Genomic DNA, 57,671 nt, shown 5'->3' with positions numbered 1-57,671 from the left:
CACGATACATATTGAAGATTTCGCCTTCGTCCATACTCAACGATTCGATACAGTATTGATACGCATGGGTGTGAATCGCTTCTTCAAAGGCTTGACGCAAGATATATTGGCGACATTCTGGATTGGTGATCAGACGATAGATCGCCAAAACCAAGTTATTCGCAACCAATGAATCTGCAGTAGAGAAGAAACCTAATGAGCGTTTGACAATCACACGTTCGTCATCGGTCAAGCCATTTTCAGACTTCCACAGTGCGATGTCGTGGTTCATGTTGACTTCTTGTGGCATCCAGTGGTTGGCACAACCGTCAAGATATTTTTGCCACGCCCACTCATAGCGAAATGGTACAAGTTGGTTTAGATCGGCACGACAGTTGATCATGCGCTTGTCTTCAACTTCGACACGACCTGCGCCCATTTCCAACTCTTCAAGACCTGGTGCAACGTCCAAATGTTTTAAGGATTCAGATGCTCGAGCCATCGAATCGGTTGGATCAATTGCATTTCCATTTGTTGTTGGTGTAGGGGATTTTGCAGGAGCCACGCTCTGCGCTTGTGGCTGTCCATCAGATACCACTTTCTGTATAGGCGCTTCTTTCGGTGCGACGGGCGCAGATGGGGATGTCGCAGGAGCATGCTTTTGTGCATCATCTTCAAAGTCGTCCCAGCTTAGAATTGACATATTATAATCTCGCTATATTTCAAAATACTTAAAATCGTTTTTTTGTCAGATAGTCAGCGTGTTTTGAATTGAGTAAAACACGCCGAGCCATGATTCATCTTTACGACGATTTATCTATTGATTCGCCTATTACTGACACGCTTCACAGTCAGGATTGTCAATGCTACAAGCTTGTGGTACTGGTGCTGCATTGGTGAAACCATCATCTTGTTGAGCGACTTTTTGTGCTACTACTGGCTCAGGCTCAACTGCTGCTGCCATCGTTGCAGGTTTTACTGCATTGAGTGCACCTGTGTTAATGGTTGATTTCTCTGCAGAAGTCGCACCCAAAGCACGGAGGTAATAAGTGGTTTTCAAGCCACGTAACCAAGCCATTTTATAAGTGATGTCGAGTTTCTTACCGTTCGCACCAGAGATATACAAGTTCAATGATTGCGCTTGGTCGATCCATTTTTGACGACGGCTTGCCGCATCAACGATCCAACGAGGCTCAACTTCAAATGCAGTCGCAAATACGTCTTTCAAGTCTTGTGGAATACGTGCGATCTTCTGTACCGAACCTTCATAGTGTTTCAAGTCGTTGACCATTACCACATCCCAAAGTCCACGATCTTTCAATGCACGAACAAGGTAAGGGTTGATCACGGTGAATTCACCTGACAAGTTTGATTTCACATACAAGTTTTGGAATGTTGGCTCGATAGACTGTGATACACCACAAATATTCGAAATGGTTGCCGTCGGCGCAATCGCCATCACATTCGAGTTACGCATACCGTCTTTTTGTACTTTGGCACGCAAGCTATCCCAATCCAAAGTCGTTGAACGATCGACTTCAAACATGCCTTCAGGGCGAGTTGCTGCGACTTTGTTCAATGAGTCGATAGGCAAAATGCCTTGATCCCATAGCGAACCTTTGAATGTAGAGTATGCACCACGTTCAACAGCGAGATTACTAGAGGTCTGAATGGCGAAGTAGCTAATCGCTTCCATCGAACGATCGGCAAATTCCACCGCTTCATCAGAACCATAAGCAAGATTTAATTCATATAACGCATCTTGGAAGCCCATGATGCCCATACCGACAGGGCGGTGCTTGAGGTTTGAATTGCGTGCTTGTTCAACAGCATAGTAGTTAATGTCTACCACGTTATCGAGCATACGCACCGCAGTTTTTACTGTGCTTTCAAGTTTTGCATGGTCAAGTTGACCGTCAGTGATATGACGTACAAGGTTGATCGAACCTAAGTTACATACAGCGATTTCGTCTTGATCTGTATTGAGGGTAATCTCAGTACACAAGTTCGATGAATGCACCACGCCAACGTGTTGTTGTGGTGAACGTAAGTTACAAACATCTTTGAAGGTGATCCACGGATGACCTGTTTCAAATAGCATCGAAAGCATCTTGCGCCACAAGTCTTGTGCTTTGACTTTCTTGTGCAAGATTTCTTTTTTCGCAGCTAAACCTTCGTAGTGTGCATAACGCTCTGCAAATGCTGTCCCTGTCAAATCGTGAAGATCAGGTGCATCTGATGGGCTAAACAAGGTCCATTCTGCATTTTCTAATACACGTTGCATGAATAGATCAGGCACCCAGTTTGCTGTATTCATATCGTGGGTACGACGACGGTCATCCCCCGTGTTTTTGCGCAGTTCAAGGAATTCTTCAATATCCAAATGCCATGTTTCAAGATAAGCACAGACCGCACCTTTACGCTTACCACCTTGGTTGACTGCAACCGCAGTATCGTTCACGACTTTCAGGAATGGCACGACACCTTGCGACTTACCATTAGTGCCTTTGATGTACGAGTTCAAAGCACGTACTGGAGTCCAGTCATTACCGAGACCACCAGCCCATTTTGACAGCATCGCATTGTCACGGATTGCGCCGTAAATACCGAATAAGTTGTCAGGCACAGTGGTCAAATAACAGCTTGAAAGCTGTGGGCGTAGTGTGCCTGCATTAAACAAGGTCGGCGTAGACGCCATATAATCGAAACTTGACAATAAGTCGTAGAACTCAATGGCACGTGCTTCACGATCTTGTTCTTGGATGGCAAGCCCCATCGCCACACGCATGAAGAATAGTTGTGGTAATTCAAAACGCACACCATCTTTATGAATGAAATAACGATCAAATAAAGTCTGTAGACCTAAATAAGTAAACTGATTGCTACGTTCAGGTTTGATTGCTGCAGCGAGTTGTTTTAAGTCAAATTTAAGCAGTTCAGGATCAAGCAGTTCTAAATGCACACCTTTATTCAAATATGCTTCGAGTGCATCATTTTCATTGGTGTCTGTATCAAGTTCTAAAAAGTTTAGACCGACTTTAACCAATTCATCACGTAGCAGGCGAGCAGTGACATAGGTATAGTTTGGCTCATGCTCGATACGAGTACGTGTTGCCATCATCATGGTGGTGGCAATTTCAGATTCTTTGACGCCGTTATAAAGGTTCTTTACGGTTTCGTCGATGATCGCTTGCGTGTCGATACCTTCAAGATCTTGGCTTGCACGTTCTGCGCTCTTGGCTAGTGCAGTCAAGTCAAGTGGCTTTAACATGCCATCTGCATCAGTAACTTGTAGTGTAGGGTGATGACTTGCATTCTCACCTTGACGTTCAGAATGGCGCTTATCACGATAAATCACATAAGCACGTGCAACTTTTTGCTCGCCTGTGCGCATCAATGCCAATTCAACTTGGTCTTGGATTTCTTCGATATGGATTGTACCGCCAGAAGGTAAGCGACGCTTAAAGGTGTTCATCACCATTTGCGTCAGCTCAGAGATACGGTCGTGGATACGACTCGAATCGTGACTGTGTCCGCCCTCTACTGCGAGAAAGGCTTTGCCAATCGCAACAGAAATCTTTTCGGCATTAAAGTCGGCAACATCACCTGTGCGTTTGATAACACGTAATTCGCCTGGGGTTGTGTCGAGTACGCTCATGACGGCACTGCTCCATGTATTTAGTCGATGGCTTCCATTTTTAAAAGTGCTTTATATCAAAGACCGTTTTCTAAAACGAAACCACTATAAGTTGTGTTGATTTAATCTATGAGACACAAGATACGGTAATTTTTCTTGTGATTCAATCTTGACTTTTCGCATCAGATCCTTTTTTTGATGCAATTGATTTAGTTTCCTACACTTAGCAATAGAAATTATTTTTCCGCTAAAAAGTGTGCATATTTTTGTGCAGAAATAGACTAACAAGAAAGCTTGATTTCTCGTATAGATAACTCTGTGGATAAGTTGTTGATATAAATTTTTACAATTCATTCGTCATAAAATCATCAGGTTGACATGTAAGCGGAGTGTAAATTTCTTTAGCTATTTTTACCTAAGTTTACAATGTAACCATGATAAGCAATACAATTTTATAGAGAGTGTAATTTTTGGTGAAAGGGGGCTTGTTTACATTGTAAACGCGTGTATATTGGGTGCATCAGAAGATGCGTTGTTATTCTAATTTTTTATTTAATTTGAATAAGATGCGTCATTAATTTAGAGGAATGGAAATGTCGCAAGAAGAAAAATTGCCGAAAATTTTAATTGTAGAAGATGATGAACGTCTTGCGAATTTGACGCAAGAATACCTGATTCGCAATGGTTTGGAAGTAGGGGTGGAAACAGATGGTAATCGTGCGATTCGCCGTATTATCAGCGAGCAACCAGATTTGGTGGTACTCGATGTGATGTTGCCGGGTGCGGATGGTTTGACCGTTTGTCGTGAAGTGCGCTCACAGTATCATCATCCAATTTTGATGCTTACAGCACGTACCGAAGATATGGATCAGGTGCTTGGTTTGGAAATGGGTGCGGATGACTATGTGCCAAAACCAGTTCAACCACGTGTTTTGCTTGCACGTATTCGTGCCTTACTTCGTCGTACAGACAACTCTGTAGAGGAAGAAGTATCACAACGTGTTGAGTTTGATGATTTGGTTATTGATAATGGTGGTCGCTCAGTCACGCTTAGCGGTGAGTTGGTTGACTTCACTAGTGCAGAGTATGATTTGTTGTGGTTACTTGCATCGAATGCAGGTCGCATCTTATCTCGTGAAGATATTTTCGAGCGTCTACGTGGTATCGAATATGATGGTCAAGATCGTTCAATCGACGTGCGTATCTCACGCATCCGTCCAAAAATCGGTGATGATCCTGAAAATCCAAAACGTATCAAAACTGTACGTAGTAAAGGTTATCTATTCGTCAAAGAGTCAAATAATGCCTAAGTGCATTATTTGACGATAGTTATTATTTTATAAGTTCAAGAGGCATCCGTGTCATCATTTAAACATAGTGTTTTCCTTCGTATCTATGCTGGACTGGTATGTTTGGTGGCATTGGTTGCAATCTTGGCGTACATCATTGTTCAAGTTATCAATTATCAACGTGCGCAAGATTACCGTGAGCAAATGGCAGACGGTGTGGCGCATGTGATTTCTGAAGTGGTGGCAAGACAGCCGACACCACAAAGTCAAGAAGATTGGCTTGCTGATGTATCTAGAGTGCTCGAACTGCAACTCGATTTTGTACCACGTGACCAGCTCGATTTATCCCGCACAGAACGTCGTCGCCTCAGCGATGGGCGTGCTATTGTGCGTTATGATGCCAGTAAAATTATCGGTGATATTTATACCCAAGTTGATGGTCAGCCAAATGTCTATTTGCATATGAAGGTGGATAAACTTTCAGAAGTGCAAATTAAAATGATCGCAATTTTGGTGTTAGAGGATCTGAGTTATTATCCAGGTGCGGAACAGCAGCGTTTAGAAGAGCTACAGCTTTATTTTGCATATCCGATCGCATTCAAAAAGTTATCTGATATGAATCTAGATATGGATCAAATCAGTCGCTTGCGTACAGATAAGACGCAGACCTTGATGCTGTATCGTGATAGTGCGACGATGCAAGGCACGACAATCTCTGTTATTTCTGCCTATACCAATGTACCTAATCAGGTTTTGGTCTTAGGACCTGTACCAATTTTTAACTGGTTACCTTTTACTGTCTTTGCGGGAATTGTTTTATTTAGCTTATTCTTGTTAATTATGGGTGTGTATTTCCTCATTCTGCCACTCGAGCGAAAAATTGGCAAAGTGCGTCAGGCCTTAAACCGTGTGCGCAAAGGCGATCTTGATACTCGAGTTACTGTTGAGGGTAACGATGAGATGGCGAATCTTGGCTTAAGCTTCAATATGATGACTGAGCACATCCAACGTCTGATCGAAGCACAGCAAGAATTGACTCGTGCAGTATCACATGAACTCAGAACACCAGTTGCCCGAGTACGCTTTGGTATGGAGATGCTGACAGATACTGATGACTATGATGCACGTATCTCACAGATGGAAATGATCGACAAAGACATCGAAGAGTTGAATAAGCTCATTGATGAGATCATGACTTATGCCAAACTTGAGCAAGGGACACCGTCATTGCACTTTGAAAAAGTAGTTTTGAAAAATCTACTTCAACAAGTGATAGATGAAACGGCTGTCATTAAGAAAGATAAAAATATCACCAGTCTACTACCTGCTCAGGATCTAGAGGTGGAAGCGGAGTATCGCTATCTGCATCGTGTCGTACAGAATTTTGTTGGTAATGCACTTCGTTATAGCAATTCAATGGTGCGTGTCAGTGGTGGTATACAAGATCGCTATGCTTTTGTCTGCGTTGAAGATGATGGGCAGGGTATTGATGAAAAAGATCGTGAGAAAGTCTTCGAAGCGTTTGCTCGCTTAGATGATAGTCGGACGCGTGCATCTGGTGGTTATGGGTTGGGCTTGTCGATCGTGAGCCGTATTGCTTATTGGTTTGGTGGGAAGGTTGAGGTTGATCAAAGTCCAGTGCTAGGTGGTGCTCGATTTACCATGACATGGCCAGTCAAGCAAAGTGTAACGAAAACGCCTTTGCATAAATCGGCTAAATAGGACTGTGTGATTTTATTAACGGTATTCACTGTGGTTGAATATTAAGTGTTCATTGCAATTTGAATCTGATCTCTACCCGCTGATTTTGCTTGATACAAAACTTTATCAGCTTGTGAAATCCAATATCGAGTGGGCGAAATGCTTGTTTGTAGGGAATGCTAGATACGCCAATACTAATATTAATTAAAATACTTTGATTAAAAGAAAGGTTTAAAGGGTGTTGTTTTAGTGTACTTTGAATCCGTTCAGCAATCTGTTTAGCTGATTCCAAATCTGTATTTTGTAGCAAGATTGCAAACTCTTCGCCACCCAAGCGCCCGAATAAATCGTGTTATCGCAAAATACTTTGCGTAATCTTAACGAAGTGTTGCAGAGCCTCATCGCCTGCCTGATGTCCAAACTCATCATTAATTCTTTTAAAATAATCAATATCGACCATCATGAGGGTGGTATCACGCTGACTTTTTTGCGCATGTTGAATGGCAGTAGAAGCGGATTGCATAAAATGATGTCGGGATAGGCTTTTGGTTAATGAGTCGTACTGCACATGAAATAAAATTTCTTCAAATAAGTGCTTGCGGTTCGATCTGATTAAACACACCGTCATTGCAGATTTGGCAAGCATGAATAAGCCAATACGCGTTGATGTGCTCGTATATAAGTAGTCGGCTGAATGTACGTCTAAGATACTTAAAGTTGCACTGTAGAAAAGCACTGTACATACCACAAAGTTAATAATCGCTAGGCTAAAAAAACCATACCGTAAGGCTGCCCAAATGAGTGCAGCACAATAGGGAAAGTGAGAGCTCCTGGGCCACCAAAAGTTACAGCAACAAATGTGGCAGTCACGATAGCGATCAAAGGGAGGAAATCATGCCACTGGATCTCAATCACATTAAACCGATGTTGAAAATCTCTAAGCGTATTCCAAGTTGGGAAGCTTAAAATTAATGGAAGAATAAGCACGTGATTTTGAATCTCTGCTGTCCACCACATACAAAATTCTTGGATGAGATGCTGATCAACCATAAAGCCATTTGGCAGATTTGGGACTGTGCTTACCGCAACAAGCGCACTCATCGCCGAGCTGAATGTGACGATAATGAGCATATAGAAGAAAGTTAAACCATGATTGTATTTGCGATAACTAAGTTGGAAGAGTTGAAATAATACGATTGCGGTTAAAACTTCAAACAGATTTGCTAAAGTCAGCGCAAAAGCAAGTAGAAAATAATTGCCAGTAATCAAGTCGGCGAGCATAAAACCAACAAACGTACCAAGCCATGTTTCGATGCCACGTAATTGTGGATAGCGCAGAATTAAGCCAAGTAAAAGTGCATTTGCAGGCCAAAAAGAATAAAGGGCGTGAAAAAATTCCTGCTAAAGCTGCACAAAAAACAACCCCGCTAATAAGCGCAAAAATCCCTACACGAGTTGAAAAGTGCATATTGCGCATTGTGTTAAATAGAGGTTTAAACATCAGTGTGCAAAGTTGTATGGTGGTGAGTTTGTGATTATACTGAAAAAATTGTGAAAGTATCTATTTTTTGAGCAAAATAGACTTTTGTATATTAAGAAGGGGAGATGAATTTGATATTATTATCAAAATGAAAATGCTTCTTATTTATTAATAATCAGGCTGTTAAAATGGATTTTTACTGCGAAAGTATGAGTTTAACGTCTAGAAACATAATTCAAAAATCAGGTACAATAAAAAGGATATTATGTCTGTGTTTGATGAAAGATTTTCTCAAATACAACAAACTTTCTTTATTTTGTAAGGCCTGCTAGGAGTTCACCCCGCATGAGTGCCATTACTCCATATGATTGGGCGATTATTGCTTTTGTGATTGGCGTAACATTTTTATGCGCCTTTATGTTGACTGTCCCGCTACTACTTGGTGGTAAAGCTTGGGGGCGTGCAAAGCAAGAACAGTTCGAGTCTGGTGTTGTTAGCGCTGGTGGCGCACGTATTCGCTTATCAGCCAAATTTTATCTTGTTGCGATTTTCTTTGTTGTCTTTGATCTAGAAGCTCTGTATCTCTATGCTTGGGCGACTTCCGTACGTGAAGTTGGTTGGGTCGGTTTTGCGACGGCTGCGATTTTTATTTTGGTGTTGTTGATCGGTTTGATTTACGAGATGAGCACAGGTGCGCTGAATTGGGCGCCACATGATCGCCGTAAAGCTGCTGGTATTAAACCAAAAATTGGATCACCAAATATGGATATTGCATCCATTACTCGATTTAATTCGATTGAAGAATTGGTACAAGATCCAACAGGAAAAATTCCTGCACAATCTGCGATTAAAACATCAGCACATCAATCAAAAAACGAAATTCAAAATGTAATTAAGGAGTAATGCGGGATGAAATATACCCTAACCCGTGCCAATCCTAATGCGGATCAGTATCCTCTCCAAGAGCGTCAGATCGTAGGTGATCCTCTTGAAGAGGAAGTGAATAAAAATGTCTTCATGACCAAACTTGAAGACGTTTTGCATACAGCAGTGAACTGGGGACGTAAGAACTCCGTTTGGCCATTTAACTTTGGTACATCATGCTGTTATGTGGAATATGCCACCACCTTGACCGGTGTGCATGATATGTCACGTTTTGGTGCCGAGGTAATTCGTGCTTCACCTCGTCAGGCAGATTTGATGATCGTTGCAGGGACGTGCTTTGTCAAAATGGCACCTGTAATCCAGCGTCTTTACGAGCAAATGCTTGAGCCGAAATGGGTGATCTCAATGGGTGCATGTGCCAACTCTGGTGGTATGTACGATATTTACTCAGTCGTGCAGGGTGTCGATAAAATCATTCCTGTCGATGTTTATGTGCCGGGTTGTCCGCCACGCCCTGAAGCTTTAATTCAAGCTTTGATGCTCTTGCAAGATCAAATCCAACTGGAGCGCCGTCCTTTATCTGCGGTGATTGGTGATGATCTGCAACCGATTTATAAACCAAAAATGATGCCTGAACGAGATCGTAAAAATGCCGAGCGTATTGCAGTGAAAAATCTGCGCTCAATGGATGAGATTAAGTAATAGGGCTGATTTGATGATTGATGTACTGCGTTTCGGCGCAGTCAAATCAGTTTAGCGAACCGAATTTTTTTAAAAATAGGAAGCCAAGCCAATGGCTGAAACTGAAACTACTATGCCAGAAGTGGAACACGATTCACGTCCAGCATTTGCAATCGTAGAAGAACTGAAAAACAAATTTGGTGAAAACTTCTATGTGCAAGCGACGTTTGATAATTTTCCAACGGTCTGGGTTGAACGTTCTCGAGTTCTCGATGTATTGATGTTTTTGCGCACAGTGCCACGTCCTTATGTGATGCTGTTTGACCTCTCTGCAATGGATGAGCGTCTGCGAAATCATCGTGATGGGTTACCTGCCTCTGATTTTACTGTGTTTTATCATTTGTTATCTTTGGAGCGTAATACCGACATTCGTATCAAGGTCGCACTCAGCGATGATGATCTTAATATTCCAACCGCAAGCAATATTTGGCCAAATGCCAATTGGTACGAACGTGAAGCCTATGACATGTTCGGGATCAACTTCGAAGGTCACCCGATGCTTCGTCGTATCTTATTGCCGACGTACTGGGAAGGTCATCCACTGCGTAAAGAATATTCTGCACGTGCCACTGAATATACACCGTATATGCAAGATCAAGCTAAGCAGGATTTTGAACAAGAGCATTTGCGTTTTGTGCCTGAAGATTGGGGCTTGAAACGTGGTAACGATGACGAAGACTTCATGTTCTTGAACTTGGGTCCGAACCATCCATCTGCACATGGTGCGTTCCGTGTCATTCTTCAACTCGATGGTGAAGAAGTATTGGATTGTGTACCTGATATTGGCTATCACCACCGTGGCGTGGAAAAGATGGCTGAACGTCAAACATGGCACTCATTTATTCCTTATACCGACCGTGTCGATTATCTCGGCGGTGTGGCGCAAAATATGCCGTACGTGATGGCAGTTGAGCAAATGGCGGGCATTACTGTGCCTGATCGTGCGCAGTGTATCCGTGTCATGCTCTCCGAGTTATTCCGCATCAATAACCACTTGCTCTATATCGGTACGGCGATTCAGGATACAGGTGGTATGACGCCAGTATTCTATATGTTTGCCGATCGTCAAAAGGTTTATGACATTGTTGAGGCAATTACTGGCTTCCGTATGCACCCTGCGTGGTTCCGTATCGGTGGGACAGCGCATGACTTGCCAAATGGCTGGCATACACTGGTCAAAGAACTGCTCGATTGGATGCCGAAGCGTTTGGATGAATATCACAAAGCAGCGTTGAAAAACTCAGTATTCGTTGGACGTACCAAAAATGTAGCGCAGTACGATGCCAAGTCAGCACTCGCTTGGGGTGTGACAGGTACAGGTTTACGTGCCACAGGTATAGACTTTGATGTGCGTAAATATCGTCCATATAGTGGCTATGAGAATTACGACTTTGAAGTACCAGTCGAGTACGAAGGCGATGCTTATGCGCGTGTCATGGTGCATTTCCATGAAATTCGTGAATCGCTAAAAATCATTAAACAGTGTTTGGATAATATGCCATCTGGTGCATACAAAGCCGATCATCCATTGGCGGTACCGCCACCAAAAGACAAAACACTACAAGACATTGAAACCTTGATTAATCACTTCTTGAGTGTGTCTTGGGGTCCTGTGATGCCTGCGGGTGAGTCGTCATTTATGGCGGAAGTGGTGAAAGGGGCGAGTACCTATTATCTCACCTCGGATAAAGCGACAATGAGTTATCGTACACGTATTCGTACGCCGACATTCACGCACTTACAGCAAATTCCTTCGGTAATTAACGGCAGTCTAGTGTCTGACTTAATTATTTATTTGGCGACCATTGATGTGGTTATGGCAGACGTGGATCGCTAGAGGTACAGCATTATGATGATTTTGACAGACAAAAAGCCTCGTGTCAGTGTGGAAGGGATTTTGACTCCTGAAGAAATTCACGACATTGAGCATCACATTGGACATTATCCTGATCCACGTGCGGCGTCACTTGATGCGCTGAAATGCGTTCAACGCCGTAATGGTTGGGTCGATGATGCGCAGCTGCATGCCATCGCACAGCTATTAATGATTAGCGTGGCTGATCTTGAAGGTGTGGCGACATTCTATAACCGTATTTACCGTCAACCTGTCGGTAAGCATGTAATTTTGTTATGTGACTCGATTGCGTGTTTCTTGATGGGTGCAGAAAGTCTTGCAGATGCATTCCAACGTGAGCTTGGCATTCAATACGGTCAGACCACAGCGGATGGACGCTTTACTTTATTGCCGATTTGTTGCTTAGGGAACTGCGATAAAGGGCCAACTTTAATGATTGATGAAGATACCCACGGTTTAGTCGATGTGTCTTCGGTCAAACAGCTCTTGGAGAAGTATCTATGAATACCGAACCAAAACCAATCTATGGCGACGGCAATCCTGAAACTCACCCATTAACATGGCGTTTGAGTAAGCAAGAACATGTGCGTAGTGCGGAAGATTATGAAGCGTTGGAAGGTTATCAAGGGCTGAAAAAAGCCGTATCGATGACGCCAAATGAAGTACTTGAACTCATCAAAGCAGCGACTGTAAAAGGTCGTGGTGGTGCAGGCTTCCCCGCAGGGATCAAATGGTCGCTAATGGCGCCAAATGACAAATCTGGGCCACGGTACTTGATCTGTAATGCCGATGAGATGGAACCGGGTACTTTTAAAGATCGCTTGTTGATGGAAAAATTACCTCATCAATTGATCGAGGGGATGTTGATTGCAGGCTATACGCTCGAAGCAACACACGGTTATATCTTTATCCGTGGTGAATATATCGAAGCGGCGCAATATCTGAATGAAGCACTTGAGCAAATTCGTACCAAAGGCTATCTCGGCGAGAATATTCTCGGCACAGATTGGAGCTTTGATCTACACGTACATACAGGCGCAGGACGTTATATCTGCGGTGAAGAAACGGCATTGATTAACTCACTCGAAGGTCGTCGTGCCAATCCGCGTACCAAACCACCATTCCCGCAAGTTGCAGGGGCATGGGGCCGTCCGACGATTGTCAATAATGTAGAAACCTTTAACAACCTCCCTGCAATCATGCTTCGTGGTGCAGAGTGGTATGTGGGGTTATCTGCAGGTAAATCGAAAGACCCAGGCACTAAGATTTATGGTGCATCAGGCAAGGTGAAATTCCCAGGGCTTTGGGAGCTTCCATTTGGTACTACTGCACGTGAAGTGATCGAGGAGCATGCAGGCGGTATGCGTGATGGCTTAACGCTGAAGGCATGGCTACCGGGCGGTGCATCGACTGACTTTTTGGCAGCAGAACATATTGATCTGCCAATGGATTCAGAAAGCATCATGAAAGCAGGCTCACGTCTAGGCACGTGTTTGCTGATGGTGGTCGATGAGTCGCAGTGTATGGTCTCCGCAGTGCGTAACCTAGAAGAATTCTTTGCACGCGAGTCGTGTGGCTTCTGTACGCCGTGCCGTGATGGCTTGCCTTGGGCTGTAAAAGCATTAAAAGCACTCGAAAATGGTGAAGGAAAAATGGAAGATGTTGAACATCTGACTGAGCTGACCAAAAAATTGTGGATCGGTAAAACCTTCTGTGCCCACGCACCAGGTGCGATGGAACCATTAATGGGTGCGCTGAAATATTTCCGTCATGAGTTTGAGGCAAAAGTGACCAATCGTCCTGTTGCAGAAGCTCAACACGTTGAACAAGTATAAGGAATTCGACGATGGCTACTATACATGTCGATGGAAAACAATATGAGGTCAATGGCTCAGAGAACTTGCTGCAAGCATGTTTGTCTTTGGGGATTGATATTCCTTATTTTTGTTGGCATCCATCCTTAGGTTCGGTCGGCTCTTGTCGCCAGTGTGCAGTGACACAATATGCAAATCCAGAAGACACTCGTGGTCGTTTGGTGATGTCGTGTATGACACCAGCTTCAGACAATACCTATATTTCGATTGAAGACAAAGAGGCAGTGGATTTCCGTGCCTCGATTGTAGAATTGTTGATGACCAACCATCCGCACGACTGTCCAGTCTGTGAAGAGGGTGGACATTGTCACCTACAAGATATGACCGTGATGACTGGTCATGATCGTCGTCGTTATCGCTTTACCAAACGTACCCATCACAATCAAGAGCTCGGCTCGTTCATTGCACATGAAATGAACCGTTGTATCGCTTGTTATCGTTGCGTGCGTTATTACAAAGATTATGCAGGCGGTACAGACTTCGGTGTTTATGCTAATGCATCTCGTGTCTATTTTGGTCGTCCAGAATCAGGGACTTTAGAATCTGAATTCTCAGGCAACTTAACTGAAGTTTGTCCAACAGGTGTATTTACCGATAAAACTCATTCTGAACGCTATAACCGCAAATGGGATATGCAGTACGCACCTAGCGTCTGTCATGGATGTTCAAGTGGCTGTAACATCTCACCAGGTGAACGTTATGGTGAAATTCGCCGTGTGGAAAACCGCTTCAATGGCGATGTCAATCAATACTTCTTGTGTGATAAAGGTCGTTTCGGCACAGGTTATGTCAATCGTGCCGATCGTCCACGTCAGCCACAGCTTCGTGCCAATGATAATGTCAGCACTTTAAGCACTGATGATGCCTTAGACCAAGTGATTGCAACCATTAAAGCGAAAAAAGTTTTGGGTATTGGTTCACCACGTGCAAGTTTGGAGTCAAATTTTGCGTTGCGTGAATTGGTGGGTAAAGAAAATTACTCAACTGGTATGAGCCAAAAAACGCAAAGTTTAGTAGAGCTTGCTGCTGATATTATGCAAACACAGGGCATTTATAACCCAAGTATGCGTGAGATCGAAAGCTATGATGCGGTACTGATTTTGGGTGAAGACTTAACCCAAACTGCACCTCGCATGGCATTGTCTGTACGTCAGTCGGCAAAAAATAAAGCCAAACAAATGGCAGCAGAGCGCAAAACGCAAGATTGGCTTGCAGAGCCAGTGCAACGTATTGCACAGCATGCCAAGTCACCAGTGTATATCTTGGCGGCAACACAAACGCGTCTTTCTGATATTGCAGCGGCCGAAGTGGTTGCCTCACCAAATGATATTGCACGTTTAGGTTTTGCGGTGGCAGCAGCGCTACAAGATCAGCCGATCACAGGATTGGATGATGATGCCAAAGCATTCGCTGAAACCATGGCGAACAGCTTAAAAACAGCGAAAAAACCACTCATTATTTCAGGCACGAGCCTACAAGATCCTGCAATCATGGAAGCGGCGGCAAGTGTGGCGCAGGCCTTGGGTGAAAAAGCAGGTTTAAGTTTGACTGTTCCTGAAGTCAACTCAATGGGCTTGGCGCTATTTGGCGGTCAGAGCTTAGAGCAAGCCTTGGCACAAGATTATGATGCCTTGATCATTGTTGAAAATGATTTGTTCCGTCAATTGCCTGAAGCGCAAGTCAAAGCTGCACTGAATAAAGCAGACAGCGTGATCGTACTCGATCATAGCGAAACTGCAACGGTGAAAGCGGCGGATTATGTCTTGTCGGCGGCGAGCTTTGCTGAGGCAGATGGCACAGTGGTTAGCCAAGAAGGGCGTGCACAGCGTTTCTATCAAGTTTATGATCCAAGCTACTACAAGCCTGAATATGTAATTAAGGAATCTTGGCGTTGGTTACATGCCATCGAAACAGGTTTGAAATCAAAAGACATTTCATGGACTGTACTCGATCATGTGGTTGAAAGTGTGGTGAAAAATGTACCGCAACTTGAAGCGATCGCTGATGTTGCACCGAATGCCGACTACCGTATTCATGGTTTGAAAATTGCCCGTGAACCACGTCGCTATTCTGGTCGTACCGCAATGATTGCACCACTGAATGTACATGAGCCAAAGCAACCTGTAGATACCGATTCTGCCTTGACCTTCTCAATGGAAGGTTATGTGGGACCACAAAAGGCATCATCATTGATTCCATTTGCGTGGGCGCCAGGTTGGAACTCGCCACAATCTTGGAACAAATACCAAGATCAAGTCGGTGGTCATCTCAAAGGCGGTGATTCAGGCATTCGTTTGTTCGATCGTTTGGCAAAACGTCCTGCACGAAGCTATGTTGCACCAAATGCTGTTGTTGCCAATCCTGATGCGTTCCGTCTTGTGCCGATGCATCACATTTTCGCCTCGGGCGAATTCACCGTGAAAACGCCTGCAATGCAATCACGCATTCCAGAAGCCATGTTTGCGGTGGGTGAGCACGATGCTGCTCGGATGAATCTACAAGATGGACAACGTATTACCGTGAAAGCAGGTGATAGCATTGTCAATTTACCGATTCAAGTGATTGAATATTTGCCAACAGGTTATATCGGTTATCCAGTTGGACTTGCGCCAACCATTTCTTTGGCAGAACCAGTTGCGGTGTCTGTTGAAGCGCAAGCGGTAGGAGTGTAAATCATGAATGAATCTTTACGCGTTCTACCAAGTTGGGCAGTCGGCTATGAAACAGCTTTCTTGGTGATTCAAGCGATTGTCATCATGCTTGTGGTGGTACTCATGGCAGCGTTGATGTCATTTATCGAGCGTCGTCTGCTCGGTTTATGGCAAGACCGTTACGGTCCAAACCGTGTTGGTCCTTTTGGCATGTTCCAAATCGTTGCCGACATGCTCAAAATCATGTTCAAAGAAGACTGGACACCAAAGTTCGTTGATAAATTGACCTTTCGTCTTGCGCCTGCTGTGGCGATGGCGACTGCTGTTTTATCCTTTATGGTGATTCCTGTGAGCCCATCGCTCGGTGTGGCGGATATGAATATCGGGCTATTGTTCTTTATGGCGATGGCTGGGATTGCAGTCTATGCGGTATTGTTCGGTGGTTGGTCTTCGAATAACAAATATGCATTGCTCGGTGGTCTACGTTCTGCGGCACAAACCATTTCTTATGAAGTGTTTTTGGGTATTTCATTGATGGGTGTGGTGGCGATTGCGGGTTCATTTAACTTGCGTGAAATCGTCGAAGCACAGCGTGATGTCTGGTTCATCATTCCTCAATTCTTAGGTTTTTTGATCTTCGTGGTTGCGGGTGTGGCGGTAACGCATCGTCATCCATTTGACCAACCTGAAGCTGAACAAGAATTAGCAGAAGGTTATCACGTCGAATATGGTGGGATGAAATGGGGGATGTTCTTCGTTGCTGAATACGTCAACATTATTCTTATTTCAGCATTGATCGTGACGCTATTTTTTGGTGGATGGCTTGCGCCGTTTAATCTTGAGATTCCATTTGTGCCACCTGTATTCTGGTTCATTATCAAAACCTTATTCTTTATGATGATGTTTATCTTGGCGCGCGGTTCGTTGATTCGTCCACGTTATGATCAAGTGATGAATTTTGGTTGGAAAGTCTGTTTACCGCTTGCGCTAGTGAACTTATTAGTCACTGGTGCTGTGATTTTATGGTAACTAAGGAGGCAGGGAAAAATGATTAATATGTTAGCTTCCTTAGGGAAAGTCGTCGTCGGTGCAGGAACGATTATTCGTTCATTGTTTATGGTGTTTAGCCATGCCACACGTCCACGTGACACGATTCTTTATCCAGAAGTCAAAGGCGAGGACATTGTACCGCCACGCTATCGTGGTCGTATTGTGCTGACTCGTGATCCTGACGGTGAAGAGCGTTGTGTGGCATGTAACTTATGTGCGGTGGCTTGCCCAGTCGGTTGTATTTCACTACAAAAAGCAGAGAAAGAAGATGGACGTTGGTATCCTGAATTTTTCCGCATCAACTTTTCACGTTGTATTTTCTGTGGGATGTGTGAAGAAGCCTGTCCGACCACTGCGATTCAGTTAACACCAGACTTTGAGCTTGGTGAATATGTACGTCAAGATTTGGTTTACGAAAAAGAAAATCTACTGATCTCTGGGCCAGGTAAATATCCTGATTATAACTTCTACCGTGTAACAGGTATGGCAGTGACAGGTAAAGAAAAAGGACAAGCGCAACGTGAGAGTGCGCCAATCGATGTACGGAGTTTATTACCATGATGTGGCCATTTTATTTGATGGCGTTGGTAGCCATTATTTCGACCATTCGAGTAATTACCAACTCGAATCCTGTCCATGCTTTACTGAGCTTGATTGTGTCTTTACTTGCGGTGGCAGGGATTTTCTTTATCGTCGGTGCGCCATTTGCTGGTGCATTGGAAATCATCGTCTATGCAGGGGCAATCATGGTGTTGTTCGTGTTCGTGGTGATGATGCTTAATCTCGGTGCGCATACAGTTTTTCAAGAAAAATCATGGTTGACTTCAGAAACGTGGGCTTGGCCTGCGGCGATGAGCTTTATCATGGGTATTGTACTTATTTGGATGATTTGTAACGGTAATACTGAAAATCTCCCGTTAATGGGTCAAGAAGTGATTGGTCCTAAAGCGGTTGGTACGGCTTTATTTACCCAATATTTACTCTTGGTAGAAGTCGCAGCGATGTTGTTACTTGCAGCATTAGTTGCAGCGTATCATCTTGGGAAGCGTGTACCAGTTGATGAAGATCAGAAGGAGCAAGGTTAATGGGTCATATTCCTATCGAACACGGACTAATCCTTGCGACCATTTTGTTTGCATTGGGCTTTTGTGGGGTCATGGTTCGTCGCAATTTATTATTCATTCTGATGAGTCTTGAAGTGATGATGAATGCCGCAGCTTTGGCATTTGTCTTGGCAGGAAGTGTTTGGGCACAGCCTGATGGTCAGATCATGTTTATTTTGATTCTGACTTTGGCAGCAGCCGAGGCATGTATCGGACTTGCGATCGTTCTTCAGTTTTATCACCGCTTCCATCACTTGGATGTGGATGCAGCTAGTGAGATGCGCGGATGAGTTATTTATATTTAACAATTCTATTTCCGCTGATTGGTTTTATCTTATTGGCGGCAGGTCGAGATAAGCTTTCTGAAAATGTGGCAGCACTGATCGGTGTTGGTTCAGTTGGTTTATCAGCGTTGGTGGCATTGTTTGCAGGAATCGAATTCGTTCAAGCAGACGGTACCGCCTACAATCAATACTTATGGACATGGTTTAATGTCGGTGATTTTTCAGCGACCTTTGGCTTGCACTTGGACGGCTTATCACTGTTGATGATTGGCATGATTACGGGTGTCGGTTTCCTGATTCACATCTTTGCCTCATGGTATATGCGTGGTGAAGATGGCTATGCACGCTTCTTCTCTTACTTCAACTTGTTCGTAGCGAGCATGTTGGTGTTGGTACTCGGTGATAACTTAGCGTTGCTATTCTTGGGTTGGGAAGGTGTCGGTCTGTGTTCATACCTGTTGATTGGTTTTTATTATTCAAATCCTGCCAATGGCTGGGCGGCGATCAAAGCATTTACCGTAACACGTGTTGGTGATGTGTTTTTATTGATTGCGTTGTTCTTGCTTTATCAACAGTTTGGCACATTAGATACGGTGTATATCGTTGAAAATGCTAAAACCATGTTGACCGATAGCAATATTGCATTTTGGACAGCGTTGATGTTGTTCTTAGGTGCAGCAGGTAAATCGGCACAGATTCCACTACAAACATGGCTTGCTGATGCGATGGCAGGTCCTACACCAGTATCTGCATTGATCCATGCGGCAACGATGGTAACAGCAGGGGTGTATTTGACTTGCCGTACTTATACTGTGTTCCAAATGGCACCTGAGATTTTACAATTTATCTCGATTGTCGGTGCGGTGACTTTATTAGTTGCAGGTTTTGCGGCATTGGTACAAACCGATATCAAACGTATTCTTGCCTACTCAACTATGAGTCAGCTCGGTTATATGTTTATGGCAGTGGGCGCAGAAGCTTATCAAGCAGGTCTGTTCCATATGCTTACCCACGCATTCTTTAAAGCATTATTGTTCTTGTCTTCTGGTGCGGTGATTCTAGCCTATCATCATGAGCAAAACATTTTCAAAATGGGTGGCTTGTTTAAGCGTAATAAATTCTTATTTGCTTGCTTTGCCATCGGTGGTGGTGCATTGGCTGCATTACCATTTATTACGGTCGGCTTCTTCTCTAAAGATGCGATTCTTTGGCAAGTTTGGGCGCATGGTCATACTACGGGTATCGAAACTTACGGCACATTATTCTGGGTTGGTGTTGCAGGTGCATTCTTGACCTCGATTTATACCTTCCGTTTGATTTGGGTGGTGTTCTTCGGTGAAGAGAAAACCCATTATCACGAGATTAAAGGCGTGAGCTATTGGCTACCACTGGCAATCTTAGCAGTACTTTCAACTGCGGTGGGTGCGCTATTACAAACGCCAGTGTTAAATATTTTGACTGAAGCAAATATTCCTGCATTTACCATGACGGCTGATCTTGAGCATTATAAGCACACGATAGAATTGTATGCAGTCGGAATTGCACTGACCGGTTTAGTACTTGGTATTATCCTGTTTGCTTTCGCTTATGGTTCAGTCAAAAAACTGGCAAATACTTCGTTTGGTGCAGGTGTTGCGCACATTTGGCGTAGTGCCTTTGGATTTGATGCCTTGTATGACTTAGTGTTTGTGAAACCATATTTATTGCTTGCACGTATTCTTGGTCGTGATCCTGTCGATGGATTGTGGTTGATGATTCCTGCGGTGGTCAAAGGTGGTCATAAATTTACCAGTTGGCGACAAACAGGGTCTTTACGTGAATATGCGTCAAGTATTGCTTTAGGTGTTGTTGTGTTAGTGATCATCCTAATCGTCAAGCAGGTGGGGTTATAAGATGGAAAACAATTGGATTCTTCCTGCGCTGATATTAGTTCCTTTTATTGCGGGTTTTATTTGTTGGATCATTGCTAAAGCGGGTGCCAATGTCACACGTTGGATCGCATTGATCGGTATGACGATTACTTTAGTCCTATCGCTGATGTTATGGCAACAAGGTAATTTTCAGTTTGAGCCACAAGGTGCAACACCTGATTGGGCTGCTGAGTTTATGGTGCAATGGATTCCAACTTTTGGAATTAGCATTCACTTGGCAGCTGATGGATTGTCGATGCTGATGGTGGCATTGACGGCATTACTGGGAATTCTCGCAGTAGGCTGTTCGTGGTCTGAGATTCAAAAGAACGAAGGTTTCTTCTTCCTAAACTTATTATGGAGTTTAGGCGGTGTCATCGGTGTATTCCTAGCTATTGATATGTTCCTGTTTTTCTTCTTCTGGGAGATGATGTTGGTGCCGATCTACTTCTTGATCGCACTTTGGGGACACAAAGGCTCGAACGGTCGTTCACGTGTTTATGCTGCCACCAAGTTCTTTATCTACACGCAAGTGTCAGGTCTGATCATGTTGGTGGGTATCTTGGCTTTGGTATTGGTTAACTATACCCAACAATTGCAAGTCAGCCCTGAAACAGCGCGCATTACCTTTAACTATATGGAGTTGCTCGGTACGCAGATTCCACATGGTTTGGATTATGCCTTGATGCTGTGTTTCTTCATTGGTTTTGCAGTAAAGCTACCTGTATTCCCATTTCATGGTTGGTTGCCTGATGCACATGCGCAAGCACCAACAGCAGGTTCTGTAGACTTAGCAGGGATTTTAATCAAAACAGCAGCTTATGGTTTGCTCCGTTTTGTGATTCCATTCTTCCCTGAAGCTTCAGCAGAATTTGCCAATATCGCCATTATTTTAGGTTTATTCGGTGTGTTCTACGGCGCAGTATTGGCGTATCAACAAACTGATATGAAGCGTCTTTTGGCATACACATCTATTTCACATATGGGCTTTATTCTCCTTGCAATCTACGCAGGAAATATCGTGAGCTTCCAAGGTGTGATGATCATGATGTTGGCACATGGCTTGTCATCTGCAGCATTGTTCATCATGTGTGGTCAGGTGTACGAGCGTATGCACACTCGTGATATGCGTTTGATGGGTGGTATGCGTGGTCAGTTCCGCTATTTACCATTTTTCTTGATGTTCTTCGTTGCGGCATTGGTGGGTGTACCAGGACTCGGTAACTTTATCGGTGAGTTTTTGATCTTGATGGGCTCATTTGATCGTTACCCTGTGTTTACGATCCTTGCTGCTTCAAGTTTGGTCTTAGCAGGTTTGTACGGTTTGATCTTAATTCATCGTTCTCTATTCGGTGAGCCAAATCCTGAACAAGTCTCACATTATGAAAATCCACTAAAAGATTTATCTGCACGTGAAATCAGTATTTTGATGGTTTGTGTGGTCGGTCTAGTGTGGCTTGGGATGTATCCGCAAACGATCTTGGATGTGTCGAACTCTAGCCTTGAATGGATCGTCAATAGTTATCTACCTCAAGTAAATTCGGTGGTTGAACCGATGACACAGATTCAGCCGATGGAGGTGCAATAACATGAACTTCACATTACAAATTTCGGAGCTCATGCCACTCGCACCTGTATTGATCGTTGCTGTAACAGCGATTATTGCCATGCTTTTGGTGGCGTTGAAACGCAATCATACTTTGGTTGCCACAGTGAGTGTGATCGGTCTAAACCTTGCGGTTGCTTATATTATTTGGCAATTTTGGCAGGGTGTTCAGCCAAGCAATGTGATGGGCTTATTTACAGTTGATCCATTTGCACTGATCTACATGATCATGATTTTGATCGCTGCATTGGCATGTTGTACCTTGTCACATGCGTATATCGACAGCTTTAAAGACAGCAAAGAAGAGCTTTATATTCTTTTGCTCAGTTCGGTCGCTGGTGCGATGTTGATGGTAACGAGTACCCATTATGCATCGTTCTTCATCAGCTTAGAAATGATGTCGATCCCTGTCTATGGCATGTTGGCTTATACTTATCAGCGTTCACAGTCTTTAGAATCAGGTGTGAAATATCTGGTCTTGTCTGCAACGGCTTCTGCGATGATGTTGATGGGCTTTGCTTATCTCTATGCGTATACAGGTGAGATGTCATTCACTGCATCGGCAATGAAAGTCGTGCAAGTCATCAATGAGCCACTGGTGGTAGTTGGTCTTGGACTGATTGTCTTTGGTTCTGCATTTAAGCTATCACTTGCGCCATTTCATAAATGGACTTCTGATGTCTATCAAGGTGCGCCAACGCCAATGGCAACTTTCCTTGCCACTGTGGCAAAAGTCGCAATGCTTGGTTTAGTGCTTCGCTATTTCTTGACCTCAGGGACTTTGGTACTTGATGGTATGATGACTGTGTTGACAGTGATTGCTGTACTTTCAATCCTTGCAGGTAACTTGCTTGCAGTGACGCAAGTCAATATCAAACGTATCTTGGCGTATTCATCAATTGCTCATTTTGGTTATATCTTGATTGCATTGGTGAGTACTGATGTATCAAGTGTCAGCACGATTACCGTCTATATTGCGGTGTATGTGTTGACGACGATTGGTGCATTTGGTGCAGTATCGCTGATGTCGAGCCCATACAATAATTTGGATGAAGCGGAAAGCTTGGCGGACTATCGTGGTCTGTTTTGGCGTCGTCCAGTATTGACGGCGACGTTGACGGTGATGATGTTGTCTTTGGCAGGTATTCCACTTACCGCAGGCTTTATCGCAAAATTCGTTGTGATCTTGGCGGCTGTGGCGGCAACCAACTGGTTCTTAGCAGCGATGATCATCATTGGTAGTGGTATTGGTTTGTACTACTATCTGCGTGTCATGGTGGTGATGTATATGACGGCACCGTCTAAACCACGTATTGATGCACAAGGGCATTGGGGACAAACAGCAGGGGGTATCATGGTACTTGGTGCTGCATTACTGGTATTATTATTTGGTATTTATCCTGAGCCTGTATTAAAATTTGCAGAAATGGCAAAAATCGCAGTTGTTGAATAAACTGATAAATGATGTAAAAAAAACCACAAATTTCGATTTGTGGTTTTTTTATGGGATTGAAATAAGGTATATAACTTAAAAGTTATTAAATAGGTGAAGTATTATTTAATAAAATAAAATATATATTTCAATATCCTCTAAACAGGGGATATGACGATTTCCACTCCTGCATAATAATAAATTTTGAAGCAAGAAATTGCTTTATTAAATGACAATTTTGAAGGGGAAGTAAAATGGCTAAGTTATTTAAAAATAAAGGATTTGTGTTGTCAGCTGTACTGAGTTCTATGTTACTAATTACAGGGTGTGGTGGCGATGATAATGATTCGTCTAATCCATCTGGTGAAGAGCAAAAGCAAAAAGAGACACTTTCAGGTACTGCTGCAACAGGAGCAGCATTAGCTGATGCGAGTATTGAAGTCGTGAATAAAAATGGTCAGACTGCAACAACAACGACTGATCAAAATGGTAAATTCACCATCCAAATTGATACAGGCGCACCATATATGATCAAAGCATCAAAAGGTGAAACAGTACTGTATTCGTATGCGGCAGGTGCAGGCTATGTCAATGTAACTCAGCTTACAACTCAGTCTATACTGGCTGCCAATAAAGCAGCAGAAGATCGTGATTTTGACTCGTTGGCAGATGTTTATGCGAATTGGAAACAGATTGCCGCAGAAACAACGATTGATGAATTTAATGAGATCCTTGAGGAAGCATCAAAAGAAGCGATTGCCAATCTTAAAACAGTCTTTGAAGCAAATGGCTTTAATAGTACAACGGGTTATCCAGACTTATTTGAATATGAGTTTGATGCGAACTCAACTGGTTTCGATGCAATTTTGGATAGCGTGGTCATTACTGGATTGAATTCGGCTTGTAGTGGCGTTGGTTCAACATATACTTGTAATGTGAACTATAGTGTGAATGGTACAAGTTACAACTGGAATTATGACATCAGTACAGATGGTATTAATATTATTATCGATACAGGAAATAATCCAAACCTTCCAAGTGGTGATTACAACCTTAAAGTAACGACATCCGTGATGGGTAGTAGCACATCAGTTACCATCAATAATATTCCAAAACCTGCGAATAAGTCTGAATTTTGTGGATCAGATGAAATGAATGCCCAATTACCAGATGGTTCTGTGAAAATCAATTCTTGTTCATTTGATGGTACAGTGGGCAATATTGATGCAACAGTGAACGCAAATGGCCTTTCATTATCGTATAGTGTGAAATACGAATATACAGCTGCTTAATGTTACTGCTTCTTTGTCAAAAAAGTTTGCTTAAGGGCAGACTTTTTTGTCTTAAGTGACTCTATCTGAAATTTAGAAGAATGAAATTTTAGAGGAGAGTAAGGACTAATAGTCGATCGGATGAAGCAGTTGTGCTGATCTTGGGAGAGTCTTCATGAATATAAAGCCAACTGAACAAGATAACAGTGAAACTTTTTATAAAACTTTAGTAGAATCAACTAAGGCTTTGCCTTGGCAAGTTGACTGGCAAACCATGACTTTTAGTTATGTTGGACCTCAGATTAAAGAAATGTTTGGTTGGAATGTGGAAGACTGGGCGGGCATTAGCGATTGGGCGGAATGTATTCATCCTGATGAAAGAGATAGGGTGGTTGAAAATTGTTTAGAGCAGTCCATGAAAGGGGTAGCTCATGAAGCTGACTATCGAATCTTGGTTAGAGGTGGCGACTATATATGGATACGAGATGTAGTGCATGTGATTTGTAATGAAAAAAATGAACCTATATCTTTAGTTGGGCTAATGTTTGATATTCATGCCCAAAAAAGTGCTGAAGAAGAGTTAATATTATTAAAGCAAGAACTTGAAGTTTTGTCTTATCAAGATTGTTTAACAGGTGTGGCGAATCGCCGATTTTATGATGCTTTTTTAGTCAGAGAGTGGGAGTTGGCGAAAAGGAATTGCTCAGCGATTTCAATGATTATGCTCGATATTGATTTTTTTAAACAATACAATGACTGTTATGGTCATCATGCTGGAGATATTGCTCTACAGGTCATTGCTAATACACTGAAATCATGGGTTCGTGATACAGATTTAGTTGCTAGGATAGGCGGGGAAGAGTTCGTTATTATTATCTTAGGAAGCACTGAGCGAAAAACATTTGAAGTCGCTGAGCGTATTCGCATACAAATTGAAAAGACACCTATTATGCAAAATGGTGGGAAATCATTTTTAACCGCCAGTTTTGGTATGGGTGTAATTTTTCCATATATATCTGAAGATTCTGTAGAAGTTTTTCAACAAAAAGTTGATCGACAATTATACTGTGCAAAGCAAGATGGTCGTAATCAAGTAAAAATGTCAATGTTGACCATGTGAAAATGATCGATCAAGAATTGGTGCTGCAATATTTCCTAGTTTCAGCGTTGAATTCCAAACAGGTTTATGTTCTGCTTTAGGACAAAAGTATAATCTGTATATTTCTAAGCATATTTATCATTTAATCAACAATCATTTTGGCATGGCACCTGAGAAATGCTATTTCGGAACGGTGTTATGAGGTAATCTGTGGCACACAAGAGATCAGAAAATTGCTATCATAAGCACTGTTTGATCGTAGTCCATTTAAGGTAGGCATTCGTGCACATTCAAGAAATCCGTCACCCACTTATTCGTCACAAATTGGGTTTGTTGCGTCGTTCTGACATTAGCACCAAAAACTTTCGTGAGCTTGCGCAGGAAGTTACCATGCTGCTGACCTATGAGGCGACTAAAGACTTACCTGTGGAGGACTTTGAGATTGATGGCTGGGCAGGAAAAGTCACGACGCAACGTATGGTCGGTAAGAAAATTACTATTGTCCCGATTTTACGTGCGGGTATTGGTATGCTTGAGGGTGTATTAAACTTGATCCCAAGTGCCAAAGTGAGTGTGCTTGGTCTTGAGCGTGATGAGGAAACATTAGAAGCACGAACGTATTATAAAAAACTTGTACCTGATGTATGCAATCGTATTGCCATGATTATTGACCCGATGTTAGCAACAGGAAGTTCATTGGTTGCGGCGATTGATGTACTCAAGCAAAGTGGTAGTAAAGATATTCGAGTGATGGTCTTGGTGGCAGCGCCAGAAGGCATCAAACGTGTACAAGATGCGCATCCTGATGTTCGAATTTACACAGCCTCGATTGATGATGGGCTGAATGAACAAGGCTATATCATTCCAGGTCTTGGTGATGCAGGGGATAAGATCTTTGGTTCGGTGCAGAAAGGATAACGATTCGGTGATTTTATAAACTGATTAAAAGTTAGAATCTTATATCAACTTAGAACTATTTCCGCTTCACCATGTTTTTGATGCATGGTGAAGCGCTTTTGAGAACGACATGATTCAATCAGGGAAAATTAAAAATTATCATCAAGCGCGTGGCTTTGGTTTTATTCAAAATGATCAAGGTCAAGACATCTTTTTTCACATCAAAGATTTTCCAAAAGGCGTTCTACCGCAAGTCGGTGAGCGACTGACCTTTGCTATTACTCAGGATAAAAAGTCCAATAAAAACAAAGCAGTGAATATCACTCGGTTGGATTATCCTGATGTACAGCAAGCGTCAGACATGCACCAGCCTGAAAGAATCAATTCTAGACCTCGACAAAGAGCACCTCGAGGAGAACCAACTACCTCACTTTTTACTTGGTTGCTTTCAATAATAGTCGTGATAAGTGGTGGACTATTTGCTTATAACTTTGTGCAAAAATCATTACATCGTCATGACCTAGCAAACCAATCGGTGAATGAAGAAACATTAGCGATTGCCAATATTCAGGCGGATAGCAATCCGCACGGCTTTAAATGCGATGGTCGTGTGCATTGTTCAGAGATGACTTCAAAAGCAGAAGCGAATTGGTTTGTTGCAAATTGTCCCGGCACAAAAATGGATGGCGATGGTGACGGTGATGCCTGTGAACGTGATAGTCGCTGGTAATTTAAGCGGTTTCTAAAATTTGTCAAAGAGACATTAAGCCTTTTTTTTTGCTTGGTTTTCACAAAACTGCATTAAAGCTTTTAAGCCCGGTCCTTGATATTTCTGGCGGTGTACGAGCATAAATAGCGGACGAGTCAATTCCCAAAATGGCGTGTCTAAAATCACCAATTGACCTTTATCTTGGAAAGGTTGAATCGCCAATTTGGATACACATCCCACACCCATACCACCTGCGACGATTTTTAAAATCGCTTCGTTATGTCCAAGTGTCAGGCGAATATTGGCGTTAGGTAAATCTTGCAAAATCGCATGATCAAATACTTCACGAGTACCAGAGCCTTCTTCACGTAGAATCCACTCCACCGCATCGAAATCTTTGATGGTCAAAGCTCGATCGAGTTGTGCAAGTGGGTGGCTAGGCGCACAGCACACCGCAAGTTCGTCATCTTGCCAGTGAATACATTGCAGTTGTGGCAAATGACATGAACCTTCGATGAGTGCTAAATCAAGTTGAAATTGGCTCACGGCTTCGATGATCTGACGGGTATTGCCGACTTGCAGTTGTAGATGTGCATTTGGCTGTTGTAATAAAAAGTTTGCCATCAAATCAGGCACGAGATAATCACTAATGGTTAAGGTCGCACCAAGACGTAAATCAATACCTTGTAGCTCACCTTTTGCCGCTTGTTCAAAGGCTTCACAGCGACCCAAAATTTCTAAAGCTTGTGGTAAGAGGTAACGCCCAAGATCGTTAAGTTGTAGGCGTTTTCCCTGACGATCAAACAGTGGTGAGCCGAGTCCATCTTCCAAATCTGATAATGCCATACTCGCCGCACTTTGTGTCAAACGTACTGCTTCACTGGCTTTGGTGACCGTACCTTCTTGTGCTACAGCTACAAAGACTGCAAGCTGACGAAGTGTCATGCGCATAATCAGATCCTTTCAGGAAAATAGTTCGCATAAATCGTAAAAACAAACTATATGGTCAAACAGGTGAGAACTTCAATCAGTCATGCTAACATGATCGCTCGATAAATAGTATGTCTTGAACCTTGCATGTCCGAAGATAAATTCACTTTAGAAACCGTACTTTCCGTCAAAAGATGGGCAAGTAATCTATTTAGTTTTACCATGACACGACCTGCGCATTTCCGCTTCACAGCAGGGCAGTTTGCTCGGATAGGCATTGATGTCGATGGTGAAATGGTGGTGCGGGCATACTCAGTGGTGTCTTCGCCTTTTGAGGAAACATTAGAGTTCTTTTCGATCGTTGTCCGAGATGGCGCATTTACCTCTCGACTGCAACATTTAAAAGAAGGCGACCAAATTTATTTGGAAAAAACTCCGTATGGATTTTTGACCTTGGCACGTTATCAAGAGCCGTTGCCACAAGACTTGTGGTTACTCGCCACAGGGACAGGGCTTGCGCCATTTATTTCTATGCTCCAAGATTTTGATACATGGAAGAATTATCAACACATCGTATTAGCATATAGTGTCAGAACACCTGAAGAACTTGCTTATGTTGATCAGATTAGCGAGATTCAAAGCATGTTTGCCGAAGAAGGTGCGAGTTTTACCTTCTTGCCAATTGTGACACGTGATCCGCTTGCAAAGTTGAATCAGCGTTTACCCAAATTGATTTTGTCAGGTGAGCTTGAACAAGTTGCGAATTTAAAATTTCATGCCGATCGTAGCCACGTCATGCTTTGTGGTAATCCGCAGATGGTTGAAGATACCAAAGAGGCTTTGAAGTCGATCGGTTTGGTGATGAATCGTCGTGGTGTGGGAAATATTGCGGTGGAAAATTATTGGTAGATTCAAACCATATGATGTAATTTTGAGCTCAATGCACAAACATATCTAAAGATTGACGGATTTCACGCACTGCATCATGGACATCTGTTGAGAGCAAGATTGGGTCAAAAATACTGGCATAATGTTCAAATTGTTCAGCTGTCACAACCAAACGGATTGGGCAATCTTCTTCTTGTAGGCGCCAAGCCAAGAGCATAAACTCCTGATCAACCTCAGGAATAAATGACTGCAAATCAATCACCAAAGCATTAATACAATCAGGGAAAGGCATTACAGAGAATTCTTCGACACGGCGACGGCAATATTCAATGTCATTCCACGACAGTTCGCTGTCAGGTTTGGTTAGCTCAATAATGCCAATCAAATGCTCATCACGACTACGGTGAAGCCAGCAACGATGACTGACATCAGTTGCAAGTGAGAGGCTGATCGGCGTTAAGCGAAAGGACATAAGTCAAAAGCGTCGTAAAAATAAGAAGCAACATTATAAACTGCTCATATATCCACGCAAGTATATTGATAAATGATCAACCAAAAGAATAATAAATGGCGTGCTTAAAATAAAAATGTGTGGAGATTATGTAAATTTGAGGCATAAATTGATCATAAAATGCAGTCACATTGTTATTAAAATTATACATTTAACTTAAAATTAATATGTTAGGGTAAATAATATACAACAACGTTAAGGAATATATTTATGCCATCGCAACATCCTAGCTCTAATCCTGACAATATGAGCACATCTGAAAAGAAAAAACGCACAAAATTTATTACCATCGCTATCGTTGGTTTTTTGATTTTGGTCATTGTCGGCATGTCTATAGGGTTCATTAGTGATCAAGATGAGCCACCTGCTGAGGAAGCAAAAGATCAAACAACAGTGCAAAAACAAGCCCCTGAGCCTGTCATTGTTGACAGTAACAGTGGGGATAGTGAATAAGCTGTAATATTCATTGCACTTTATTTGCGATTTCATGTTGCTTGTCTACACGAGTTAAAATTACGCAAAAGCGTGATTTTTATCACAATAACTTAATTCGGGAGCCATTTTATGAATGACTACTTCGGCGCGGGCGGTGGTGACCGTCTAAACTTTCATTATTTATGGGATCAATTCCATCCAATCCTTGGAGCGATTGCTATTCTGATCGTGGGTTGGATTGTTGCATTGCTGGTCTCAGGCGGTGTAAAAAAATTATTGGGTTCTGCGGGTCTGAACGACAAGCTTAGCCGCTCTACACAACAGTCAACTGATATCGAGAAACTTTTTGCTCGAATTATATTTTGGTTCATTATGATCATTGCGATCGTTGCTGGACTCAATGTGCTGAATCTTCAGTCTGTGAGTGCACCTTTCTCCAATATGATTGGTCAAGTGCTTGCCTTTATTCCGACATTGATTGCAGCGGCAGCTGTTGCTTTGATTGGTTGGTTGTTGGCGACATTGGTACGTGCAGGATTGACACGTGTCTTAGCAAGTACCAATTTGGATGACAAACTGAGCAATGATGTTGGTGTTGCACCAGTCAGTAAGAATATTGCGGATATTGCTTATTGGTTAATCCTGCTTCTGTTTTTACCGATGGTGCTTTCGATATTAGGTCTGACAGGTTTGCTTGCGCCAGTGCAGGTGATGGTGACTGAGGCAATTTCATTTATTCCAAATCTGTTTATCGCAGGGATTATTGTTTTTGCAGGCTATATCTTGGCAAAAATCATTCGTGGGATTGTGGAAGGTTTACTCAGCAGTATTGGACTTCAAGCGCAAGCGGAAAAACTTGGTGTCTTTAAATCGTCGAATCTACCTAAGCTTTTAGGTTCGTTTGTATTCACTATTGTGATGATTACAGCTTTGATCATTGCATTTGATGCACTTGGTGTAGAGGCGATCTCTCAACCTGCGACTGCGATGCTCAATCAAATCATGGCGGCGATTCCGAATATTCTCGGTGCGGCGATTATTTTGATTATTGCTTACGTGGTATCACGTTTTGTCGGTCAATTGGTTGCGGAGATACTTGCTGGAACTGGCGTGGATAATATTCCTGCAAAGCTTGATGTACAGCGTTTCTTAGGTGAGCAAAAAGTATCGAGTTTCGTTGGATTCTTGATTGTATTTTTCACCATGCTGTTTGCAACATCTGAAGCGGCGAATCGACTTGAGTTTACTCAGGTGAGTGAACTGATCAGTATGTTTATCCAGTTCGGTGCGAGCATCTTGCTTGGTGCGGTGATTCTAGTGATTGGTTTTTGGCTTGCAAATACTGTGGCGAATGTCATCCAACGTGGCGAGTATAATAGCTCTCGTTGGTTGGGTAACTTGGTGCGCATCTTGGTCATGGGTCTTGTGATTGCAATGGGACTTCGTGCGATGGGTATTGCAGACTCGATCGTGAATCTCGCGTTTGGTCTAACACTTGGTGGTGTTGCAGTTGCCTTTGCATTGGCATTTGGTCTTGGTGGTCGAGCGCCTGCTGAGCGCCTATTGACTAAGCTACTGGATACAGCTGAATCAGAAGCAAACAAACCAAATCCGCTTGCTCAATCTACAGATTCGGAAGCAAAAGTAGATTTGCCATCGAACGTTGCGGATATAGATTTACATCCTGATACGGATAAATGATCAACTATTCATGTCATAATTTCTTCACAATTTAAACTTTTGTTTAGATTGTATTAAAAGAAGCCACTTAGGTGGCTTTTTTGTTATCTTCATCACACAAAAGGTAAATTGTTAGACAAAATAAGAAAAAGATTTGCATAAAATGATTAGTATAAAATCTGTTCAACAAAAGGAGGTTGATGACATGTTGAAAAATATGAAGCAACCAACAAACTTGAAGTTTATCCCAGCATTTATGATGGGTACTGCAATCTATGTCGTTGGTACGGCGATCAATCTTGTTCGTGACAAGAAAGAATCAGACGAAAGCCAAGACATTGCAATTTCAAAGCGAAAGCCAAATCTAGTACGTCATAGCTAATCGTTATTGACCTTAGATTACTTGAATTTTGAAATTGAAAACTCTCCCAAAGGACATTTTGAAGTTGTTGGTTTTTGGAAGCTATTTTTAATTCAAGCTCTTTTTGATTTAAATAGCACAACATCAAAATACAGCATGGATGCTACACCACAGCACCCGCCACATAAGCAGAAGACCACGCCCACTGAAAATTATAACCGCCTAAATGTCCAGTCACATCGACCACTTCACCTATAAAATATAAGCCTTCGACCAATTTACTTTGCATGGTTTTTGAAGAAACCTCATCAGTATTTACCCCGCCGAGGGTGACTTCAGCAGTACGGTATCCCTCTGTACCAGATGGTTTGACTGCATAGTGATGAATGAGTTCGGCAAGCTGAATAAGTTTTTGATCTGACCAGTGTCCAATGGCGAGTTCGCTCTGTTCAGCCCACATCAGCTTTTGCAATTCAATCACGATGCTTTTTGGGAAGTAGTCATTCAAGATCGTGCGTAAGAGCACTTTGGCTTGTTTTTGCTTTTGGTTAATCAAGATTTGTTTTAAATCATGTTGTGGTAAAAAGTCGATATAGAACGTTTCACCGCTTTGCCAATAATTCGACAGTTGTAAACTGCTTGGACCACTCAGCCCGCGATGGGTAAAAAGAAGTGGCTCGGTAAAGCTTGCTTTGCTGTTTGATAAAGTGCACACAATCGCATTGCCACTGAGTTTTTCTGTGCTTTCTTTAAATTGATCGCTAAAGGTGAAGGGCACAAGTCCTGCACGTGTTGGATAAATCTGATGACCAAATTGTTTGGCGATGTGATAACCGATGCCTGAACCGCCCAAAGTTGGAATGGATAAGCCACCACTTGCAATGACAAGTGAATGACATGAAAAATCACCAACACTACTTTTGACTAAAAAACGCTGAAGATTTACATCATCAGTTTTTGTCGTTTTTTGGACATCAGTGACTTCGGCTAAAGTGCGAATATCGACATGATTAGTTTTGGCGCATTCTTCAAGAAGCAGATTTAGGATGTGTTTTGCACCATCTAATGTAAATAATTTGCCCAAATCACGTTCCTCAAAGGCAATACCATAATCATGCACTAAACCAATAAAATCCCACTGGGTATATTGCGATAGTGCAGATTTGACGAAATGCGGATTGTGGCAGATGTAGTTGTCAGGTTCGATGCTGTAGTTTGTAAAGTTGCACTTTCCACCGCCAGACATGAGGATTTTTTTACCGACTTTATTGGCTTTTTCTAAGACTAAAACTTTGCGACCACGTTTGCCTGCTTGCGCTGCACACATCAATCCTGCTGCACCCGCGCCAATCACGATGACATCATAAAACTGATTATGAGTATGGGTAAAATTTTGAGGATTTGGGTTCATAACGCACAATCAATTACGGTCGGTTGAGAATGGCGTAGTATAAGCTGTATCTAGGGAATATGAATTATAAAAATACGAGTATGGAGATTGAGAAGAAATAAATATTACGGTTTGTTTCTATACTATTTTTTGTGCTAAAAAGTGCATATAGTATTTAGTTCAAAAAGTATTAATACACTAACCTATAATTCTCCTTTAATTTCTAAATCATTCCAAAGAGAGAATTTTTACCAAAAGGAATAAAAATGACTGAGCAAACAAACCATGATTTCAAACAATCGAATTTTAATCAGACTGATCTCAAGCAATACACCACGATTACTTACGGACTGTATATCGCAAGTTTATTGATCGGCTTTACCAGTATTGTTGCGGTCATCATGAACTATCTAAAGCGTGATGAAGCACGAGGCACTTGGCTAGAAAGTCACTTCGATTGGCAGATTAAAACCTTTTGGTATTCGTTAATTGGTGGCGTGATAGGTTTTCTATTACTCATCGTGTTAATTGGATATTTGGTGCTGATGGCTGTCGGGGTTTGGTATATCTACCGTGTGATCAAAGGTATGATTTTATTATTAGACAATAAGCCTATCGGTGATGGTTGGGTTTAATACTTGCCAATCAATGCGGTGGGATGTTGCTGTGTAAGCCACCTGTGTGAATAAATAAAATTCGTGTTGATGCAGTGAAAAGATTTTGCTGTATCAACTGCCACAATTGATAAAAAGCTTTTCCTGTATAGATCGGCTCTAATGGAAGTTGATATTTTTCACTGACATCTTTAACAAAGTTCAGCAACCGCTCATCATATTTGGCATAACCACCGAATGTATCGTCAGGATAAATTTGCCAATTATCTTTAGTTGTCCATTTACGTACTTCATCATTTAAAAAATCACCTTTTAATGCAGAAAATCCAATGACTTTTTGCTGTGGTGTCGATGCGTGAATTAGCCCTGCAATGGTGCCACCTGTTCCCACTGCACAGCAGATCACATCAAAGTTCTCTCGATCAAAGTCCGTCAAAATTTCTGTTGTACCGTTGATTGCTAAATCATTGCTACCGCCTTCGGGGATGATATAGGCATTAGGATAGTGTTGTTGTAATTTGGCTAAAAATTCAGGCGTATGCTTACGGCGATAGTCTTGGCGACTGATAAATTGTAACTGCATGCCGAGCTTGGACGCCGTTGCTAACATTGGATTTAGCACTTGATTTTGTAATTCTTCGCCTCGAATGATGCCAATGCTGTCAAACCCAAAAGCGTGCGCTGCTTGTGCAAGTGCGTATATATGATTGGAATACGCACCGCCAAAACTCAATAATTGCGTATAGCCAAGTTTGCGTGCTTCAAGTAGGTTGTATTTGAGCTTAAAGAATTTATTGCCTGAAATGGTCGGGTGCACTAAATCAAGGCGTTTCACACTGAGTTGGATTTCGCCCAAATCATCAATGTGTTGATTAGGAATTTCTTTGAATTGTTCAAACATAGGAGAAATTCTTTTGCTTTGCTGAAAATCTTGCGACAATGGTACAATTCTATCGTGAATCTATCGGCAATGAATAGCTCAATCGTCAATGTATCTCGTCCGCTTTTCGTCACCAGTGGTGAGCCTGCGGGGATTGGTCCAGATATTTGTTTGGACCTAGCAAGGCGCAAAGGTGTCCGACCGATCGTAGTGCTTGCGGACAAAGATCTCCTAAAACAGCGAGCTCAGAAATTGGGTGTTGCGGTTGAACTGATTGAGTATCAGGGGCAAGATTGTGTTGCAGAGGATGGGCAATTATTCGTACATCATATTCCTGTGAATGTACCTGTCATCGCAGGGCAACTCAATCCGAAAAATGCCGATTATGTGATTCGTCAGCTTGATTTTGCCGCACAAATGGCATTGCAGGGTCAAAGTGCAGGTGTGGTGACTGCACCAGTGCAAAAGTCGGTGATTAATGAATCTGGCATTCCATTTAGTGGTCATACCGAATTTTTCCAAGAGAAAGCGGGTGTCGATCGTGTGGTGATGATGCTTGCAACCAAGTTGCTTCGAGTAGCATTGGTCACGACACATTTGCCACTACGCCAAGTGGCTGATGCCATCACCACAGAACGTCTACAGCAAGTGATTGATATTCTAATTGCCGATTTACAGCGCAAGTTTCATATTGCTAATCCAATAATACTGGTGTGTGGATTGAATCCGCATGCAGGAGAAGGTGGTTATCTTGGCGATGAGGAAATTCGCATCATCAATCCTGTACTCAAACACTATCAGCAAAATGGCGTAAACATCAGCTTAGCCATGCCTGCCGATACTTTATTTAATCCTGAACACTTAAAAAATGCTGATGCGGTGTTGGCGATGTATCACGATCAAGGGCTTCCCGTGCTAAAATCACAAGGTTTTGGTGAAGCGGTCAATATCACTTTAGGCTTGCCGTTTATTCGCACCTCGGTTGATCATGGTACAGCACTCGATTTGGCAGGCACAGGTCGTGCCAGTAGCTCCAGTCTGATGGTTGCGACGGATTTGGCATTGCAAATGGCAAGTGGCGATCAAACGGATGATCACTGCTAGTCAAGGCTTCTCAATCTGATGAGCAGCGCTAAGCACTTTATTTCTTATTTAATTCGAAGTTGGACAAGACATGTATCAAATCAATGCCCTCAATCCCAAGCAAGAAGGGCATCAAGCACGCAAACGCTTTGGGCAAAATTTTTTACATGATCAACGGGTCATTGAAAAAATCGTGCGTGCGGTCAATCCACGCCATGATGATAATGTGGTGGAAATTGGCCCTGGACTCGCTGCACTGACCTCGCCACTGATTGGTGAAGTGGATCGCCTAACTGTGGTGGAGCTGGATCGGGATTTGGCAGCAGGCTTGCCAAGTCGTGTGCCTTATCCAGATCGGTTGAATATCATTGAAGCGGATGCGCTGAAGTTTGATTTTGCGCAATTGGCATTAGATAAACCGCTTCGAGTGGTGGGAAACTTGCCTTATAACATCTCTACGCCATTGTTATTTCATCTCGTTGAACAAGGTGACATCATTCAAGACATGCACTTTATGCTACAAAAAGAAGTGGTCGAGCGCATCACTGCTGCACCGAATAGTAAGACCTATGGTCGTCTTTCTGTCATGTTGCAGTATTATTGTAAGGCGACCTATTTGTTCGAAGTGCCCGCAGGTGCATTTAATCCACCGCCAAAAGTCACCAGTGCTGTATTTCGCCTTGAACCCTATGCAGAGAAACCGATTCAAGCACAGAATGAAGCCAATCTGTCTGCATTGGTGGCGCATGTCTTTACTCAGCGTCGAAAAACCTTACGGAATAGCTTAAAAGGAAAGCTGGATGATGACGGTTTTGTCAAAGCAGGTGTAGATCCGATGGCACGTCCTGAAACATTGAGCTTGGCGCAGTTTGTTGCACTGTCGGATGCGTGTATAGCCTTATTCTAAAATATGTCAATAGCTAGGGTATTTTAGAAAGTAGTTGTTGCCCTGAATTGTTAAAAATTGGTTAGTTGTAAAATGAAAATTGATATAACAGATTATCGCCATGTGTATGCGATTGGTGATTTGCAAGGCTGTTTTGCTGCACTCAAAGCATTGCTTAAAGAAATCCAATTTGACCCAAGCCAAGACTTTATTATTTTTACAGGTGATTTGGTTGCTCGTGGTGAGGACTCACTCTCTTGCTTACGCTTTGTAAAAAAACTTTATGATCAAAACGCTGCTGCAACGATTTTGGGTAATCATGATTTGACCTTGATTGCCACGGCACGAGGCATTAAAAAAATCAAAGTAAAAGATCGCACTCAAGATATATTTGATGCGATGGATGGTAGTGACTTAATTGATTGGCTACGTCATCAGCCATTATTTATTGAAATCATTGATCATGCTCCACAACAGACTGAAGCAAAACTTTCTGTGATTGTGCATGCAGGCATTCCACATATTTGGTCGATTCAGCAAGTCGCAAATTACGCAAGTGAAGTCGAGCAGGTCTTACAGGCAGACATTGAGCGACTAGATGATTTCCTTAAAGAAATGTATGGCAGTCAGCCGAATGCGTGGAATGATGATTTGTCTGGCACTATTCGACTTCGAGTCATTACCAATTATCTGACACGCATGCGATTAAGTGATGGGCAATCTGCCCTTGAGTTTGAGTTTAAAGCCAGTCTAGACGATCAAATGCCAGAAGGTTATCAACCGTGGTTCAACTTTAATGGTCAAGTAGAGCAAACGCATCAAATTATCTTTGGTCATTGGGCGGCATTACAGGCGAAACCAATTCGTCAAAATATTGTCGCAGTTGATGGTGGTTGCGTGTGGGGAGGGGAGCTTGTAGCGTTTCATCTTAAAAGTGGAGAGTTTTTCAAAGTACAGAATCCACTTTGACTTACCAGTTGAAAATAAAAGTGTGATGAGGGAGGTCAAACATTGGAAATTTGTATTAACTATGATACAAAGATACTAATAACAGAGTATTTTGATTTGCAAAATACAATTAGGAATAGATTCACTTGGGGTATTGAGTCAAATGGAAGAAAAACTTCAAAATTTAAAAGTGATGATTATTGATGATTCCAAGACGATTCGTCGTACAGCGGAAACATTATTGCAACGTGAAGGATGTCAGGTGGTGAGTGCTGTTGATGGATTCGATGCACTTTCTAAGATCGTAGATACCAATCCAGATATTATTTTTGTCGATATCATGATGCCTCGTCTTGATGGCTACCAAACTTGTGCTTTGATTAAAAACAATCAAAACTTTCAAAATGTGCCAGTAATTATGCTGTCAAGTAAAGATGGTTTGTTTGATCAGGCGAAAGGTAAAATCGTTGGTTCGGAGCAATATCTGACCAAACCATTTAGTAAAGAAGAATTGTTTGAAGCAATTAATAATCATGTTTCAGTCTAATTTTTCATGATTTAATCGTATAGGATTTGAGTAATGGCACGCATCTTAATTATTGATGATTCACCAACCGAAACATTCCGCTTTAAGGAAATTTTGGAAAAAAATGGTTTTGAAACCCTTGAAGCAAGCAATGGTGCAGATGGAGTTACTACAGCCAAAGCACAGTTGCCAGATCTGATCTTGATGGATGTGGTTATGCCAGGTGTGAATGGTTTTCAAGCAACACGTCAAATTACACGAGCACCTGAAACAAAGCATATTCCTGTGGTGATTGTTAGTACCAAAGATCAGGCAACTGATCGTCTATGGGGCAAACGACAAGGTGCAAAAGATTACTTAGTTAAACCTGTTGAAGAAAAGCAATTGATCGACGTGATTCATCAACATTTAAATACGTAAAGTGAAAAACTATGGCAACCAAAGGATTTATCGAACTGCTAAGGTTGGCGGATCGGGGTAAAAGAAGACAAGTTAGTCAAATTGACCTAGATCAACGCTGGTCGGGTGTGGCGTTTGAAATGCTAGGAAAGTATTTTGTCGCACCTTTAGGTGATGTTGCTGAAGTGATTTATACACCAGAATGGACGCATGTGCCACATACGCAAGCATGGTCTTGTGGTATTGCTAATATTCGAGGGCGTTTGTTGTCCATTACTGATCTGCCTGCATTTGTTTCGGGAAAACAATCAGATATTGGGCGTGCTGGTAAAGTGATGTGCCTTACTCACCCTGAGCATTACTGTGGTGTGGTGGTGGATCAAGTTTTCGGTATTCAACACTTTAATAAGCAGAGTTATTTTAAGAAATCAAAGGATCTCAAGGGGCAACTGGATCAGTTGTGTCAGGGTTATTTTATGGATAAAAATAAACCATGGCACGTGTTTATGTTGCGAGAGCTTTTTGATAGTCAGCATTTCATGAATCCATCTTTATAAACAAAAGCTATTGATGGACTATCGGATAAAATAGGGGAGAGCTTGTATGGGCTTATGGCGAGGAAAGAAAAGCAAACCATCACAAGGAAGTGACGCAACTTCTTTGCGATTTAAGACTGAACTTGACCGTGTGGCAGGGTTCTTTGGTGAAGATCGACAACAGTCTGTTCGTTATCTGACAGTTCTTTTGATTGCTTTATTATTTACAATTGTATTTTTTGTTTGGGTGATGTGGACAACCCGTATTGAAACGCAATTAACGCGGAGTATTGGTGAGTTACAACTCTTATCTCAACAAATTTCACGTCAATCTGCTGAAGCTTCAGTACGTGGTGATGAAAAGATCATGAGTGAACTACAACAAAGTCGTACTCGATTCGAAGAAGAGCTAGATGTTGTTGTTGATAAGCATGCTGATAATGGCACCGTGGAAAAACTAGTCAACGAGTGGTCGCAAGTTGATAACAATATTGAACTCATTGTCGGTCAACAACAAACGATTAGCCAGTTGCAGGGATTGGGATTACAAATTACAGAAGCGATACCAGGGATTCAGTCGGAATATAACTTACTTGTTGATGAAATGACACGTGGTGGTTACTCTGCATCACAGGTTGCTTTGGCAAAAAACCAGGTATATCTCTCTGAACGTATTCTACGTTCGATCAATGCGGTATTAACTGGGGATACTAACTCGGTTGAATATGCGGATAACTTTAATGCGGATACTCTAACTTTTGGTGAGTATATTAATGGGCAGTTAAACGGTAGTGCAGAATACGGTGTGGTACGCATTGCTGAGCCAGATATGCGTGACATCTTGGAAGGTATTAAGACTGAATATGATGAAGTATTGAAAGCGACTGCTGCAAAAGTATTGAGTGACTCTGCGAAATTACTTGCAGTACGTCAAGCGACAAGTACGATTTTTACTCAAACTGACAATGTAACAACCCAGTTGGAAGAATTATCAGATGGTGTAAAACCTATTTGGCATAATTTTTTACCACTATTTCTTTTGTTATCAGTTTTAGCTTTGGCTTTTGCAGTTTATAAGTTACTACAACTTCGTAACCGTGCCGACCATGCGCGTGTAGAAAACCTACAAGAAGAGTACGATCGTAACCAGCACGCAATTTTACGTCTTCTAGATGAAATTGCTGATTTGGCAGATGGTGACTTGCGTTCTTATGCAACGGTATCGGAAGACTTTACAGGTGCGATTGCTGACTCGATTAACTTTGCGATCGACCAGTTACGTGACCTCGTTTCTCGTATTAACAGTACTTCTGAGGAAGTAGCAAAATATACCCAAGAAACACAACAGGTGACGATGCAGTTGTCTGAAGCATCAGAGCATAATGCACAAGAGATTGCAGGTGCATCGAATGCGATTAATGAAATGGCGGCTTCAATTGACCAAGTATCTGCGAATGCTGCCGAGTCAGCAGAAGTTGCGAAGCGTTCGGTAAACATTGCAACCAATGGTGCAACGGTCGTAAACCGTACCATTCAAGGGATGGATACTATTCGTGAGCAGATTCAAGAAACATCTAAACGTATTAAGCGTTTGGGTGAGTCTTCACAAGAGATTGGTAACATCGTATCGCTGATTAATGACATTGCTGACCAAACCAACATTCTGGCATTGAACGCTGCGATTCAAGCATCGATGGCAGGTGAAGCAGGTCGAGGCTTCGCCGTGGTTGCGGATGAGGTACAACGTCTTGCGGAACGTTCTGCGGCAGCGACCAAGCAGATTGAATCACTAGTAAAAACCATTCAGGCAGATACCAACGAAGCAGTTTCATCAATGGAATTGACTACGACAGAGGTTGTACGTGGTACGACGCTTGCGAAAGATGCGGGTGTAGCACTGGATGAGATTCAAACTGTATCGGGTGACTTGGCGACATTGATTCAAAGTATCTCTGAAGCAGCACGTGAGCAGTCAACTTCTGCAGGTAATATCTCGCAAACGATGAATGTCGTACAAGATATTACGCATCAAACAACCACGACGACAATGGATGCCGCACGTTCTGTTACGGAGTTGTCACATATGGCAGAGGCATTACGTGAGTCTGTAACTGACTTTAAGCTTCCTGACAACGTATAAGGGTGATAGGGTGCAATCTACGGATTGCATCTTTTGGTGATATATTTTTAACACTTAAATGCCTTAAATTTGAATCAATGATGGATGATGTGAGCATGTAAGGAAGCTCAATAATTGTGATTCGATTGAGGCATCTTGGGAATATAAAGAAGCAAAGCTTATGAACGAAGTTTTAAAACAATTAATTAGTCATATTGAGCTTCCAGAGGATCATTTAAAAGATCAAGATCCTGATATTCGAGATATTTTTATTGAAGAGGTTGAAGAGATTTTAGAGCTTCAACAGCAAACTATTCCGCTATGGTTAAGTAAACCCTCAGACAAAGAAGTACTGACGGATATTCGTCGTTCATTTCATACATTGAAAGGTTCTGGGCGTATGGCAGGTGCAGTTGAGTCAGGTGAATTAGCATGGTCGATTGAAGAGTTGCTTAATCGAGTTATGTCTGGTGCGGTTGGCTTAAATGAAGATATTCAAAATTTAGTTTTTTCAGTTTCAGCACTTTATGGAAGTCTAGTTGATGATTTTAAACAACTACGTCCTCATACGATTGAATTAAGAACATGGATTGTAGCTGCACAACGTTTGAGGGATATGCAAGAAGTAGAGCCAGAGTTGCGATATGCAATTGATTTTTATAAAAATAAAGCAATACCGGATAGTCTTGTGGTGGCATCTGCTGAGAAAGTGGATCTTGATGCTAATGTGACTTTATTTGAAGAGGAACACATTGCTACGGATGTTATTGATCTAAAATCTGAAAAAAGCATAGAAAATCAAACACTTGAAATATTTATTGAAGAAAGTACTGAGCATTTAGAAACAATATCTAAATTTTTACATTTAGAGCAAGAGCCAACTGTAGAAGAGTTTAATCAACTTATTCGTGCTGTACACACTATACGCGGTAGTTCAGGTATGGTTGGTTTTGAAGCAGTGTTTTTAGCAAGTAGTAATGTTGAAAATGAATTCAAAACGTTAATACCTGAAAACTATCTCGAACATAAGGCTGAAGAGCAATTATTATCCGAATACTATGAGTATGTACGTGCCTATATAGCAGCCCTAGAAGGTAGCAAAGATACGAAATTTTTGTCGGAAATTACCTCACAATTTGATCAGGTTTGGAAGAACTACCAAGCAAATAATGTTCGAGAAATTGGAGAAGTTAGAAGCCAAGGCATAGTAGCTCAGCTATTAGAGTTAGATATTAATGATATGTTGGATGCTGAGTTCTCTTTTGTAGATCAAGCAGTGCAATCTGGCGAGAGTTACTTTATTTTGCTTGAACAACAAGCAAAATTATTAATTGAACATTGCAACATCAAACAATCAGATGAGTTGTGTCGTATCGCACAATATTTGAAACGATGCTATGAGGCTTTAGTTTCTAATCCTTTTGCAAGAAGTGATGATGCTTTAATAGGTCAGATACAATCTTTACATCAATATTTAATAGATGCTTTTGATGGAATGGCATCTGGTCAGAATATGGCATTGACTAGCTTGATAGAAGAAGAGTTTGAGTCGGCGATTGAAGCTGTCACGAATTATCAAGCGAAGATTGAATCAGTAGAGTTATCTTTCGCTGATAGTGAATTAGATAATGTCTACTCTCCAAATAGTAACTTTGATCCAGACTTACTTGATATTTTCTTAGAAGAGTCGGAGGAGTTGATCATTGGTATGGATCAGGACTTTAGTACGTGGGAAAATAATCCTCAAAACACCACGGTATTAAATAATCTATTCCGTTATTTGCACACTTTAAAGGGTGGTGCAAATATGATCCAAGCGACGCATTTGGGTGATATTGCACATGAATTGGAAAGCATTTATCAGCGTGTACTGAGTGGTCAGCTGAAACCAAATGCAACATCAATGCAACGTATCCGTTATGCGCAGGATGAGATTGCAGTAAGTATTCAAAAACTCCGTGATCAAAATATTGACGAAGCAAATCCTCAACTAATTCTTGAACTTCAACAGGTTCTTGCAGGTGCGGTGGTAGATTCTAGCAACCAATTAGTTGAACCAATTGATACCGATAACTTAGTAGTTTCTGCCGAGAGTAATACAAATACTACAAATGATATTGCTTATACTCAGGATCACTTAGAAAGTTATACTTTTAAAGTCAATGATCAGCTGAATGTTCAGGCTGCTAATCATGATTTTGATCCAGATTTACTTGATATTTTTCTTGATGAATCTGAAGAGCTTGTTGTTGGTATGGATCAAGACTTTAATACTTGGGAAAAGGATTTAAAGAATACGAAAGTATTAAATAATTTATTCCGTTATTTGCATACCTTGAAAGGTGGTGCAAATATGATTCAAGCGACTCATCTTGGTGAAATCGCACATGAACTAGAGTCAATTTATGAACGAGTTGTAAAGGGTACATTTGCTCCGAATACTCAAGCATTACAGTTAATTCGTTATGCGCAGGATGATATTGCAACAAGATTGCAGAAATTACGTGATCAAGGTGTCGATGAGCACAACCCAAGTCTAATTGCGGAACTGCAATCACTTACAGGTCAGGGCAGTACTGTTTCGACACAAAATGTATCTGTAATTGTTGAAGACTCAACGGTAGAGATTGAAAGTTCTGATGTCGAAGTTGAAGAATCCGCTATAGCTGATGAAATCTCCTTTGAGCCAACAGCAGAGGATACTCAAGACTTAGTTCAGGAAGAATCGGAAGTTGTTTCTGAGGAGCAAAAAACTACAGCGAAGCACACATCGCCTGAACCTGAGCTAGTTAAAGCAAAAGTAAGAGATAGTAGTGTTCAGCCGGCTTTTCTCACGCAAGCGATTGCTTCTGGTGACGAGTCACAAGTTGTAATCGTTGAAACATATTTAGAAGAAGCTGAAGAGCTACTAGAGCAAGCTGAAAAAGTGTTAGAACATTGGAAAGGTGATCGTGGTAACCGAAGCTTGTTATTAAGCTTACAGCGTACTTACCATACCTTAAAAGGTAACTCTCGTATTGTAAATCAGCAAGAAGTTGGCAAGATTGCATACCAGTTAGAAGTTATATTTGAGCAATTCGCATTCCATCAATTTACCTCAGATCGTTATGACGATTTAATTATTCAGTCGCATCAATGGTTACGCACGGCGATATATGATAATGAGGTTGCTGGATTAGATAAGCTCCATGCTCGTCTGCAAAAAGTGGTATATGACGATAGCGCTGTGTCAGTGGATGAAACGACTACAGCAGAAGTGATTGATTTTGCAGATTACCAAGAGAGTAAAGTCGTACAAGGTGATGGTTCTACACCGCCAGAGATGTATGCCGATAGTCTAGTAAAACAGGATCAAACGGCTCAAGAGCAAATCAGGGTGTCTGCTGATCTTGTTGAGAAGATGATTGACCTGTCAGGTGAGAGTGCAATTAACCGTTCACGTATCGAGCTTGATTTAGGGCAGATGACCAATACGCTTTCAGAGATGGAGTTGGCGATATTACGTCTTGCCGATCAGCTTCGTCGTATGGATGGTGAACTTGAATCACAAATTATTGCCAAACATGAAGTAGAAGGGCAGCGCTATGCGGACTTTGACCCATTGGAGATGGATCAATATTCATCACTGAACCAATTGTCAAAATCGCTTGCTGAATCTGCATCGGATTTAATTGATTTTAAAACCACGTTGGCAGATAAGATTCGGGATACAGAAAGTTTGCTACTTCAACAATCCCGCTTGCAAAACGAATTACAACAGAACTTGATGGGTACTCGCCTCGTACCGTTTACACGTCTAGTGCCACGTCTTCAGCGTTTGGTTCGTCAGGTATCGACACAGTTAAATCGCCCAGTAGATTTTAATATTGAGAATACCGAGGGTGAGCTTGATCGTAATATTCTAGAGCGTTTAGTTTCACCACTTGAGCATATGTTACGTAATGCGATTGACCACGGTATTGAAGATCAAGAGCAACGTGCCCAAGCGGGTAAATCTGCAACAGGTCGTATCAATCTGAATATTGCTCGTGAGGGGAACGATATTCTTGTAATCTTCTCTGACGATGGTAAAGGGATTGATGTCGATGCCGTAAAAGCCAAAGCAACGAATAATGGTCTGATTACTGCCGATATGCAGGTCAGTGATGAGGATGTGATGCAATACATCTTTCATCCGGGCTTGAGTACAGCGCAAAAAGTCACCCAGATTTCTGGGCGTGGAGTTGGACTCGATGTTGTACAAAATGAGATTAAATCTCTTGGCGGTCACGTCAGTGTGAAATCGACACTGGGTCAGGGCACGGAGTTTACGATTCGTGTACCAACCTCTGTGGCGGTGAGTGATGCCTTGATGGTACGTGTGGGTGATCAGCAGTTTGCATTACCACTTGCACAGATCGAACGTATTGTTCGTATATCGCCTGTGGCATTGTCTGAGTATTACGATAGTAAGAAAGAAACCTTTGAATTGGATCGTCAGCAGATTCGCCTACGCTATGTTGGTGAGTTTGTGACTGGGCAAGCGAAGCCGATGTTTAGCAATATGGGCTCGTCTGTCCCTGTGATTATCTTTAATAGTTCAGGTCGTTCGGTCGCATTACAGGTCGATCAGCTAGTCGGTTCTCGTGCTCAGGTTGTGATTAAACCAATCGGTCAACAGCTATCATCGGTAGGTTATGTCGGTGGTGCCACGATTTTGGCAAATGGTAAAGTGAGTTTGATTCTTGATGGTCAGACCATTGCACGTCGAGTATTGACGACAGCACGTGCACACCAAGTGGAAAAAGCGACATCCTCAAGTACACAGCGTACGGCACGTAAAACGGTCATGGTGGTGGATGACTCAGTCACAGTACGTAAAGTCACTACACGTTTGCTTGAGCGTCATGGCTATGAAGTGATTACTGCTAATGATGGTGTGGATGCGATTGAAAAGCTTGCGCAAGGCGTACCTGACTTGATGTTACTTGATATCGAGATGCCTCGTATGGATGGTTTTGAGGTGGCAACGTATGTTCGTCATGACTCAAACTTCAAAGCACTACCGATTATCATGATCACTTCACGGACCGGTGAAAAGCATCGTGAGCATGCCTTTAGCCTTGGTGTGAATGAATATATGGGTAAACCATTCCAAGAAGCTGACCTCGTGTCGAACATCCAAAAAGTGTTGGCAAAAACCAAAGCCAATGCGAAATCGTAAATATATGACGGAAATAAATCATGGCTAATACCACACAAAATAGCACAATTGATCTGTCACAAGAGCAGATACAAAGTCTGATCACGACGTCAACAGGTTTTTTAGATGTCTATGAAATTCCTGTACATGGCGATGTGCCGATTCTGATTCCACAGAATATGATCTTATCAGCGATGAGTGTCAAAGCAAATGAAAAGCAAGTGGAATGGCATGATAAGCAACTGCCGACGTATGTCGTGCATCAGCCTGACCTTTCGGAAGTGACGGCTTTGGTTGTTGAAGGTGAGCAGGAAGCTACTCGTTTTGCATTGCTATGCGATAGTATGCCAAACAGCTTGCGTTTGCGTATTTCAGAAGTTGTCGATGTTGAGAAAAAGACACCAGCTCGTACCTATCAATATGTGCGAGTCAATGGTGTAGATTATCAAGTCCCAAACTTACGTGCGATTCAACAGCAAGTTTTTAAGTAAAAACAGATTTTGATCTATAAAAAACGAGAGCTATGGCTCTCGTTTTTAGTTTATCGCATACAACTTCTAGAAGAATTAAGCAAGCAACTCAATCAGCATTTGCTCATAAATCTCAGCAAGTGGCTCAAGATCATCAACGTTCACATGCTCATTAATTTGGTGAATTGTTGCATTGAGTACACCAAGCTCGATCACCTGCGCACCAGTTGGTGCAATAAAGCGACCATCAGATGTACCGCCACTGGTCGAAAGTGTCGTTTCATCACCTGTCACTTTTTTAATACTTGTCTTTGCGGCATTGACGAGCTCGCCAACAGGCGTTAAGAACGGTAAACCTGAAAGTGTCCAATCAATTGTGTAGTTTAGATTTTCATGGTCTAAAATTGCCTGCACACGCTGTTTTAACTCTTCAGCCGTGACTTCTGTAGAAAAGCGGAAATTAAAAGTCACTGTCAAAATATCAGGAATGACATTGGTCGCACCTGTACCTGCTTGAATATTTGAGATTTGAAAACTGGTCGCAGGGAAATATTCATTACCTTGATCCCATGTCGTTTTGCACAATTGATCAATGGCTTGTGTGGCAAGATGAATTGGGTTTTGAGCAAGATGCGGATAAGCAACGTGACCTTGTTTGCCTTGTACTTTTAGCACACCATTGAGTGAGCCACGGCGACCATTTTTGATGATATCGCCAAGCTTTGCTGTACTAGATGGTTCACCCACTAAACACCAGTCAATTTTTTCCTGACGTGCTTCTAAAGTTTCGATGACTTTGACTGTGCCATTGATTGATGGACCTTCCTCGTCCGAGGTAATGAGATAGGCAATTGAACCTTTATGGTTTGGATATTTCTCTACAAAGCGTTCAGTGGCAACAACCATTGCCGCAATCGCTGTTTTCATGTCGGCACTACCACGACCATAAAGTTTACCATCACGGATTTCAGGTGCGAATGGTGCAGAATCCCATGCGCTTTGATCACCTGTTGGGACGACATCAGTATGTCCTGCAAAGCAAAACAGTGGCGCCTTAGTGCCTTTACGTGCCCAAAGATTTTCTACATCTTCAAAAGGCATTTGTTCAATCTGAAAGCCAACTTTGGCAAGTCGCTCGGCAATGATCTGCTGACAATTGTGATCGATTGGCGTGACAGAAGGTTGTTTTAATAGTTCAAGGCTGAGATCGAGAGTAGCAGAAGACATAAGATGCGATGTAATAGATTGAAAATTTAACGTGGAGTATAGCAAAATCATCATTCTTCGGCGCAATAAAAAACGCCCATCAAGGACGTTTTAAATCAATGCTTCAGTAAAGTATCATTATTTAATACATACTTGTTTGCATGATAGATTACATACGGTTTTGAGTGTCTTGTGCCGCATCAGTTACAGCTTCGCCTGCTTTAGATACGTCTTGACCTGCGCCTTTGATTGTATTACATCCAGTAAATACAATAACTGAAGCGATTGCCAAAGTAGTTAACAAAGTCTTCATAGTTCCTCTCCGAGTAAATTTTTATGCTTTAAATTTAGTCATTCGACTATTTATTAATTTAAATCAACAGATTTTGAATACAGTAAAGAATCAGTAAATGATTGTGCAACAACTGTAAATTTCCATCGAAATGATAACTTTACGATAACGAAACCATGCGATGGAAGCGAGATTGTCAGAAAAATGGAGCAAAACTCTGATTCAAACGAAGCATAAAATATTCATGTTGAGCTTCTGAATAATATAGACCATTCGTCCAAAATCTGATTGGATGTTGAGGTGATCTTTGACTATTTATGAGTGCAGGGCAGAGCCACTCGGCACGCTTTAACCTTCTCCAGTTTGGATTATTTCCACCATAATGTACTGGGGCTGTACTTTGCCAAAAGCCTAACCGTCTACACGTATTGAGCCATTCCGGTAATTTTTGTATCGGGTTATCTATGAATGTCGGTAAGAATAATTGACCTTTCATCACGGCTATGCGTCGATCAATATCAAAGCCGAGTGCATGATCGAACTGAAATTGCTTTTCTGCAAAATGCGTCAATTTCTGTGCAAATGTATCTTCAGGATTTAAGCCAATCCACGTATAGATATTGAGATCAGCTTCGGCCAGATAATATTTTAAAGACACTTCCCAGTGTTCAATCGCTTGATTTGCTCGATTACGTACGACAAAATCCATTTCCCCCAAAGTTTTGCCATCGTGATGGTGCTGAATGCTATGTCCTAATAATTCAAAATGTTGATTGTGTGGATCGGCAAGCCAAAACCAAAGTAATGCTTCAAAGCGCAAACCTAGTCGAGTGCTTTTAATCTGCTGAACAAACTTATAAAGCGGCGCTGGGTGTTGATCGAGTGCTTTTAAACGAGGTTGGTAGCATGCATACATGTTTCGCCAAAAACTATCATCATGGAATTGAATATCTGTACGTTGCGTTAATGCAGTAGGGAAAAATTTTAAAAGGTTAAAACTGGCAATCGCAAAACACAGCTGACGTACCATTGGATCGTGGTAGTCGTACCATGGTTCAAAATAGTGTGGTTCAAAATAGCACGGTTCGAAATGGTCAGATGATTTAAATTGAGGTGGGTGCATTATTGTTTTTCTGGCTAGGGTACGACTTTGAGTATTGACAATAAGCATATCAAATTTTAGTCGATATGTTATATGAGAAGACAGTATAACAAGGTATGATGCTTTATATAAGAACTGATTGAACAGTTCTGTCAATCTAGAAGCTTATATCCAGTCTAGTAGTGTCTTTGTACATTAAAGTGATGGTTGTCGAGATGATCGCAAGTATTGAGCGAATATTTATGAGTAATCAAGTCATACGCTGTATTGTTTTATTTTTGACCGTGCTGATATTGGGCTTTATTGATTATAGTACGGGCTACGAATACTCATTTTCGGTGTTTTATTTGATTCCTGTGTCTTTGGCGGCCTGGTATGCAAGTAGTTTTCTTACCATCGTGATGATTATTGCTTCAGCAGTGACATGGATTTTTGCAGATTTTATTGCAGGGCATAACTATTCGAGTGATTGGATTCCACTATGGAATGCCTGTGTTCGTATTGGTTTCTTTAGTATTGTGGCATTTCTACTGTTCAAGGTGCGTTCACACCTCAAAGAAATGACCAATATGGCAATGAAAGATTCGCTCACTTCATTAAATAATACACGTGCATTTGATCTGAAATATCAGCTACTGCGTGCGATGCGCTTTAAGAAAAAAACTCAGTGTGCAGTCGGCATTGTGGATTTGGATGGGTTTAAAGCGGTGAATGATAATTTTGGACACAGCAAAGGTGATGAAGTCTTAGTTCAATTTGCTCAGATACTGACAGATGCGACACGAAGCAATGATATCGTTGCACGAATGGGCGGCGATGAGTTTGCAGTGATTTTGCTAGAAACGGATCAATCTGGTGTACAGGAATATGATAAGCGCTTGAGAAAGGTTTTTCAGAATAGTCCATTAAAAAATGATTTTGGCATTGATTACAGTATGGGAATTACCTTATTCGATACCAATAATTTACCTGAAAAGCTGGATGATGCCACTCGCTATGCAGATCGACTGATGTACGAGTCTAAAGCACATGGCAAATCACAAACTACGATTCGTGCAATTTAAAAATCCTTGTTTTAATCAACGGTATAAATTTCAACAGCAACAGATGATCGAGCGTATAATACTTTTCGTAAACACTAAATTGAAAGAATAGATTGGTATGCGCATCCTTTTTTGGCGAAGTTTAGTCATTATTTTTATTGCACTCGGTATGATTGGGGCAGTGCTTCCAGGTATGCCAACCACGGTCTTTTTGATTCTTGCACTTTGGGCATCTTCAAAAGGTTGGCCAAGTATGTATGAGCGATTGTTGAGTCATCCAAAGTATGGTGCGACTCTTCGAGCGTGGCGAGAACACGGTACTGTACCTCGAAAAGCCAAATGGATTGCAACAATCATGATGTCGATCAGTGCAGTCCTGATGTTATTGACCAATGCACCGCTTGCTGTCAAAGTGTTTACTGACCTCACCATGCTTATCGTTGCGATTTGGCTTTGGCTTCGTCCAGAGCCTAAAAATGAAAGCACCACAGTTGAATGAGTCGCTGAACAAGCAAAAGATCAAGTTTAAAATCAAGGTATAAGCGTTATTTTCGCCAATAAGTTTTATTTTTAAACAATCAAACGCAAATTCCAAAAAAATCATGAAAAGCGTTTGACACCCTCACTAGAATCTCTATAATGCACCTCACTAAGTCAAACACTTAGGGCGCTTAGCTCAGTTGGTAGAGCGTCTGCCTTACAAGCAGAATGTCGGCGGTTCGATCCCGTCAGCGCCCACCATAGTTTTGATTCAAACGCTTTAATGCGAAACCTAAGTGCAGCGGTAGTTCAGTTGGTTAGAATACCGGCCTGTCACGCCGGGGGTCGCGGGTTCGAGCCCCGTCCGCTGCGCCATTTATGTTTAGCACATTACGTTTGAAATAGTACCTTTGCGATGCAGCGGTAGTTCAGTTGGTTAGAATACCGGCCTGTCACGCCGGGGGTCGCGGGTTCGAGCCCCGTCCGCTGCGCCATTGCAAAAAGTTTATTTGAGTCGAATACAAATAAAAGAAAGTTAAAACTTTCTCTTGCGTTCGGTTTAGTTTGGCGGTGACGTCAAAGAATGAAGTTGTAGTATATATACTACGCACTTCGTTTGTCTTGCACTCATAAAAAAGCAATGCTTTTTTATTCGTTCAGGGCGCTTAGCTCAGTTGGTAGAGCGTCTGCCTTACAAGCAGAATGTCGGCGGTTCGATCCCGTCAGCGCCCACCATAGTTTTGATTCAAACGCTTTAATGCGAAACCTAAGTGCAGCGGTAGTTCAGTTGGTTAGAATACCGGCCTGTCACGCCGGGGGTCGCGGGTTCGAGCCCCGTCCGCTGCGCCATTTCTCTTAATTTATCCAAAATCAAGTCATCAAAAATTAAGTTATCTAAATTCAAGCTATATTAGATCCAAGACAGCTAAGTCTAAATCATCTAAATCTAAACCTAAGTCATTCAAGCTCCACTCTTGAACATAATTTCTTCATCTTTTTAACAAATGAATGACAAGTTTTGTCATATGCAATTGCTAAAAAATGTTAGTTTGTATTAAGCTATGTCATGAAGCTTAGGCATTCTGTATTTGTCTTGTTGCTTTATGAATTGAAGGTCTTAGGAAAGTCTAAATTTTCCCTCATGTTTGGTTTGGCTAAACATTGATCTCAAAGAATGAAGTTCTTAGACATCTGCTACGCACTTCGTTTGTCTTGAAGTTTTATGAGTCGAATACTATAGGAAAATTTAAATTTTCCCTTGCGTTCGGGCAAAAGATTACAGTGCATATGTTTTGAGAAGTGATGTTTTCAGATACTACGCACTTCGTTTGTCTTGCACTTCGCTTAAAACAACGTTTTAAGCTCGTTCAGGGCGCTTAGCTCAGTTGGTAGAGCGTCTGCCTTACAAGCAGAATGTCGGCGGTTCGATCCCGTCAGCGCCCACCATACATTTTGTTGCTAGATTTTAGATAGCATGAAATGTTGTTGTATTTTCAGTTCGTTTGATTTTTTGAAGTTTGGTTTTAATGCGCAATCCGTATACTCGTCGTGGTACTTCATCCGAAAGTCCAAATTTGGATCAAGATCAGCAATACCAAGATTTTTTAAATGCTATACAACAAGGGGAAGTTGTGTGGAGTATTGCAAAAAATTATTGGACGTTACATCAGAATGATCAAGGCAAAAAAGCCATGTTGATCTGGAATAATAAAGCAGATGCTCAGCGCAATTGCTTATTGTTTTGGCAAGATTCTGAGCCGAAGAGAATTACTCGAGATATGTTGTTTGATGAAATCCTACCTTACCTTGAGCAGCAACATTATTTAGTCGCAATAAATCGCAATGCTAAAGCAGAGTGCATCTTTGTGGCGCCAGAGCGTATACGTCAGGATGGTTTGGCGTTAAAATAATTGATCTAACACGATGAGTAAGAATAGCTTTCATTAAAATTACTACGTTAGATTGATTTAAATGTTGATGAAGGATCGTGAGCATTTATAGAAATATTAAAAAAATACATTGAGGGGAATCTATGCGTAATCCATATCAGGGTGCAAGGCGCTCGCAGAAAAATTCAGTTAATCTCGAACAACCAGTCGATCGTTATCGTTTTTTTATTCGACAGATCATTGAACAAAAGCAAGTTTGGGGTTTGTTTAAAGATGGTTGGGCTATTGGTGCGACTTCGCAAGGCGGTCAAGTTTTACCTGTGTGGGCGGCAAAGCATTATGCACAGGCTTGTCAGAATCAATCTTGGGCTGGGCATCAAGCGATGAGTTTAAGTTTGGAAAAGTTCATTTTTGAGCTGCTACCTTATGCAGAACAGGAAAATGTAAAGTTATCTATTATGATGACACCTGACGGTCAGAGTGTCTTCTTGGATGCACAAAAAGTATTGTTGGATTTAAAGAATTTTCTCTATGAAATTTATAGCCAAGCACCACAATTCTTTCAGCAAAATCCTGATGTGCCTTTACCTCGGAAGATTCGTTTGAATTAATCGCAATTCTTTTGGGCAAAAAAATCCCTCGAAACATGCGAGGGATTTTTTTTGAGGATTAAAACTTATCTTTAATAGACATCACGACGATAGCGAGATTCTTCACGTAATGTCGTCATGTATTCCTCACCAAGAGTTTCAGTCAAGGCTTGATCGACGCCTGATGCCATGCCTTCGATACTACCGCAGACATAGATCACCGCACCATCTGCAATCCACTGTTTCAAGCGTTCTTCGTGTTCCATGACGAGATGTTGCACGTAAACTCGTTGTTCTTGATCACGAGAGAAAGCAAGATCAAGATGTTGTAGATGACCATCCTGATGCCATGCTTCGAGTTGTGCTTGATAGAAGTAATCAACGGATTGTTGACGCTCTCCAAAGATTAACCAGTTTTGTGAATAGCCGAGTTGCTGACGTTGTTTCAGTAAGCTCATTAAGCCTGCAATACCAGTACCATTACCAATGAAAATGGCAGGGCGGTTATCATCAATCAAGTGGAAGCTTGGATTGGTACGGACACGTAACGGTACATTTTCATCAAAAGATGCAAGCACAGTGAGCCAACCTGAGCCTAAGCCAAATTCATTGTCACTAATTTGCTTTTGACGAACCACCAATTGCAAATAACCATCTTCAGGAATACTGGCGATCGAGTATTCACGGCTTGGTAGATTTGACAATTGTTCAATCCAAGCGAGGTCATTACTATCAGGCTGGATGCTCTGCGTTAAATCTTTATAGCGTAGTGCATAAACGAGTGATTCAGTCGCATCAAGCTGATGATGCTCAATGAACAGTGCAATGCGTTCAACACTATTGCCACATTGTACTTCGGCAATATCACCTGCGTGCCAAGTTTCTGCATGTAAAGCTTTAAACTTGAGGTCAAATGTAGGCTCACCCAAGCTATTTGGATTCAGCAGCTCACGTGAAATCAATTGCCATTGATCGAAAGTTTTTTCAGGAATCACCGCTTGAATTTCACTACCTGTAACGCTTGCAAGACCTGCATACCAACGCTCAAGATCAGCAGTGTTGCCATTATCTACTTCAACGACATCCATGACCGAATGCGCTTGGTTGGATTGAAGCCATAGATTTAACTCGTGACCAAAGGTACAGAAGGTGTCAGGATATTCCTTTGAACCCAATGCTAAGACGGCAAATTTCACGGCACTCAAATCAAAACTTTGTTTGAGATGCTTCTTGGCAAAGTTACTCGCCAAATCAGGTGCATCACCAGTACCGTAAGTACTTGCAACAAAGAGCACTCGCTGTGCCTGTTGAATATCTGCAACGCTGACATCTTTTAATGCTTTGACTTGGGTTGGCGTACCTGCTTGCTGTAAAGCGGTCGAGGTGTTGTAGGCGATTTGCTCTGCCGTACCTGTTTGACTGGCATAGAGAATCATCCAGCTTTCTGCATTCGGATCAAGGTTTACTACATTTGAACCTTGTTTTGCCTCACGTGTTAAGCGTTTTTGCTTACGACGCTTCAAGTACAGCATCCAACCTGTGATGAAGAATAATGGCATCGCCAATGACGCAAGCATAGCAACGAACTGATATGGTTCACCCATGAAGCTACCACGGTGGACAGGCAACATGCTACTCATGATTTTTTCATTGAGCTTTTTGTCTTCATATAGTTCAAGTTTTTCGATGTTGTCATCAGCATAATTGAATGTCGCTGAGTTGCGAGCACGTTCATGTTGTGGCTCTGCATCGACAAACTGAATTTCAACTTTCGGATCAGCTGACTTCGGAATATTCAAAGTCATTGATGAATATTCACGGTTTAACTGCTGTGGGAATTGCGCCCATGTTGCAGTTAATGCAGTGTTGATTTGTTCAGGAGAGAGTTGAACTTTCTCCTTTTGTCCATTTGCACGATCGGCACCTTGACGGTTGCGTTCTCCACCTTGAGCACGTTCACCTTGCGGACGACCTTCATCACGTGCTTGTTGACCTTGTGGTGCGCCTTGCCCACCACCTTGCATTGGCGGTTGTTGCATTTGTGGACGTTCTACGCCCATGACTTTAAACATACCACTGCGCCACCAGTCATATGAAAAGTACAGTCCAGTCACAGCAAAGATAAGATAAAAGAGAACCACCCAAGTCCCGATAACGGCGTGTAAATCCCAAATAAAGTTACGGCCTTTCAGCTTCGGTTTGACAAAGAGCCATTGACGCAAAGAATGTTTCTTAGGCCAACGCAGATAGATACCACTGAGTACAAAATAAATCAGCATCAGTACACATGCACCAGTGATTTGCTTGCCAATTTCACCTGCGGTTAAGCGACGATGCAAATCTTCGACAAATTCAAAGAATCCTTCACCTCTGATCTCAGGAAGAACTTCGGCAGTGTAAGGATTGACCAACATATTGTAGCCACGACGATGACCTTCTTTGGCGATGTTGACCGTAGAAGATGCTGATGGTTCATTAACAATGGTCACGCTGTTGATTTGCAGAGTAGGGTCTTGCTGTGAGAAATGTGAATACAGCTCAGCAGGTGTAAGCTTCGCTTGCTCAGGCACTGCAACCACATAGCTATCTTGATTGATCCATTTTAGGATTTGTTGCTCATACGAGTAGATCGCACCTGTGACACCCATGATGGACAAGACCAATCCTGCGGTGATCCCCATAAACCAATGCAGTTGGAAAAATACTTTCTTAAACATAGTCAGTGAAGTTAAAAAAAATAAGCCAAATTATACGTCAGCTTTAAGAAGATAATATAGATTTTGCGAATAAAAATGAGCTTTATTTTCATTTAGACTGATTTTTTTATATTTTTTAGAAAGTTAAAAAAATAGCCTTCAGAAGAAGGCTAGATTTATAAGTTTTACAGAGCAGTCGTTAGAATTTTTTCGCTTCACCAACAGTTTCATTGAGATGCTTACGGATGGTATCAAATGAAAATTGCTTGGTGTCCATACGTTTTGGTAAGAAGAATGAGCCATCTTGATCTTTGACTTTGAATGTCATTAATAAAAATTCTTGATTGTCATACCATTCTGACACTTCTTTCCATGCCACATTCATCACACCAGGTTGCGCAATGACTTGTTGCATACCACGTTGTGGAGGCATGCTCATTTGTTGTTGCATCACCATACCATGCGGTTGAATGCCAAGTTTGATGCCCTTGATTTCTTGTGCAGGGAATTCTGCCATTTTGCGTTTTGCATACCATTCCCAAACGAATAGACGTAAAACCAAGAAGATAGCAACAGAGGCCAAAGCCACCCAACAAATAATCGTTGAATAATTTTTAATAAAAATTAAGCCTAAAATCGATAATAACACCACCGCAGCAACGATCGCCCAAGTGCGAGGACGAACTTTATTTGTACTACGCCACATCAAAAGTTGTGCACGACGTTGTTCTTCAGCAGAAATTTCATAAGGTACGGTTTGCAATGTGTAGGCATAACCTGATGCAGAATTGCCTTTTGCAAGTTTTTGGTTAGTAGGTTGCTTGGTTGTCGATTTTTTCTTGGTGGACATGTTGCTTCGCTGTACTCATCAAACTTTGCGCCGATTTTAGCATTAAAGCCTGTCTGATAGAAATGCGTTATGAAAAATTAGCACCTATAAATTAGTTGTAGAAATCTGATGTAGTTTAAATTGAACCGAGTGCGCTTGCTTGGGGATCATGTTCATAGCTAAGGTTTTGCTTTAATGTGCTGATTTCAGGCAAGATGTTGATAATCAAAGCAATCTGTTGCAACACCACACT

The 57,671-nt window shown here is 41.9% G+C and carries 50 protein-coding genes, 6 tRNA genes and 2 pseudogenes (2 of these 58 cut by a window edge); 44 read left to right on the top strand and 14 right to left on the bottom strand.

The window, feature by feature from the left end:
• Positions 1–682: the 5' portion of a ribonucleotide-diphosphate reductase subunit beta gene (locus MKI79_RS05275; RefSeq protein WP_241571000.1), read on the bottom strand. The gene continues 605 nt to the left of window position 1, outside the view; only the first 682 of its 1,287 coding nucleotides appear in the window; it begins with the start codon at positions 680–682; its stop codon lies off the left edge, out of view.
• Positions 683–811: 129 nt separating this feature from the next.
• The gene (locus MKI79_RS05270) at positions 812–3,637 is read right to left on the bottom strand and encodes a ribonucleoside-diphosphate reductase subunit alpha (RefSeq protein ID WP_241570999.1); all 2,826 of its coding nucleotides are present in this window, start codon (positions 3,635–3,637) and stop codon (positions 812–814) included.
• 572 nt (positions 3,638–4,209) lie between these two features.
• On the opposite strand from MKI79_RS05270, the gene MKI79_RS05265 reads away from it, so the two are divergent.
• Entirely contained in the window at positions 4,210–4,926 is a 717-nt protein-coding gene (locus MKI79_RS05265; protein ID WP_241570998.1) for a response regulator, read from the top strand.
• 48 nt (positions 4,927–4,974) lie between these two features.
• A complete protein-coding gene (locus MKI79_RS05260; protein WP_241570997.1) occupies positions 4,975–6,627 on the top strand; it encodes an ATP-binding protein in 1,653 nt (550 codons plus the stop codon).
• A 49-nt stretch (positions 6,628–6,676) separates the two neighbouring features.
• On the opposite strand, the pseudogene MKI79_RS05255 reads toward MKI79_RS05260, so the two are convergent.
• Both MKI79_RS05255 and MKI79_RS05250 read right to left on the bottom strand, forming a co-directional pair.
• A pseudogene (locus tag MKI79_RS05255) lies at positions 6,677–7,234 on the bottom strand (GGDEF domain-containing protein).
• A gap of 134 nt (positions 7,235–7,368) precedes the next feature.
• Positions 7,369–7,887, bottom strand: a complete 519-nt coding sequence (locus MKI79_RS05250) for a diguanylate cyclase family protein (protein ID WP_241570996.1) — start codon at positions 7,885–7,887, stop codon at positions 7,369–7,371.
• 44 nt (positions 7,888–7,931) lie between these two features.
• Here MKI79_RS05250 and MKI79_RS05245 point away from each other — a divergent pair, with 44 nt between their 5' ends.
• The 18 genes from MKI79_RS05245 (at position 7,932) to MKI79_RS05160 (ending at position 27,474) form a co-directional block, all read left to right on the top strand.
• Positions 7,932–8,141, top strand: a complete 210-nt coding sequence (locus MKI79_RS05245; protein WP_241570995.1) for a hypothetical protein — start codon at positions 7,932–7,934, stop codon at positions 8,139–8,141.
• A gap of 290 nt (positions 8,142–8,431) precedes the next feature.
• Complete coding sequence (locus MKI79_RS05240; RefSeq protein WP_241570994.1) at positions 8,432–8,989, top strand: NADH-quinone oxidoreductase subunit A; 558 nt, start codon at positions 8,432–8,434, stop codon at positions 8,987–8,989.
• 6 nt (positions 8,990–8,995) lie between these two features.
• The gene (locus tag MKI79_RS05235; RefSeq protein ID WP_241570993.1) at positions 8,996–9,673 is read left to right on the top strand and encodes a NuoB/complex I 20 kDa subunit family protein; all 678 of its coding nucleotides are present in this window, start codon (positions 8,996–8,998) and stop codon (positions 9,671–9,673) included.
• A 91-nt stretch (positions 9,674–9,764) separates the two neighbouring features.
• Positions 9,765–11,549 carry an NADH-quinone oxidoreductase subunit C/D gene (gene nuoC / locus MKI79_RS05230; protein ID WP_241570992.1) on the top strand — a complete coding sequence of 595 codons (1,785 nt, stop codon included), beginning with the start codon at positions 9,765–9,767 and terminating at the stop codon, positions 11,547–11,549.
• 12 nt (positions 11,550–11,561) lie between these two features.
• On the top strand, positions 11,562–12,071 hold the full coding sequence (gene nuoE, locus MKI79_RS05225; protein ID WP_241570991.1) for an NADH-quinone oxidoreductase subunit NuoE: 510 nt from the start codon (positions 11,562–11,564) through the stop codon (positions 12,069–12,071).
• On the top strand, positions 12,068–13,402 hold the full coding sequence (gene nuoF / locus MKI79_RS05220; RefSeq protein WP_241570990.1) for an NADH-quinone oxidoreductase subunit NuoF: 1,335 nt from the start codon (positions 12,068–12,070) through the stop codon (positions 13,400–13,402). Before nuoE ends, nuoF begins: the two co-directional genes overlap by 4 nt.
• Before the next feature lie 11 nt (positions 13,403–13,413).
• Positions 13,414–16,113 carry an NADH-quinone oxidoreductase subunit NuoG gene (gene nuoG / locus MKI79_RS05215; protein WP_241570989.1) on the top strand — a complete coding sequence of 900 codons (2,700 nt, stop codon included), beginning with the start codon at positions 13,414–13,416 and terminating at the stop codon, positions 16,111–16,113.
• 3 nt (positions 16,114–16,116) lie between these two features.
• Complete coding sequence (nuoH, locus tag MKI79_RS05210) at positions 16,117–17,121, top strand: NADH-quinone oxidoreductase subunit NuoH (protein ID WP_241570988.1); 1,005 nt, start codon at positions 16,117–16,119, stop codon at positions 17,119–17,121.
• 27 nt (positions 17,122–17,148) lie between these two features.
• Positions 17,149–17,703 carry an NADH-quinone oxidoreductase subunit NuoI gene (gene nuoI, locus MKI79_RS05205; RefSeq protein ID WP_241570987.1) on the top strand — a complete coding sequence of 185 codons (555 nt, stop codon included), beginning with the start codon at positions 17,149–17,151 and terminating at the stop codon, positions 17,701–17,703.
• Entirely contained in the window at positions 17,703–18,227 is a 525-nt protein-coding gene (gene nuoJ, locus MKI79_RS05200) for an NADH-quinone oxidoreductase subunit J (protein WP_241571036.1), read from the top strand. The genes nuoI and nuoJ overlap by 1 nt, the downstream gene beginning before the upstream one ends.
• Positions 18,227–18,535 carry an NADH-quinone oxidoreductase subunit NuoK gene (nuoK, locus tag MKI79_RS05195; protein WP_092620345.1) on the top strand — a complete coding sequence of 103 codons (309 nt, stop codon included), beginning with the start codon at positions 18,227–18,229 and terminating at the stop codon, positions 18,533–18,535. Before nuoJ ends, nuoK begins: the two co-directional genes overlap by 1 nt.
• Complete coding sequence (gene nuoL / locus MKI79_RS05190) at positions 18,532–20,421, top strand: NADH-quinone oxidoreductase subunit L (protein ID WP_241570986.1); 1,890 nt, start codon at positions 18,532–18,534, stop codon at positions 20,419–20,421. The genes nuoK and nuoL overlap by 4 nt, the downstream gene beginning before the upstream one ends.
• A gap of 1 nt (position 20,422) precedes the next feature.
• Positions 20,423–22,027, top strand: coding sequence for an NADH-quinone oxidoreductase subunit M (nuoM, locus tag MKI79_RS05185; RefSeq protein WP_241570985.1), 1,605 nt, complete (start codon positions 20,423–20,425; stop codon positions 22,025–22,027).
• A 1-nt stretch (position 22,028) separates the two neighbouring features.
• Positions 22,029–23,498, top strand: a complete 1,470-nt coding sequence (gene nuoN / locus MKI79_RS05180; protein WP_241570984.1) for an NADH-quinone oxidoreductase subunit NuoN — start codon at positions 22,029–22,031, stop codon at positions 23,496–23,498.
• A gap of 233 nt (positions 23,499–23,731) precedes the next feature.
• Positions 23,732–24,769 carry a carboxypeptidase regulatory-like domain-containing protein gene (locus MKI79_RS05175; RefSeq protein ID WP_241570983.1) on the top strand — a complete coding sequence of 346 codons (1,038 nt, stop codon included), beginning with the start codon at positions 23,732–23,734 and terminating at the stop codon, positions 24,767–24,769.
• Positions 24,770–24,923: 154 nt separating this feature from the next.
• Complete coding sequence (locus tag MKI79_RS05170; RefSeq protein WP_241570982.1) at positions 24,924–25,868, top strand: sensor domain-containing diguanylate cyclase; 945 nt, start codon at positions 24,924–24,926, stop codon at positions 25,866–25,868.
• 261 nt (positions 25,869–26,129) lie between these two features.
• Positions 26,130–26,765, top strand: a complete 636-nt coding sequence (gene upp / locus MKI79_RS05165; RefSeq protein ID WP_241570981.1) for a uracil phosphoribosyltransferase — start codon at positions 26,130–26,132, stop codon at positions 26,763–26,765.
• A 109-nt stretch (positions 26,766–26,874) separates the two neighbouring features.
• A complete protein-coding gene (locus tag MKI79_RS05160) occupies positions 26,875–27,474 on the top strand; it encodes a cold shock domain-containing protein (RefSeq protein ID WP_241570980.1) in 600 nt (199 codons plus the stop codon).
• A 33-nt stretch (positions 27,475–27,507) separates the two neighbouring features.
• Here MKI79_RS05160 and gigC read toward each other — a convergent pair whose 3' ends face one another.
• A complete protein-coding gene (gene gigC, locus MKI79_RS05155) occupies positions 27,508–28,404 on the bottom strand; it encodes a LysR family transcriptional regulator GigC (RefSeq protein WP_241570979.1) in 897 nt (298 codons plus the stop codon).
• 126 nt (positions 28,405–28,530) lie between these two features.
• Here gigC and MKI79_RS05150 point away from each other — a divergent pair, with 126 nt between their 5' ends.
• On the top strand, positions 28,531–29,292 hold the full coding sequence (locus MKI79_RS05150; protein ID WP_241570978.1) for a ferredoxin--NADP reductase: 762 nt from the start codon (positions 28,531–28,533) through the stop codon (positions 29,290–29,292).
• A gap of 28 nt (positions 29,293–29,320) precedes the next feature.
• Here MKI79_RS05150 and MKI79_RS05145 read toward each other — a convergent pair whose 3' ends face one another.
• Complete coding sequence (locus MKI79_RS05145) at positions 29,321–29,743, bottom strand: hypothetical protein (protein ID WP_241570977.1); 423 nt, start codon at positions 29,741–29,743, stop codon at positions 29,321–29,323.
• A 249-nt stretch (positions 29,744–29,992) separates the two neighbouring features.
• Here MKI79_RS05145 and MKI79_RS05140 point away from each other — a divergent pair, with 249 nt between their 5' ends.
• From MKI79_RS05140 to MKI79_RS05130, 3 genes and pseudogenes are all read left to right on the top strand, one after another.
• Entirely contained in the window at positions 29,993–30,235 is a 243-nt protein-coding gene (locus MKI79_RS05140; protein ID WP_241570976.1) for a flagellar basal body-associated FliL family protein, read from the top strand.
• A 111-nt stretch (positions 30,236–30,346) separates the two neighbouring features.
• Positions 30,347–31,876 (top strand): annotated as a pseudogene (locus MKI79_RS05135) (mechanosensitive ion channel); the annotation flags it as partial.
• 226 nt (positions 31,877–32,102) lie between these two features.
• A complete protein-coding gene (locus tag MKI79_RS05130) occupies positions 32,103–32,279 on the top strand; it encodes a hypothetical protein (RefSeq protein WP_241570975.1) in 177 nt (58 codons plus the stop codon).
• A 142-nt stretch (positions 32,280–32,421) separates the two neighbouring features.
• On the opposite strand, the gene MKI79_RS05125 is transcribed toward MKI79_RS05130, so the two are convergent.
• On the bottom strand, positions 32,422–33,669 hold the full coding sequence (locus tag MKI79_RS05125) for a BaiN/RdsA family NAD(P)/FAD-dependent oxidoreductase (protein WP_241570974.1): 1,248 nt from the start codon (positions 33,667–33,669) through the stop codon (positions 32,422–32,424).
• A gap of 245 nt (positions 33,670–33,914) precedes the next feature.
• Between MKI79_RS05125 and MKI79_RS05120 the strand changes: the two genes are divergently transcribed.
• Entirely contained in the window at positions 33,915–34,283 is a 369-nt protein-coding gene (locus tag MKI79_RS05120; protein ID WP_241570973.1) for a DUF4870 family protein, read from the top strand.
• Between the two features lie 10 nt (positions 34,284–34,293).
• Here MKI79_RS05120 and MKI79_RS05115 read toward each other — a convergent pair whose 3' ends face one another.
• Positions 34,294–35,163 carry a 1-aminocyclopropane-1-carboxylate deaminase/D-cysteine desulfhydrase gene (locus MKI79_RS05115; protein ID WP_241570972.1) on the bottom strand — a complete coding sequence of 290 codons (870 nt, stop codon included), beginning with the start codon at positions 35,161–35,163 and terminating at the stop codon, positions 34,294–34,296.
• A 69-nt stretch (positions 35,164–35,232) separates the two neighbouring features.
• Between MKI79_RS05115 and pdxA the strand changes: the two genes are divergently transcribed.
• The 9 genes from pdxA to MKI79_RS05070 all read left to right on the top strand — a co-directional run bounded on the left by pdxA (position 35,233) and on the right by MKI79_RS05070 (position 47,312).
• Entirely contained in the window at positions 35,233–36,246 is a 1,014-nt protein-coding gene (pdxA, locus tag MKI79_RS05110; protein WP_241571035.1) for a 4-hydroxythreonine-4-phosphate dehydrogenase PdxA, read from the top strand.
• A 70-nt stretch (positions 36,247–36,316) separates the two neighbouring features.
• Positions 36,317–37,132, top strand: a complete 816-nt coding sequence (rsmA, locus tag MKI79_RS05105) for a 16S rRNA (adenine(1518)-N(6)/adenine(1519)-N(6))-dimethyltransferase RsmA (protein WP_241570971.1) — start codon at positions 36,317–36,319, stop codon at positions 37,130–37,132.
• Between the two features lie 72 nt (positions 37,133–37,204).
• The gene (locus MKI79_RS05100) at positions 37,205–38,080 is read left to right on the top strand and encodes a symmetrical bis(5'-nucleosyl)-tetraphosphatase (protein ID WP_241570970.1); all 876 of its coding nucleotides are present in this window, start codon (positions 37,205–37,207) and stop codon (positions 38,078–38,080) included.
• Positions 38,081–38,222: 142 nt separating this feature from the next.
• Complete coding sequence (gene pilG, locus MKI79_RS05095; RefSeq protein ID WP_241570969.1) at positions 38,223–38,606, top strand: twitching motility response regulator PilG; 384 nt, start codon at positions 38,223–38,225, stop codon at positions 38,604–38,606.
• A gap of 33 nt (positions 38,607–38,639) precedes the next feature.
• Positions 38,640–39,005: a response regulator gene (locus MKI79_RS05090; RefSeq protein WP_241570968.1), complete on the top strand. Its 366-nt coding sequence runs from the start codon at positions 38,640–38,642 to the stop codon at positions 39,003–39,005.
• An 11-nt stretch (positions 39,006–39,016) separates the two neighbouring features.
• Positions 39,017–39,541, top strand: coding sequence for a chemotaxis protein CheW (locus MKI79_RS05085; RefSeq protein WP_241570967.1), 525 nt, complete (start codon positions 39,017–39,019; stop codon positions 39,539–39,541).
• A gap of 46 nt (positions 39,542–39,587) precedes the next feature.
• Positions 39,588–41,660: a methyl-accepting chemotaxis protein gene (locus MKI79_RS05080; protein ID WP_241570966.1), complete on the top strand. Its 2,073-nt coding sequence runs from the start codon at positions 39,588–39,590 to the stop codon at positions 41,658–41,660.
• 160 nt (positions 41,661–41,820) lie between these two features.
• On the top strand, positions 41,821–46,842 hold the full coding sequence (locus MKI79_RS05075) for a hybrid sensor histidine kinase/response regulator (protein WP_241570965.1): 5,022 nt from the start codon (positions 41,821–41,823) through the stop codon (positions 46,840–46,842).
• 20 nt (positions 46,843–46,862) lie between these two features.
• A complete protein-coding gene (locus tag MKI79_RS05070) occupies positions 46,863–47,312 on the top strand; it encodes a hypothetical protein (RefSeq protein WP_241570964.1) in 450 nt (149 codons plus the stop codon).
• A 75-nt stretch (positions 47,313–47,387) separates the two neighbouring features.
• On the opposite strand, the gene dapE is transcribed toward MKI79_RS05070, so the two are convergent.
• From dapE to MKI79_RS05055, 3 genes are all read right to left on the bottom strand, one after another.
• The gene (dapE, locus tag MKI79_RS05065) at positions 47,388–48,518 is read right to left on the bottom strand and encodes a succinyl-diaminopimelate desuccinylase (protein ID WP_241570963.1); all 1,131 of its coding nucleotides are present in this window, start codon (positions 48,516–48,518) and stop codon (positions 47,388–47,390) included.
• A gap of 148 nt (positions 48,519–48,666) precedes the next feature.
• The gene (locus MKI79_RS05060; RefSeq protein WP_241570962.1) at positions 48,667–48,810 is read right to left on the bottom strand and encodes an entericidin A/B family lipoprotein; all 144 of its coding nucleotides are present in this window, start codon (positions 48,808–48,810) and stop codon (positions 48,667–48,669) included.
• 175 nt (positions 48,811–48,985) lie between these two features.
• On the bottom strand, positions 48,986–49,912 hold the full coding sequence (locus MKI79_RS05055; protein ID WP_241570961.1) for a DUF1853 family protein: 927 nt from the start codon (positions 49,910–49,912) through the stop codon (positions 48,986–48,988).
• A 194-nt stretch (positions 49,913–50,106) separates the two neighbouring features.
• Between MKI79_RS05055 and MKI79_RS05050 the strand changes: the two genes are divergently transcribed.
• From MKI79_RS05050 to MKI79_RS05005, 10 genes are all read left to right on the top strand, one after another.
• On the top strand, positions 50,107–50,955 hold the full coding sequence (locus tag MKI79_RS05050; protein ID WP_241570960.1) for a GGDEF domain-containing protein: 849 nt from the start codon (positions 50,107–50,109) through the stop codon (positions 50,953–50,955).
• A 97-nt stretch (positions 50,956–51,052) separates the two neighbouring features.
• The gene (locus MKI79_RS05045) at positions 51,053–51,433 is read left to right on the top strand and encodes a YbaN family protein (RefSeq protein ID WP_241570959.1); all 381 of its coding nucleotides are present in this window, start codon (positions 51,053–51,055) and stop codon (positions 51,431–51,433) included.
• A 166-nt stretch (positions 51,434–51,599) separates the two neighbouring features.
• Positions 51,600–51,675: transfer RNA gene (locus MKI79_RS05040), tRNA-Val, on the top strand.
• A 37-nt stretch (positions 51,676–51,712) separates the two neighbouring features.
• Positions 51,713–51,789, top strand: a tRNA-Asp gene (locus MKI79_RS05035).
• Between the two features lie 42 nt (positions 51,790–51,831).
• Positions 51,832–51,908 (top strand) — tRNA-Asp (locus tag MKI79_RS05030).
• Between the two features lie 165 nt (positions 51,909–52,073).
• Positions 52,074–52,149, top strand: a tRNA-Val gene (locus MKI79_RS05025).
• A 37-nt stretch (positions 52,150–52,186) separates the two neighbouring features.
• A tRNA-Asp gene (locus tag MKI79_RS05020) sits at positions 52,187–52,263 on the top strand.
• A 521-nt stretch (positions 52,264–52,784) separates the two neighbouring features.
• A tRNA-Val gene (locus MKI79_RS05015) sits at positions 52,785–52,860 on the top strand.
• Positions 52,861–52,940: 80 nt separating this feature from the next.
• Entirely contained in the window at positions 52,941–53,324 is a 384-nt protein-coding gene (locus MKI79_RS05010) for a DUF2750 domain-containing protein (protein WP_241570958.1), read from the top strand.
• 122 nt (positions 53,325–53,446) lie between these two features.
• Positions 53,447–53,914, top strand: a complete 468-nt coding sequence (locus MKI79_RS05005) for a DUF2750 domain-containing protein (protein ID WP_241570957.1) — start codon at positions 53,447–53,449, stop codon at positions 53,912–53,914.
• A gap of 71 nt (positions 53,915–53,985) precedes the next feature.
• Here MKI79_RS05005 and MKI79_RS05000 read toward each other — a convergent pair whose 3' ends face one another.
• From MKI79_RS05000 to yccS, 3 genes are all read right to left on the bottom strand, one after another.
• Positions 53,986–56,610, bottom strand: coding sequence for a PepSY domain-containing protein (locus MKI79_RS05000; RefSeq protein WP_241570956.1), 2,625 nt, complete (start codon positions 56,608–56,610; stop codon positions 53,986–53,988).
• A gap of 178 nt (positions 56,611–56,788) precedes the next feature.
• Positions 56,789–57,439: a hypothetical protein gene (locus MKI79_RS04995; RefSeq protein WP_241570955.1), complete on the bottom strand. Its 651-nt coding sequence runs from the start codon at positions 57,437–57,439 to the stop codon at positions 56,789–56,791.
• 115 nt (positions 57,440–57,554) lie between these two features.
• Positions 57,555–57,671, bottom strand: the 3' end of a protein-coding gene (gene yccS / locus MKI79_RS04990) for a YccS family putative transporter (RefSeq protein ID WP_274619065.1). 2,136 nt of this gene lie beyond the right edge of the window; only the last 117 of its 2,253 coding nucleotides appear in the window; its start codon lies beyond the right edge, outside the window — the gene reads right to left on this strand; it ends in the stop codon at positions 57,555–57,557.

The organism is Acinetobacter sedimenti (genome assembly GCF_022601685.1).
In the GTDB taxonomy this organism is placed as follows: domain Bacteria; phylum Pseudomonadota; class Gammaproteobacteria; order Pseudomonadales; family Moraxellaceae; genus Acinetobacter; species Acinetobacter sedimenti.
This window is presented reverse-complemented; position numbering and strand designations above follow the sequence as displayed.

Coding starts and splice junctions, on each gene's coding strand:
- MKI79_RS05270 (WP_241570999.1), bottom strand. CDS start 3,637: ATGAGCGTACTCGACACAACCCCAGGCGAATTACGTGTTATCAAACGC.
- MKI79_RS05265 (WP_241570998.1), top strand. CDS start 4,210: ATGTCGCAAGAAGAAAAATTGCCGAAAATTTTAATTGTAGAAGATGAT.
- MKI79_RS05250 (WP_241570996.1), bottom strand. CDS start 7,887: ATGCTCGCCGACTTGATTACTGGCAATTATTTTCTACTTGCTTTTGCG.
- MKI79_RS05240 (WP_241570994.1), top strand. CDS start 8,432: ATGAGTGCCATTACTCCATATGATTGGGCGATTATTGCTTTTGTGATT.
- MKI79_RS05235 (WP_241570993.1), top strand. CDS start 8,996: ATGAAATATACCCTAACCCGTGCCAATCCTAATGCGGATCAGTATCCT.
- nuoC (WP_241570992.1), top strand. CDS start 9,765: ATGGCTGAAACTGAAACTACTATGCCAGAAGTGGAACACGATTCACGT.
- nuoE (WP_241570991.1), top strand. CDS start 11,562: ATGATGATTTTGACAGACAAAAAGCCTCGTGTCAGTGTGGAAGGGATT.
- nuoF (WP_241570990.1), top strand. CDS start 12,068: ATGAATACCGAACCAAAACCAATCTATGGCGACGGCAATCCTGAAACT.
- nuoG (WP_241570989.1), top strand. CDS start 13,414: ATGGCTACTATACATGTCGATGGAAAACAATATGAGGTCAATGGCTCA.
- nuoH (WP_241570988.1), top strand. CDS start 16,117: ATGAATGAATCTTTACGCGTTCTACCAAGTTGGGCAGTCGGCTATGAA.
- nuoI (WP_241570987.1), top strand. CDS start 17,149: ATGTTAGCTTCCTTAGGGAAAGTCGTCGTCGGTGCAGGAACGATTATT.
- nuoJ (WP_241571036.1), top strand. CDS start 17,703: ATGTGGCCATTTTATTTGATGGCGTTGGTAGCCATTATTTCGACCATT.
- nuoK (WP_092620345.1), top strand. CDS start 18,227: ATGGGTCATATTCCTATCGAACACGGACTAATCCTTGCGACCATTTTG.
- nuoL (WP_241570986.1), top strand. CDS start 18,532: ATGAGTTATTTATATTTAACAATTCTATTTCCGCTGATTGGTTTTATC.
- nuoM (WP_241570985.1), top strand. CDS start 20,423: ATGGAAAACAATTGGATTCTTCCTGCGCTGATATTAGTTCCTTTTATT.
- nuoN (WP_241570984.1), top strand. CDS start 22,029: ATGAACTTCACATTACAAATTTCGGAGCTCATGCCACTCGCACCTGTA.
- MKI79_RS05175 (WP_241570983.1), top strand. CDS start 23,732: ATGGCTAAGTTATTTAAAAATAAAGGATTTGTGTTGTCAGCTGTACTG.
- MKI79_RS05170 (WP_241570982.1), top strand. CDS start 24,924: ATGAATATAAAGCCAACTGAACAAGATAACAGTGAAACTTTTTATAAA.
- MKI79_RS05160 (WP_241570980.1), top strand. CDS start 26,875: ATGATTCAATCAGGGAAAATTAAAAATTATCATCAAGCGCGTGGCTTT.
- gigC (WP_241570979.1), bottom strand. CDS start 28,404: ATGCGCATGACACTTCGTCAGCTTGCAGTCTTTGTAGCTGTAGCACAA.
- MKI79_RS05150 (WP_241570978.1), top strand. CDS start 28,531: ATGTCCGAAGATAAATTCACTTTAGAAACCGTACTTTCCGTCAAAAGA.
- MKI79_RS05145 (WP_241570977.1), bottom strand. CDS start 29,743: ATGTCCTTTCGCTTAACGCCGATCAGCCTCTCACTTGCAACTGATGTC.
- MKI79_RS05140 (WP_241570976.1), top strand. CDS start 29,993: ATGCCATCGCAACATCCTAGCTCTAATCCTGACAATATGAGCACATCT.
- MKI79_RS05130 (WP_241570975.1), top strand. CDS start 32,103: ATGTTGAAAAATATGAAGCAACCAACAAACTTGAAGTTTATCCCAGCA.
- MKI79_RS05125 (WP_241570974.1), bottom strand. CDS start 33,669: ATGAACCCAAATCCTCAAAATTTTACCCATACTCATAATCAGTTTTAT.
- MKI79_RS05120 (WP_241570973.1), top strand. CDS start 33,915: ATGACTGAGCAAACAAACCATGATTTCAAACAATCGAATTTTAATCAG.
- MKI79_RS05115 (WP_241570972.1), bottom strand. CDS start 35,163: ATGTTTGAACAATTCAAAGAAATTCCTAATCAACACATTGATGATTTG.
- pdxA (WP_241571035.1), top strand. CDS start 35,233: ATGAATAGCTCAATCGTCAATGTATCTCGTCCGCTTTTCGTCACCAGT.
- rsmA (WP_241570971.1), top strand. CDS start 36,317: ATGTATCAAATCAATGCCCTCAATCCCAAGCAAGAAGGGCATCAAGCA.
- MKI79_RS05100 (WP_241570970.1), top strand. CDS start 37,205: ATGAAAATTGATATAACAGATTATCGCCATGTGTATGCGATTGGTGAT.
- pilG (WP_241570969.1), top strand. CDS start 38,223: ATGGAAGAAAAACTTCAAAATTTAAAAGTGATGATTATTGATGATTCC.
- MKI79_RS05090 (WP_241570968.1), top strand. CDS start 38,640: ATGGCACGCATCTTAATTATTGATGATTCACCAACCGAAACATTCCGC.
- MKI79_RS05085 (WP_241570967.1), top strand. CDS start 39,017: ATGGCAACCAAAGGATTTATCGAACTGCTAAGGTTGGCGGATCGGGGT.
- MKI79_RS05080 (WP_241570966.1), top strand. CDS start 39,588: ATGGGCTTATGGCGAGGAAAGAAAAGCAAACCATCACAAGGAAGTGAC.
- MKI79_RS05075 (WP_241570965.1), top strand. CDS start 41,821: ATGAACGAAGTTTTAAAACAATTAATTAGTCATATTGAGCTTCCAGAG.
- MKI79_RS05070 (WP_241570964.1), top strand. CDS start 46,863: ATGGCTAATACCACACAAAATAGCACAATTGATCTGTCACAAGAGCAG.
- dapE (WP_241570963.1), bottom strand. CDS start 48,518: ATGTCTTCTGCTACTCTCGATCTCAGCCTTGAACTATTAAAACAACCT.
- MKI79_RS05060 (WP_241570962.1), bottom strand. CDS start 48,810: ATGAAGACTTTGTTAACTACTTTGGCAATCGCTTCAGTTATTGTATTT.
- MKI79_RS05055 (WP_241570961.1), bottom strand. CDS start 49,912: ATGCACCCACCTCAATTTAAATCATCTGACCATTTCGAACCGTGCTAT.
- MKI79_RS05050 (WP_241570960.1), top strand. CDS start 50,107: ATGATCGCAAGTATTGAGCGAATATTTATGAGTAATCAAGTCATACGC.
- MKI79_RS05045 (WP_241570959.1), top strand. CDS start 51,053: ATGCGCATCCTTTTTTGGCGAAGTTTAGTCATTATTTTTATTGCACTC.
- MKI79_RS05010 (WP_241570958.1), top strand. CDS start 52,941: ATGCGCAATCCGTATACTCGTCGTGGTACTTCATCCGAAAGTCCAAAT.
- MKI79_RS05005 (WP_241570957.1), top strand. CDS start 53,447: ATGCGTAATCCATATCAGGGTGCAAGGCGCTCGCAGAAAAATTCAGTT.
- MKI79_RS05000 (WP_241570956.1), bottom strand. CDS start 56,610: ATGTTTAAGAAAGTATTTTTCCAACTGCATTGGTTTATGGGGATCACC.
- MKI79_RS04995 (WP_241570955.1), bottom strand. CDS start 57,439: ATGTCCACCAAGAAAAAATCGACAACCAAGCAACCTACTAACCAAAAA.